General features: G+C 65.1%; 58 protein-coding genes and 1 pseudogene (2 of these 59 running past the window's edge). 7 read left to right on the top strand and 52 right to left on the bottom strand.

The window, feature by feature from the left end:
• The 4 genes from EJI00_RS00785 to EJI00_RS00770 all read right to left on the bottom strand — a co-directional run.
• Positions 1-1,788, bottom strand: partial view of a polysaccharide biosynthesis tyrosine autokinase gene (locus EJI00_RS00785; protein ID WP_126745561.1) — the 5' portion only. The gene continues 465 nt to the left of window position 1, outside the view; the window shows 1,788 of its 2,253 coding nt (coding positions 1-1,788); its start codon is at positions 1,786-1,788; its stop codon lies off the left edge, out of view.
• Positions 1,785-2,240 (bottom strand): low molecular weight protein-tyrosine-phosphatase, encoded by a 456-nt coding sequence (locus EJI00_RS00780; RefSeq protein WP_126745560.1) that lies wholly within the window; start codon positions 2,238-2,240, stop codon positions 1,785-1,787. The genes EJI00_RS00785 and EJI00_RS00780 overlap by 4 nt, the downstream gene beginning before the upstream one ends.
• Positions 2,237-3,400: a polysaccharide biosynthesis/export family protein gene (locus EJI00_RS00775; RefSeq protein ID WP_126745559.1), complete on the bottom strand. Its 1,164-nt coding sequence runs from the start codon at positions 3,398-3,400 to the stop codon at positions 2,237-2,239. Before EJI00_RS00775 ends, EJI00_RS00780 begins: the two co-directional genes overlap by 4 nt.
• Positions 3,401-3,786: 386 nt before the next feature.
• On the bottom strand, positions 3,787-4,458 hold the full coding sequence (locus EJI00_RS00770; RefSeq protein WP_260590411.1) for a phosphatase PAP2 family protein: 672 nt from the start codon (positions 4,456-4,458) through the stop codon (positions 3,787-3,789).
• A gap of 205 nt (positions 4,459-4,663) precedes the next feature.
• On the opposite strand from EJI00_RS00770, the gene mscL reads away from it, so the two are divergent.
• On the top strand, positions 4,664-5,098 hold the full coding sequence (gene mscL, locus EJI00_RS00765; protein ID WP_126745557.1) for a large conductance mechanosensitive channel protein MscL: 435 nt from the start codon (positions 4,664-4,666) through the stop codon (positions 5,096-5,098).
• Here mscL and pdxA read toward each other — a convergent pair.
• From pdxA to EJI00_RS00750, 3 genes are read right to left on the bottom strand one after another with little or no spacing between them, the layout of a single operon-like run.
• Positions 5,095-6,159 (bottom strand): 4-hydroxythreonine-4-phosphate dehydrogenase PdxA, encoded by a 1,065-nt coding sequence (pdxA, locus tag EJI00_RS00760; RefSeq protein WP_126745556.1) that lies wholly within the window; start codon positions 6,157-6,159, stop codon positions 5,095-5,097. The genes mscL and pdxA overlap by 4 nt on opposite strands.
• A complete protein-coding gene (locus EJI00_RS00755) occupies positions 6,156-6,929 on the bottom strand; it encodes a Nif3-like dinuclear metal center hexameric protein (RefSeq protein WP_126745555.1) in 774 nt (257 codons plus the stop codon). Before EJI00_RS00755 ends, pdxA begins: the two co-directional genes overlap by 4 nt.
• On the bottom strand, positions 6,926-8,281 hold the full coding sequence (locus tag EJI00_RS00750; protein ID WP_126745554.1) for an MFS transporter: 1,356 nt from the start codon (positions 8,279-8,281) through the stop codon (positions 6,926-6,928). Before EJI00_RS00750 ends, EJI00_RS00755 begins: the two co-directional genes overlap by 4 nt.
• Positions 8,282-8,566: 285 nt before the next feature.
• On the opposite strand from EJI00_RS00750, the gene EJI00_RS00745 reads away from it, so the two are divergent.
• On the top strand, positions 8,567-9,727 hold the full coding sequence (locus EJI00_RS00745) for a S1C family serine protease (RefSeq protein ID WP_126745553.1): 1,161 nt from the start codon (positions 8,567-8,569) through the stop codon (positions 9,725-9,727).
• Between the two features lie 40 nt (positions 9,728-9,767).
• Here the strand turns inward: EJI00_RS00745 and tatC are convergent, their stop codons facing one another.
• From tatC to EJI00_RS00700, 9 genes are all read right to left on the bottom strand, one after another.
• Positions 9,768-10,583, bottom strand: a complete 816-nt coding sequence (gene tatC, locus EJI00_RS00740; RefSeq protein WP_126745552.1) for a twin-arginine translocase subunit TatC — start codon at positions 10,581-10,583, stop codon at positions 9,768-9,770.
• Between the two features lie 76 nt (positions 10,584-10,659).
• The gene (tatB, locus tag EJI00_RS00735; protein WP_126745551.1) at positions 10,660-11,118 is read right to left on the bottom strand and encodes a Sec-independent protein translocase protein TatB; all 459 of its coding nucleotides are present in this window, start codon (positions 11,116-11,118) and stop codon (positions 10,660-10,662) included.
• A gap of 13 nt (positions 11,119-11,131) precedes the next feature.
• Positions 11,132-11,380, bottom strand: a complete 249-nt coding sequence (tatA, locus tag EJI00_RS00730; RefSeq protein WP_126745550.1) for a Sec-independent protein translocase subunit TatA — start codon at positions 11,378-11,380, stop codon at positions 11,132-11,134.
• Positions 11,381-11,442: 62 nt separating this feature from the next.
• Complete coding sequence (locus tag EJI00_RS00725; RefSeq protein WP_126745549.1) at positions 11,443-11,802, bottom strand: histidine triad nucleotide-binding protein; 360 nt, start codon at positions 11,800-11,802, stop codon at positions 11,443-11,445.
• Positions 11,792-12,181, bottom strand: a complete 390-nt coding sequence (locus EJI00_RS00720) for a DUF4870 family protein (protein ID WP_126745548.1) — start codon at positions 12,179-12,181, stop codon at positions 11,792-11,794. Before EJI00_RS00720 ends, EJI00_RS00725 begins: the two co-directional genes overlap by 11 nt.
• A 13-nt stretch (positions 12,182-12,194) precedes the next feature.
• Complete coding sequence (locus EJI00_RS00715) at positions 12,195-12,575, bottom strand: phosphoribosyl-ATP diphosphatase (protein WP_126745547.1); 381 nt, start codon at positions 12,573-12,575, stop codon at positions 12,195-12,197.
• Positions 12,572-12,970: a phosphoribosyl-AMP cyclohydrolase gene (hisI, locus tag EJI00_RS00710; protein ID WP_185868034.1), complete on the bottom strand. Its 399-nt coding sequence runs from the start codon at positions 12,968-12,970 to the stop codon at positions 12,572-12,574. Before hisI ends, EJI00_RS00715 begins: the two co-directional genes overlap by 4 nt.
• A 30-nt stretch (positions 12,971-13,000) precedes the next feature.
• The gene (hisF, locus tag EJI00_RS00705) at positions 13,001-13,780 is read right to left on the bottom strand and encodes an imidazole glycerol phosphate synthase subunit HisF (RefSeq protein WP_126745545.1); all 780 of its coding nucleotides are present in this window, start codon (positions 13,778-13,780) and stop codon (positions 13,001-13,003) included.
• Between the two features lie 19 nt (positions 13,781-13,799).
• Positions 13,800-14,636, bottom strand: coding sequence for a D-hexose-6-phosphate mutarotase (locus tag EJI00_RS00700; RefSeq protein ID WP_126745544.1), 837 nt, complete (start codon positions 14,634-14,636; stop codon positions 13,800-13,802).
• 47 nt (positions 14,637-14,683) lie between these two features.
• On the opposite strand from EJI00_RS00700, the pseudogene EJI00_RS00695 reads away from it, so the two are divergent.
• Together EJI00_RS00695 and EJI00_RS00690 are read left to right on the top strand one after the other, a co-directional pair.
• Positions 14,684-15,862 (top strand): annotated as a pseudogene (locus EJI00_RS00695) (dicarboxylate/amino acid:cation symporter); the annotation flags it as partial.
• An 8-nt stretch (positions 15,863-15,870) separates the two neighbouring features.
• Entirely contained in the window at positions 15,871-16,788 is a 918-nt protein-coding gene (locus EJI00_RS00690) for an amino acid ABC transporter substrate-binding protein (RefSeq protein ID WP_126745543.1), read from the top strand.
• Positions 16,789-16,801: 13 nt separating this feature from the next.
• On the opposite strand, the gene EJI00_RS00685 is transcribed toward EJI00_RS00690, so the two are convergent.
• From EJI00_RS00685 to EJI00_RS00525, 33 genes are all read right to left on the bottom strand, one after another.
• Positions 16,802-17,977: an AAA family ATPase gene (locus tag EJI00_RS00685; protein ID WP_126745542.1), complete on the bottom strand. Its 1,176-nt coding sequence runs from the start codon at positions 17,975-17,977 to the stop codon at positions 16,802-16,804.
• Positions 17,978-17,997: 20 nt separating this feature from the next.
• On the bottom strand, positions 17,998-18,741 hold the full coding sequence (hisA, locus tag EJI00_RS00680) for a 1-(5-phosphoribosyl)-5-[(5-phosphoribosylamino)methylideneamino]imidazole-4-carboxamide isomerase (RefSeq protein WP_126745541.1): 744 nt from the start codon (positions 18,739-18,741) through the stop codon (positions 17,998-18,000).
• A 63-nt stretch (positions 18,742-18,804) separates the two neighbouring features.
• Entirely contained in the window at positions 18,805-19,461 is a 657-nt protein-coding gene (gene hisH, locus EJI00_RS00675) for an imidazole glycerol phosphate synthase subunit HisH (protein WP_126745540.1), read from the bottom strand.
• Between the two features lie 19 nt (positions 19,462-19,480).
• Positions 19,481-20,104, bottom strand: coding sequence for an imidazoleglycerol-phosphate dehydratase HisB (hisB, locus tag EJI00_RS00670; protein WP_126745539.1), 624 nt, complete (start codon positions 20,102-20,104; stop codon positions 19,481-19,483).
• Complete coding sequence (gene hisC / locus EJI00_RS00665) at positions 20,101-21,189, bottom strand: histidinol-phosphate transaminase (RefSeq protein WP_126745538.1); 1,089 nt, start codon at positions 21,187-21,189, stop codon at positions 20,101-20,103. Before hisC ends, hisB begins: the two co-directional genes overlap by 4 nt.
• Positions 21,186-21,554, bottom strand: coding sequence for a hypothetical protein (locus tag EJI00_RS00660; protein WP_126745537.1), 369 nt, complete (start codon positions 21,552-21,554; stop codon positions 21,186-21,188). The genes hisC and EJI00_RS00660 overlap by 4 nt, the downstream gene beginning before the upstream one ends.
• A gap of 31 nt (positions 21,555-21,585) precedes the next feature.
• Positions 21,586-22,956 carry a histidinol dehydrogenase gene (gene hisD, locus EJI00_RS00655; RefSeq protein WP_126745536.1) on the bottom strand — a complete coding sequence of 457 codons (1,371 nt, stop codon included), beginning with the start codon at positions 22,954-22,956 and terminating at the stop codon, positions 21,586-21,588.
• A 37-nt stretch (positions 22,957-22,993) separates the two neighbouring features.
• Positions 22,994-23,404: a hypothetical protein gene (locus EJI00_RS00650; protein WP_126745535.1), complete on the bottom strand. Its 411-nt coding sequence runs from the start codon at positions 23,402-23,404 to the stop codon at positions 22,994-22,996.
• Between the two features lie 7 nt (positions 23,405-23,411).
• Entirely contained in the window at positions 23,412-24,053 is a 642-nt protein-coding gene (gene hisG, locus EJI00_RS00645; RefSeq protein ID WP_126745534.1) for an ATP phosphoribosyltransferase, read from the bottom strand.
• Positions 24,054-24,146: 93 nt separating this feature from the next.
• Entirely contained in the window at positions 24,147-25,436 is a 1,290-nt protein-coding gene (gene murA, locus EJI00_RS00640; protein WP_126745533.1) for a UDP-N-acetylglucosamine 1-carboxyvinyltransferase, read from the bottom strand.
• Between the two features lie 39 nt (positions 25,437-25,475).
• Positions 25,476-25,718 (bottom strand): BolA family protein, encoded by a 243-nt coding sequence (locus tag EJI00_RS00635; protein ID WP_012746311.1) that lies wholly within the window; start codon positions 25,716-25,718, stop codon positions 25,476-25,478.
• 20 nt (positions 25,719-25,738) lie between these two features.
• Entirely contained in the window at positions 25,739-26,494 is a 756-nt protein-coding gene (locus tag EJI00_RS00630) for an ABC transporter permease (protein WP_126745808.1), read from the bottom strand.
• A 5-nt stretch (positions 26,495-26,499) separates the two neighbouring features.
• On the bottom strand, positions 26,500-27,447 hold the full coding sequence (locus tag EJI00_RS00625) for an ABC transporter ATP-binding protein (RefSeq protein WP_126745532.1): 948 nt from the start codon (positions 27,445-27,447) through the stop codon (positions 26,500-26,502).
• 88 nt (positions 27,448-27,535) lie between these two features.
• Positions 27,536-27,808: a lipid asymmetry maintenance protein MlaB gene (locus tag EJI00_RS00620; protein ID WP_126745531.1), complete on the bottom strand. Its 273-nt coding sequence runs from the start codon at positions 27,806-27,808 to the stop codon at positions 27,536-27,538.
• Between the two features lie 4 nt (positions 27,809-27,812).
• Entirely contained in the window at positions 27,813-28,472 is a 660-nt protein-coding gene (locus EJI00_RS00615) for a phospholipid-binding protein MlaC (protein WP_126745530.1), read from the bottom strand.
• Between the two features lie 189 nt (positions 28,473-28,661).
• Positions 28,662-29,408 (bottom strand): VacJ family lipoprotein, encoded by a 747-nt coding sequence (locus EJI00_RS00610; RefSeq protein ID WP_126745529.1) that lies wholly within the window; start codon positions 29,406-29,408, stop codon positions 28,662-28,664.
• Positions 29,405-29,896, bottom strand: a complete 492-nt coding sequence (gene mlaD / locus EJI00_RS00605) for an outer membrane lipid asymmetry maintenance protein MlaD (RefSeq protein ID WP_126745807.1) — start codon at positions 29,894-29,896, stop codon at positions 29,405-29,407. Before mlaD ends, EJI00_RS00610 begins: the two co-directional genes overlap by 4 nt.
• A 40-nt stretch (positions 29,897-29,936) precedes the next feature.
• Entirely contained in the window at positions 29,937-30,719 is a 783-nt protein-coding gene (mlaE, locus tag EJI00_RS00600; protein WP_126745528.1) for a lipid asymmetry maintenance ABC transporter permease subunit MlaE, read from the bottom strand.
• Entirely contained in the window at positions 30,716-31,573 is an 858-nt protein-coding gene (locus EJI00_RS00595) for an ABC transporter ATP-binding protein (RefSeq protein ID WP_126745527.1), read from the bottom strand. Before EJI00_RS00595 ends, mlaE begins: the two co-directional genes overlap by 4 nt.
• A 65-nt stretch (positions 31,574-31,638) precedes the next feature.
• Positions 31,639-33,117 carry a glutamate synthase subunit beta gene (locus EJI00_RS00590; RefSeq protein WP_126745526.1) on the bottom strand — a complete coding sequence of 493 codons (1,479 nt, stop codon included), beginning with the start codon at positions 33,115-33,117 and terminating at the stop codon, positions 31,639-31,641.
• 173 nt (positions 33,118-33,290) lie between these two features.
• A complete protein-coding gene (locus EJI00_RS00585) occupies positions 33,291-38,045 on the bottom strand; it encodes a glutamate synthase-related protein (RefSeq protein ID WP_126745525.1) in 4,755 nt (1,584 codons plus the stop codon).
• Between the two features lie 183 nt (positions 38,046-38,228).
• Positions 38,229-38,924, bottom strand: coding sequence for a transposase (locus tag EJI00_RS00580; RefSeq protein ID WP_126745524.1), 696 nt, complete (start codon positions 38,922-38,924; stop codon positions 38,229-38,231).
• 29 nt (positions 38,925-38,953) lie between these two features.
• Entirely contained in the window at positions 38,954-39,835 is an 882-nt protein-coding gene (locus tag EJI00_RS00575) for a class I SAM-dependent methyltransferase (RefSeq protein WP_126745523.1), read from the bottom strand.
• Complete coding sequence (locus EJI00_RS00570; protein ID WP_126745522.1) at positions 39,832-40,407, bottom strand: DUF1415 domain-containing protein; 576 nt, start codon at positions 40,405-40,407, stop codon at positions 39,832-39,834. The genes EJI00_RS00575 and EJI00_RS00570 overlap by 4 nt, the downstream gene beginning before the upstream one ends.
• Positions 40,404-41,657, bottom strand: a complete 1,254-nt coding sequence (locus tag EJI00_RS00565) for a CynX/NimT family MFS transporter (RefSeq protein WP_126745806.1) — start codon at positions 41,655-41,657, stop codon at positions 40,404-40,406. Before EJI00_RS00565 ends, EJI00_RS00570 begins: the two co-directional genes overlap by 4 nt.
• Positions 41,658-41,662: 5 nt before the next feature.
• Entirely contained in the window at positions 41,663-42,793 is a 1,131-nt protein-coding gene (locus EJI00_RS00560; protein ID WP_126745521.1) for a deoxyguanosinetriphosphate triphosphohydrolase, read from the bottom strand.
• A 22-nt stretch (positions 42,794-42,815) separates the two neighbouring features.
• Positions 42,816-43,928, bottom strand: coding sequence for a 3-dehydroquinate synthase (gene aroB / locus EJI00_RS00555; protein ID WP_126745520.1), 1,113 nt, complete (start codon positions 43,926-43,928; stop codon positions 42,816-42,818).
• Between the two features lie 31 nt (positions 43,929-43,959).
• Positions 43,960-44,508, bottom strand: coding sequence for a shikimate kinase (locus EJI00_RS00550; RefSeq protein WP_126745519.1), 549 nt, complete (start codon positions 44,506-44,508; stop codon positions 43,960-43,962).
• 23 nt (positions 44,509-44,531) lie between these two features.
• Positions 44,532-46,673 (bottom strand): type IV pilus secretin PilQ, encoded by a 2,142-nt coding sequence (gene pilQ, locus EJI00_RS00545; RefSeq protein WP_126745518.1) that lies wholly within the window; start codon positions 46,671-46,673, stop codon positions 44,532-44,534.
• Positions 46,670-47,212, bottom strand: coding sequence for a pilus assembly protein PilP (locus EJI00_RS00540; protein WP_126745517.1), 543 nt, complete (start codon positions 47,210-47,212; stop codon positions 46,670-46,672). Before EJI00_RS00540 ends, pilQ begins: the two co-directional genes overlap by 4 nt.
• Positions 47,209-47,889, bottom strand: coding sequence for a type 4a pilus biogenesis protein PilO (locus EJI00_RS00535; RefSeq protein WP_126745516.1), 681 nt, complete (start codon positions 47,887-47,889; stop codon positions 47,209-47,211). The genes EJI00_RS00540 and EJI00_RS00535 overlap by 4 nt, the downstream gene beginning before the upstream one ends.
• An 8-nt stretch (positions 47,890-47,897) precedes the next feature.
• Complete coding sequence (locus tag EJI00_RS00530; RefSeq protein WP_126745515.1) at positions 47,898-48,518, bottom strand: PilN domain-containing protein; 621 nt, start codon at positions 48,516-48,518, stop codon at positions 47,898-47,900.
• On the bottom strand, positions 48,515-49,594 hold the full coding sequence (locus EJI00_RS00525) for a pilus assembly protein PilM (protein WP_126745805.1): 1,080 nt from the start codon (positions 49,592-49,594) through the stop codon (positions 48,515-48,517). Before EJI00_RS00525 ends, EJI00_RS00530 begins: the two co-directional genes overlap by 4 nt.
• A 322-nt stretch (positions 49,595-49,916) precedes the next feature.
• On the opposite strand from EJI00_RS00525, the gene EJI00_RS00520 reads away from it, so the two are divergent.
• Positions 49,917-52,247, top strand: coding sequence for a penicillin-binding protein 1A (locus EJI00_RS00520; RefSeq protein ID WP_126745514.1), 2,331 nt, complete (start codon positions 49,917-49,919; stop codon positions 52,245-52,247).
• 11 nt (positions 52,248-52,258) lie between these two features.
• Here EJI00_RS00520 and cyaY read toward each other — a convergent pair whose 3' ends face one another.
• Positions 52,259-52,591: an iron donor protein CyaY gene (gene cyaY / locus EJI00_RS00515; RefSeq protein ID WP_126745513.1), complete on the bottom strand. Its 333-nt coding sequence runs from the start codon at positions 52,589-52,591 to the stop codon at positions 52,259-52,261.
• Between the two features lie 36 nt (positions 52,592-52,627).
• Between cyaY and lptM the strand changes: the two genes are divergently transcribed.
• Positions 52,628-52,882 carry an LPS translocon maturation chaperone LptM gene (lptM, locus tag EJI00_RS00510; RefSeq protein ID WP_409513995.1) on the top strand — a complete coding sequence of 85 codons (255 nt, stop codon included), beginning with the start codon at positions 52,628-52,630 and terminating at the stop codon, positions 52,880-52,882.
• Positions 52,879-54,165, top strand: coding sequence for a diaminopimelate decarboxylase (lysA, locus tag EJI00_RS00505; RefSeq protein ID WP_126745512.1), 1,287 nt, complete (start codon positions 52,879-52,881; stop codon positions 54,163-54,165). The genes lptM and lysA overlap by 4 nt, the downstream gene beginning before the upstream one ends.
• Positions 54,166-54,201: 36 nt before the next feature.
• On the opposite strand, the gene EJI00_RS00500 is transcribed toward lysA, so the two are convergent.
• Positions 54,202-54,876 (bottom strand): sulfite oxidase heme-binding subunit YedZ, encoded by a 675-nt coding sequence (locus tag EJI00_RS00500; RefSeq protein WP_126745511.1) that lies wholly within the window; start codon positions 54,874-54,876, stop codon positions 54,202-54,204.
• Positions 54,877-54,904: 28 nt separating this feature from the next.
• Positions 54,905-55,479 carry the 3' portion of a protein-methionine-sulfoxide reductase catalytic subunit MsrP gene (gene msrP / locus EJI00_RS00495; RefSeq protein ID WP_126745510.1) on the bottom strand. Its footprint extends 436 nt past the window's final position, so only the last 575 of its 1,011 coding nucleotides appear in the window; the start codon falls outside the window, past its right edge; the stop codon is at positions 54,905-54,907.

Here is a 55,479-nt window from a genome sequence, read left to right as displayed (position 1 = left end):
TGAGAAAAATTGATTAACCCGGCCCTTGCGCAAATCGGCATCGACCAGAAGAACCTTTTTGCCGGACGCGGCGGTAATTGCCGCGAAATTGACGGAAACAAAAGTCTTCCCGACCCCCGGGGTCGCACCCGAGATGAGCAAGCGGTTGTTGGGCGCCTCCAGCATGGCGAACTGCAGGGCGGTCCGCAGGCTGCGCAGGCTCTCGACCGCGGGGTCTTCCGAATGCTGCAGCGCCAGGATGTGGAGGCCGGGCGCCTTGTTCTCGATGCTCCGGTCGATCATCCGCTGGGCGCCGCTCAGCGGAATGCTGCTGTAGACGCTGAGCCCCGTGTGCATTTCGATCTCGCTCGGATTGCGGATGCCGCCGAAGAACGAGTTTCTTGCGATGGCGGCGGCCACGCCGGCCATCAGCCCCAAGAGCAATGCCAGGGCGAGGATCAACGGCCTCTTGGGCCAGACGGGCTCTTCCGGAATGATGGCGTCGTCCAGCAGGCGCACGTTGCCGACCTTGCCCTCCTTGGCGAGCCGCATCTGCAGCGAGCTGTTGAGCAGCGACACATAGAGGTCGGTGTTGACCTTGATGTCGCGCTGCATCTGCACGGTGTTCTGCTGCAGCAGCGGCATCTTGCGGATGCGCGAATCGACCGAGGCGATTTCGCCCTTCCATGCCGAGATTTGCGTGTCCAGCGTCTGGATGCTCGGATGCTTGTCCGTGAAGCGCGCGGAGAGCTCGCGCCGCTTCTGCTGGGCTTCGAGCAACTTGGATTGCAGATCGACCGTCTGCGTCAGGGCATTCTTTGCCTCGTCGTCCAGGCTGACGGTGCCGTTCTCGTTTCTGTAGCGGTTGTAGAGGTCTTCGGATTGCTCGAGCTGCTTCTTGAACTGGGGCAGCGCGGTATCGAGAAAGCCCAATGTCTTTTCGGCCTCGGCAGCCTTGCGCTCGATGTTCTGGCGCACGTAGAGGCGGCCGATCTCGTTGAGCAGCTGCGTGAGCTTTTCAGGACTCGGATGCTTCCAGCTGACGTCGATCACGCCGGATTGCTTGCCCTTTTCGACGACCTTGAGGCCGTCCTGCAGCGACAGCAGCGTGAGCTGCTTCGAGAACCGCACCAGCCGGAACTGGGCCCCGGGCTTGGCGCTGACGGAGCTGACCAGGAGCCGCAAGCTGCCGCCTGGAAGATTGGCAACCAGCGGGGTTCCGATGGCGCCCTGGAGTGGGGTTTCGATGCCGGGGTGGCCCAGCTCGTAGCGGTTGTCGGCTTGTACAGTCAGAGAGAACTGTTGCTCTTCAAGATCGGCCGGTACGTCGAACTGGGCTACGACGATCTTCTCCGTGCCGGTCACGTAGCCCGACAGGCCCATGAAGCCGGGGTTCGAAAGATCGGTGGCGCGCCGCGAAAGCCAGCTGCCCACCACGGGCGCATAGCGCGGCTGCGCGCTGATGTAGAGCTTGGTGTTTTCCACCGCCTGCGCCAGAACGGCGCGCGACTTGATGATTTCGATTTCGCCCGCGGCGGGGGTCTTCACGCTCAGCAGCGAAGACGCTGCGTCGCCCAGGAAGCTGCCCGCCGAGTTGCCGGAGTCTTCCACCTGCACCGCCACGTTGGCTTCGTACATGGGCTTGCCGAAGAAGGCATAGGCAAAGCCAAGGAACAAGGCCGCCGCGGTCACGATGGCAATGAGCCAGCGGTTGTCAACGAGGATATCGAGGCACTCGACCAGGTTGATTCCTTCGCCCTCTTCTTCCAGCGCTGGCATCGGCAGGGCGGCTTGCTGGGGTGCGTTCATGTCGGTTGCTGCTCGGGTTTTGTAATTTTCAGAATGCGATCGATCCAGGTCCTGGCGCCCACGTCGATGAGGGCGAGGGCATGCTCGAAGGCCGCCTCGTCTTTCCGGTAGGGGTCGGGCACGTCCTGCTTCGCGGCTTCTGCAATGCGAAAGACCTTGCCGCGCACGAACGGGTAGGTCGCTTCCAGATAGCGGCGCTGCTCCATGTCCATCACCAGGATCAGGTCGGCCTGCCGGCAAAGCAGCTGACTCACCTGCTGCGCGACGTGGGCCGAGATGTCGATGCCGCGCTGCTGCATGAGCCTTTGCGCCATGGCATCGGCCGGCTTGCCCACGAGCGCCCCCGTACCGGCGGACACGACGCGAAGATGCGGCAGCCCGGCGGCCAACAGGCCCGCCGCCATGGGGCTTCGGCAGATGTTGCCGATGCAGACGGTCAGGATGGATTTCATCTGTGGCGGCTCCAGACCTCGTCGCCGGCATTGATGACTTGCGCCGCCGGCAGGATCAGGCTGGCCAGGCGGTTCCACGTCACGAGCGGCACGGAATCGATGTAGACCACATCGCGTGGCTGCAGCGGGAAGCGCTCGGCGAGTGCCAGCGCAGCCGGGTTCTTCGCGTTCAGATGGAAGATGGCCGGCAGGCCCCTCGCGTTGTTGCGAATGACGTAGACCTGCCCGGTGTTGGCAGAAGCCAGGTTGGGCCCGCCGGCCTCGCCGAGCGCTTCGTTCAGGCTGAGCCGCCCGTTGTGCATGAGCAGGGCCGAGGGACGCGAGATTTCGCCCATCACGAACACCTTGCTCTCGTCGCGGTGCCGAACCTGGATCACGTCGCCGCTCTGCAGCGGAATCTGGCTGGCATCGGCGCCCAGGTCCTGGAGGTTCGTCAGATTGATGAGCGTCGACTTGCCGCCGCGCTGCAGTGTGACGAACGAACGGTCGCCGTTCGCGGTGATGCCGCCGGCACGGCTGATGGCCTCGGCCAGCGTCATAGGCACGTCGGTGAAGATCTGCAGCCCCGGGGTCCGCACCTCGCCTTCAACGAAGGCGCGGCGGCTTCTGAAGGACTGGATGCGCACCGTCACCTGCGGATCGCGGATGTAGGCCGCAATGCGCTTGGCAATGAGATCGGAAGCTTCGATTTCGGTCAGCCCCTGGAGCTTGACGCGCCCGATGTAGGGAAAGGTGATCTGCCCGTCCGCGCCGACGATGAAGCCCGGCGCCACGCTGATGCCTGTCGGGTCGGCCTGCTGCGTGATCACCGCGCCCGCGTTGGGCAGCAACTCCGGATGGTCGTACACAATCACGCCCACGACGTCGCCCGGCCCGATGGTGTAGACCGGCGCCTCGCCGAATAGTGCCTTCACCTCGGAGGGTACGGCCGTGGGCTGCGCCTCGGCCATCGCGCGGATGAGCGCGGATGAAATCGAGGTAATTACCCCATCCGGTGCGCCGTCGGCCGGCAGGTACTGGAATTCCGGGGGCAGGCTCTGGTCGGCCTCGTAGGCGGACACAGAACTGAAGCCCGGTGCGCAACCCTGCAGCAATAACGCGCCGACTAGGGCTAAACCCCACCCTGACGGGTGCACGTAGCGTGTCAAATTGATCCCCATTGCACAAATTGGTTTTTTCGACATTCCGTGATTCATATGCAAGGCCCGAGCCCAATCCGCATTTGGCCCCGACCTTTTTGTCACGGTTCGTGAAAGCGAGCCTTCGCGATGTCGTCAGGGCGCGCCGGCCGAATTGTCGCTGCCCGCGCATCCCCTGTTTTCCGTTGAATAGACGAAAAAACTGTGTCTATCTGTGGATATCCCGGGGCTGCGCAGGGGAATGTTCATCCGCAATGCCGAAGGGCCGTGTTTCATTGGGGAAATGAAGACCTTCGGGGGACATGCAAAGCCGCTGCACGCGGTTTGCAAATGTGAACTATCAATTAACCCATTGACAGCATCAATTGTGGCATTCAAGCGACAATTGGCGCATATTGGCCGGCCGTCTAAAAGGTTTGCTCTTTTGTAAGCACCTGTGAATTCCCCGTGGGTGCGCGGGCGGGTTGGCGGCCGTGCAGAAGATCGCTGCGCCTGTACGGGCGCTCGATGCCCGCCATCCAGGCGGCCACGGATTCCAGCGCGTACTGAGTGGGTGCGGGCCGCCCCACGACGACGAAAAGTAGCAGCGGTATCGCGACACCCGCTGCGAGCCAGTGGGGCGCTCGCAACGACACCACAGGTAGCCTGTTGCGCTGCAGCCATAGAAAGCTGGCGCTCACAATTGTGCCGAGCGCAACGCCCGTCACGACTTCTGCGGTGGAGTGCACTTCAAGCGCGAGCCGCGATACTCCGACCGCGAGGCCCCACGCCCATCCCACGATAGCCGCAGCAATGCGCAAGAATGGTGCAAACCGCAGCGCCGCAAGCCAGAAGACGACCGTCCAGACGCTGGTTGCCAATGCGGTGTGTCCACTGAAGCCGGTGAAATCGAAGCGGGCGCTGCCAATCCCCCAGCCCAGAAAAGCCAGCTTGGACAGCATGACCACCAGACCGCATCCACCGAATAGGAGCGCCCAATGCACCGCTGCCGGGCGCGTGCCGCGGTCGACCGCCAGCCAAATTGCGATCCACAATGCGGCGGGCAATAGAAATCCACTGTCACCGAGCCCGGTGACCATTAACCAGAAACTATTCATCGATTTAAAATGGAATTGCGCCTTTCGGTGCGGGCCCGGCCATTGAATCGTTATTAATTGAAGCCGGCCGCCCGGCCGGAACTCTTTCGAACTACAGCCATGTGTCGGTCCGGTTCAGGCGCGCGGATTATTCCACAGGCATACTCCCGCCATCTTCAACACCTGTGCGCCCCAGCACATCGAAATCATGAGCATCCTCAGTGAATTCAAGGAATTTGCCGTCAAGGGCAATGTCGTCGATCTTGCGGTGGGCGTGATCATCGGCGCGGCGTTCGGGAAGATCGTCGACTCGCTCGTCGGCGACATCATCATGCCGTTGGTCGGGCTGGTGTTCGGCAAGCTCGATTTCTCCAATCTGTACCTGGTGCTGGGTTCGGTGCCGGCGGGCGTGGCCAACAACCTGGCCGACCTGAAGAAGGCCGGCGTACCGGTGCTGGCCTATGGCAACTTCATCACCATCGCGGTCAACTTCGTCATCCTTGCCTTCATCATCTTCATGATGGTCAAGCAGATCAACAAGCTGCGCAAGGTCCATGCCGAGACGCCCGCGGCCCCGGTGGCGCCGCCGGAAGACATTGCCCTGCTGCGCGAGATCCGCGACAGCCTGAAGAACCGTCCCTAGGCGCCCGTCAGCGTCCTGGCCATGCGCAGCGCCTCGATGAGGCTCGACGCGTCGGCCAGACCCTTGCCCGCGATATCGAACGCGGTGCCATGGTCCGGGCTGGTGCGCACCAGCGGCAGGCCCAGGGTTACGTTCACGCCCTTTTCCACGCCCAGGTACTTGACCGGAATCAGCCCCTGGTCGTGGTACATCGCCACCACCACGTCGAATTCGCCGCTCCCTGGCAAGCCCGCCTTGGCCCGCGCACGCATGAAGACGGTGTCGGGCGCATGCGGACCGCCGGCGTCGATGCCCTCGGCACGCGCGGCCGCAATGGCGGGAGCAATGATGTCGCGCTCTTCGCTGCCGAAAAGGCCGCCCTCACCCGCATGCGGATTGAGGCCGGCCACGCCGATGCGCGGCGCCCGCCCGAGCATGCGGTGCAAGGCACGGTGGGTGATGCGCAGCGTTTCCAGCACATTGCCGAAGCTCACCGCAGTGATGGCGTCGCGCAGCGACATGTGAATGCTGACGAGCACGGTGCGCAGGTCGTCGTTGGCCAGCATCATGCGCACCGGCATGCCGTCCACGGCAACGCCCGCATGGGCGGCGGCCTCGGCTTGCAGCAGTTCGGTATGCCCCGGATACGGAAAGCCCGCAGCGGCCAGCGCTTCCTTGTGCAGCGGTGCCGTCACAATGGCCGCGATGTCGCCCCGCAATGCCGCGCGCGCGGCCCAGACCACGCACTCGCCCGCCACGCGCCCTGCTTCGGCGCTGATCTGCCCGGGCACGATGTGCGCGGGAGGCGCCACCACCTGCAGCACGGGAATGCAGCCCGGCGGCATGGCGGCCGCCTCGGCCGGGTGCTCGATTTCCGCCACCGGCCATGCCGGCTGCCCCGGCAGCGCCAAGGCCTGTGACGCGCGGCGCATGGTGCCCACGTCGCCGGCCACGAAGGCGCCGCGCGCGGCGTCGGGCGCCGGGCGGAAGGCCTTGACGATGATTTCCGGGCCGATGCCCGCGGGGTCGCCGAGCGTGACCGCCAAGGGTGCGCCGGCAGCAGCAGGAGCCTTGCCGTTCATGCGGGGTTGTCGATGTCGATGAACTCGTGCTTCAGCCCGAGCTGGGCCGCCACATGGGCCGCCACGGCCTGCGCGCCATAGCGCTCGGTGGCATGGTGCCCGCAAGCCAAGAAGGCGACGCCCATCTCACGGGCGTAGTGGGCCTGGGGTTCGGAGATCTCGCCGGTGATGAAAGCATCGGCTCCGGCGGCAATGGCGGCCTCGAAGTAGCCTTGTGCGCCGCCGGTGCACCACGCGATGTTCTTGATGGCTTTGTGGGCGGTGTCCACCAGCGTGACGGGCCGCTTGAGAACCTTCTCTGCGTGCGCCGCGAGTTCCTTCGCGCTGGCAAAGCTCTCGCCGTTTTCGCGCGCGCCCAGAAAACCGAGTTCCTGCTCGCCAAAGCGCCCGGTGGAGCCGGCATGCGCAAGCAGGCCGAGCTGCAGGCCCAACTGGGCGTTGTTGCCGAGCTCGGGGTGCGCGTCGAGCGGTAGGTGGTACGCGAAGAGGTTGATGTCATCGCCGAGCAAGAGGCCGAGGCGCTGCTTCATCCAGCCGGTAACGCAGCTGTCCTGGCCACGCCAGAACAGGCCGTGGTGAACGAAGATGGCGTCGGCCTCGGCGTGAATGGCGGCTTCGATCAGCGCGCGGCTCGCCGTGACGCCGGAGACGATTTTCCGCACCACGGTGCGCCCCTCGACCTGCAGGCCGTTCGGTCCGTAGTCCTTGAAGCGCGAAGGCGCAAGAAGCAGGTCGAAGGCGTGCAGCAGTTCGTGGCGGGTGGTGCTCATCGCGACATTGTCGCGCTCCCGCCCCCATCGCGCATGGCATGGCCGCGTGCCGCCAGGGGCCACAGCGCCAGCAGGAAACCCAGCCCGGCGAGCACTGCAACGTAGTGCGCCGGGGCCATGGTGTCGTGCTGAAGCCAGACGGTCAGGATCACAGGCGTCAGCCCGCCGAACACCGCATACGACATGTTGTAGGCAAACGAAAGGCCGGTGAAGCGCACCGGGGCCGGGAATGCCCGCACGCCGGCAATCGGCACCGTGGCAATGGTGCCCACGAACAGGCCCACCAGGCCGTAGTGCCAGAAGAGCGTGGCCGGCGTACCCGGCAGCCCCGCGTAGAACAGGTACGCGGTCGCGAACAATCCGCCCCAGCCGATCAGCATGACGGCGCGCGTGCCGATGCGGTCGCACGCCCAGCCGACCAGCACGCAGCCGATGGTCAGGGTCAGCGTGGCCAGCGCATTGGCTTCGAGTGCCAGCGCGGCCGGAATGTGATGTACCTTCTGCAGGTAGGTGGGCGTGTACAGCACCACCACGACGATCGCGGCCGACAGCACCCAGGTCAGCAGCCCCACGTAGATGCTTGCGGCGCGGTGCTCGCGCAGCACCGTGCGCAGCGGCAGTTCGCGCGCAACGGTCTTGCGGTCCGCCAATTCCTTGAAGACCGGTGTCTCGTGCAGGAACCGGCGCAGGTACACGGAGACGAGCCCGAACACGCCGCCCAGAACGAAGGGAATGCGCCAGGCAAAGTCGCTTACTTCCGCCGGCAGGTAGTAGCGGTTGATGCCCACCGCAACCAGCGAGCCGAGCAGGATGCCGCCGGTGATGCCCGAGGTCAGCGTGCCGATGCCGAAGCCATAGCGCTGCGCCGGCACGTGCTCGCCGACGAACACCCACGCGCCGGGCATTTCGCCGCCGATGGCCGCGCCCTGCAGGACACGCATGGCCAGAAGCAGCAAGGGTGCGGCAATGCCGATGCTGGCGTAGGTGGGCAGCAGGCCGATGACCAGCGTGGGCGCCGCCATCAGGAAGATCGAGAGCGTGAACATGCGCTTGCGGCCGAGCAAGTCGCCGAAGTGCGCGATGACAATGCCGCCCACCGGCCGGGCCAGGTAACCGGCGGCAAAAATGCCGAAGGTCTGCAGTTGCCGCAGCCAATCGGGCATATCCGCCGGAAAGAAAAGCGCACCCAGGACGGTGGCAAAGAAAACGTAGATGACGAAGTCGTAGAACTCCAGCGTTCCGCCAAGAGCGGACAGGGCAAGGGTCTTGTAGTCGCGGGAATCGAGCGTGCGGGCCGGAACCGGCTGGGTGCCGTCCGGAGAAACGTCCGGAGAAAGGGCTTGAGAAGTCATGGCTGTCAGGGAAATCGTTGCCGCACGCAGGACCGCCAGGGGATTGAAAGCGGAAAGGCAGCGCGCCGGCGAAACACCTGGCCGCGTGCGCCGGGTGGGCGTTGCGGAAGGCCGGAGTCCGGAGCCGTGTGGGCTCGCTTCGCGATGCTAAGGGTTATCCCGTATTGGTGCCTCAGGCCTGCGCCAATCTCGACCGGCCGGCGCGGTTTTCCGGCGGCCGGGGGTTGAGGGACAATCGAGCTGTAGCGCCACACCGGACGGCGTGCTTACCCGCTAACAAATTTCATGAAACGCACCTGGCTGCTCTTTGCCCAAGCCGTGACCGTCCTCCTGGCGGCCTATTTTGTTGTTGCGACCCTCAAGCCCGAGTGGATCAACCGTCGCTCCACCTCGCTCGGCGGCGTGGTCTCGATCGTCGAGGCACCGGCCGGTGCGCCGGCGGTGGCGCCCGCCGGCAGCCTGAGCGCGGCGGCCAAGAAGGCTTCTCCGGCGGTGGTGAGCATCAACACCAGCAAGGCGGCGCAGCGCCATCCGCGCAGCAACGATCCGTGGTTCCGGTTTTTCTTCGGCGACCAGGGCGACCAGCCCCAGGTGGGCCTGGGCAGCGGCGTGATCGTGAGCTCCGAGGGCTACATCCTCACCAACAACCACGTGGTCGAGGGCGCGGACGAGATCGAGATTACGCTCAACGACAGCCGTCACACGCGCGCCAAGGTAATCGGCACCGATCCGGACACCGATCTTGCCGTGCTCAAGATCGAAATGGACAAGTTGCCCGCCATCGTGCTGGGCAACTCGGACGACCTGCAGGTGGGCGACCAGGTGCTGGCTATCGGCAATCCCTTCGGGGTGGGCCAGACGGTCACCAGCGGCATCGTCTCGGCGCTCGGGCGCAACCAGCTCGGCATCAACAACTTCGAGAACTTCATCCAGACCGACGCGGCCATCAACCCCGGCAATTCGGGCGGTGCGCTGATCGACGTCAACGGCAACCTGCAGGGCGTCAACACGGCCATCTATTCGCGCTCGGGCGGCAGCATGGGCATCGGCTTCGCCATACCTGTGTCCATGGCGAAGATCGTGCTCGAAGGCATCGTGAAGGAAGGCCAGGTGCGCCGCGGCTGGATCGGCGTCGAGCCGAACGAGCTCTCGCCCGAACTGGCCGAAACGTTCGGCGTGAAGGCGGATACCGGCGTCATCATCACCGGCGTGCTCCAGAACGGCCCAGCGGCCAAGGCCGGCATCCGCCCGGGCGACGTGATCACTTCGGTCGGCGAAAAGAAGACCGACAGCGTGCAGGCCCTGCTGACCGCCGTGGCCGGCCTCAAGCCGGGCAGCACCGCACGCTTTGCGCTGCAGCGCGGCACCGACAAGATGGAACTGGACGTGACGCCGGGCCTGCGGCCCAAGAGCCCCGTTCGGCAGGTGCCCAACCAGCCCGAGTAGCCGCCGAGGCGCTGACGCGCCGGAACCGAATAGCGATCGATCAGGAAGACGCCGAGGAATCGGCGCCTTCTTCCTCTTCGGACGGCTTCTTGGTGCCCATTGCAAAGTAGCGCGCGCCGATGATGCCGACCTCGTAGAGCAGGCACATCGGCACGGCCAGCGCAAGCTGCGACACCACGTCGGGCGGCGTGAGCACCGCGGCGATCACAAAGGCCACCACGATGAAGTAGCCGCGGAACGAGCGCAGCTTTTCGATGGTGACCATCTCGAACTTCACCAGCAGCATCACGACGATCGGCACCTGGAACGCGACGCCGAAAGCGATGTAGAGCGACAAGATGGCTTCGACGTATGACGAGATGTCAGGCGTGGCATTCACGCTCGGCGGCGTGAATTTCTGAATGAAGCCGAACATCTTGTCGAGCACGAAGAACTGCACAAACGCGATGCCGACATAGGCCAGCAGGCTGCCGAACAAGATCAGCGGTAGCGCGAATTTCTTTTCATGGCTATAGAGCCCCGGCGCCACGAACATCCAGGCCTGGTACATGAGCCAAGGCAGCGCCAGCAGCACGGCCGTCATCATCAGCACCTTGAGCGGCACGAAGAAGGGCGAGAACACGCCCACCGCGATGAGCTTGGCGCCCGGCGGCATGTGGGCCTGGATCGGCATGGCAATAAGGTCGATCAGCCCGGCCGGCCCTGGCCAGATGGCCAGCAGCACGCCCGCGACCACGAGGCCGTAGACACAATAGAGCAGGCGGTCGCGGAGTTCGACCAGGTGCTGCACGAACGGCTGTTCGGTGCCCGCCAATTCGTCTTCTGCGTCTTTGTTCTTGTTGTCGGAATCGGCCATTGGAAGGGGAAAAGAGCAGGAGAAAGCGTGGCTTCGGCCGGCGTGCGGCGCACGAGGAACGCGATTGTAAAAGCCGCTAGTTGATCTTGTGGGGACGGAAACGGGCAACGCGGGCGGCACCCGAGAGCGCCTTGGTGCGCACGCCGTTGCGGGCCTTGTACCACTGCGGCGTGGCGCCCTGCTTCAGGCGCCAGTTCTTGCGCGGGTGCCTGTACTCGGGCACCGAAGGCTCCGGTTCGGCCAGTGCCGAAAGGGTTTCGCCCGAGCCGGAGAACTGCTTTTCGAGATCGGTCGCGCCCGTCTGGATGCTGTGCTCGACGTCGCGCGCCGCATCCTCCACGGTGGTTTTCATCTTGCGCAGCTCTTCGAGTTCCATCGAGCGATTGACCTCGGCCTTGACGTCGTTCACGTAACGCTGCGCCTTGCCCAGCAGGGTGCCGACGGTGCGCGCCACCCTGGGCAGCTTTTCGGGCCCGATGACGATCAGCGCCACGACGCCGATCAGCGCCAGCTTCTCAATACCGAGGTCGAGCACTTAAAACCCGCGCTCAGGACTTCTGGCGTGCTTCGACGTCGATCGCCGACTTGTCGCTGTTGGCCGGCTGGCCGGTCACTTGGGCGGCAGGGGCCGATGAAGCGGGTGCGTCGGCCGTGGTGCCGCCGTCTTTCATGCCGTCCTTGAAGCCCTTGACGGCACCGCCAAGGTCGGAACCCATGTTCCGCAGCTTCTTGGTGCCGAAGATCATGACCACGACGAGCAGCACGATCAGCCAGTGCCAGATTGAAAATGAACCCATGGAAGACTCCTAAGAATGTGTCCGATTTTAGTCGGGCGAAATGTGACAGTTTGGCCTAATGTTCAGCCGCGAAGCCATGGGCGGGGACCGCCCATGACATGGACATGGAGATGGTGCACCTCCTGCCCGCCCTCGGTGCCCGTATTGATGACGACGCGCCAGCCGCCCTCCGGATAGGGCCTGCAGCCCTGCTCCACCGCGAGCTTGGGGACCAGCGTCATGATCTTGCCCATCAGCGCGGCGTCGTCGGGCGTGAGCTGCGCCATTGACGCGATGTGCTTCTTGGGCACCAGCATGAAGTGCACCGGCGCCCAGGGCGAGATGTCGTGGAAACCGAACAGTTCGTCGTCTTCGTAGACCTTGCGCGAGGGGATCTTGCCTTCGATGATTTTGCAGAAGACGCAGTTCGGATCAGATGACATCTTTGGGTTCCATGGGACGGTTGTCGTTCATGCGGATCATGCCTTTCACGATCCGGTAGAGGAACCACAGCGAAATCAGGCTCCAGGCAATCCAGCCCGGCACGAGGAACAGCAGCCAGAGCCACGAGGTCACGATGTACAGCAGGCCGGCCCACAGCACCGAGCGGATGCGCCAGCTGAAATGCGAGGCCTGCCAGGTGCCCGCTGCGTTGTCGCGCTTGACGAAGTCGATCACCAGCGCCACCAGCAAGAGCACCACCGAAGCCTGCGCCCCGGGCAATACAGCGCAAACGGCCACGATCAGGTGCAGGATGTAGCTGACCCAGCCCCAGGTCTTGAGGGAGTCGTCGGGTTCCACGTTCACGATGTCGTTGGCCATTGGAGATGTCCTTTCAATCGTTGGATGCCTCGCGGGCCTGCGCCTTGCGCAGGGCTTTTTCCTCGATGCCGCTGGTGCCCTCGCGGCGCTCGAGCTCCGCAATGACCTCGCCGGGCGAAAAACCGTAGTGCGCCAGCGCCACCATAGTGTGGAACCACAAATCGGCCACTTCGTTCACTATTTTCGTGCGGTCGCCGCCATGGTCGGCGTCCTTGGCCGCCATGACGACCTCGGTGGCTTCCTCGCCGATCTTCTTGAGGAAGGCGTCGGGGCCCTTGTGCAGCAGGCGCGCGACGTAGCTCTTCTCCGGGTCGCCGCCGTGCGCGGGCAGGCGGCTTTCGATGACGGCGGCAAGGCGCGCAAGGGCGTCGGAGGTGTTCACCGTGGCTGTCATTTGTAGATCGACTCCGGGTCTTTCAAGACCGGTTCGACCACGGTCCATTGGCCGTTCTCGTATGTGCTGAAGAAACAGCTGTGTCGGCCGGTGTGGCAGGCAATGCCGGGCTCGTGGCCGAGCTGGGTGACCTTGAGCAGCACCACGTCGTTGTCGCAGTCGAGGCGGATTTCATGCACCGTCTGCACATGGCCCGATTCCTCGCCCTTGAACCACAGCTTGTTGCGCGAGCGGCTGAAATACACGGCGCGGCCCAGCTCGGCGGTCTTTTCGAGCGCCTCGCGGTTCATCCAGGCGAACATCAGCACGTCGTTGCTGCCCTGTTCCTGCGCGATCACGGGCACCAGGCCGTTCGCGTCCCATTTCACTTCGTCAAGCCAATTCATGAAGGGTATTGTCCCACCCCGGAGCGGCGCTGAAGCGGATCACGTGCGCACGGGAATGCCCCGCGCGGCCATGCGGGCTTTCGCCTCGCCCACGGTGTGCTCGCCGTAGTGAAAGATGCTGGCGGCCAGCACCGCGTCGGCGCCGCCGGTCTGGATGCCGTCGGCCAAGTCGTCGAGGTTGCCCACGCCGCCCGACGCAATGACCGGTACGTTCACGGCGTCGCTCACCGCACGGGTGAGCTCAAGATCGAAGCCGCTCTTGGTGCCGTCGCGATCCATGCTCGTGAGCAGGATTTCGCCGGCGCCGCGGCGCACCATCTCGGTCGCCCATTCGACGGCGTCCAGGCCGGTGTTCTTGCGGCCGCCATGGCTGTAGACGTCCCACCCCGCGCCGCGGGTGGCGGCTTCTTCGGGGCTGCGGCGCTTGGCGTCGATGGCCACCACGATGCACTGCGAACCGTATTTCTGAGAGGCGTCGTTGATCACCTGCGGATCGGCAATGGCCGCCGAGTTGAAGCTGGTCTTGTCGGCACCGGCGTTGAGCAGCCGGCGCACGTCGGCCACGGTGCGCACGCCCCCGCCCACCGTCAGCGGAATGAAGACCTGCGAGGCCACCGCCTCGATGATCGGCAGGATCAGGTCGCGGCCGTCGCTGGTGGCGGTGATGTCGAGAAAGGTGAGCTCGTCGGCGCCCTGCGCGTTGTAGCGCGCTGCAATCTCGACCGGATCGCCGGCGTCGCGCAGTTCGAGAAAGTTGACGCCCTTGACCACGCGGCCGCCGGTAACGTCGAGACAGGGAATGATGCGTTTTGCGAGCATGGTGGGTCGGAAGAAAAAATCAGAGAACGCGAAGCTGCTGCCAGCCCTGCCATTGGGCACCGGGCAAGAGCAGCACCTGCTCGTCGATGCGCGCGGCTTCCACGCACAGCATGTGCCGGTAGCCGTCTTCGGGCATGTCGGCGAGTTTCGCACCAAGCACCGCACCCGGGTTCCAGACCACGGTTTCGCTGCAGCTTGCGCTCTGCGTGATTTCGAGCGTGCCGCCCGGCTGCACCAGGCGCAGCGGCTTCGCGGGAGCGGCATAGACGCTGTCGAACTCCGCATCGAAATGCAGCGCGGGCGCGGTTTCCACATGGCGGTCGTCGCGCAGCGAATCCCAGCGGTTGGCGCCTTCCAGCCCCTCCAACCGCACATCGCCGATGTCGTCGACGCGCAGGTAGGTGTGCAGCGCCGCCGCAAAGCTGAATGGCGCATGGTCGACATTGAGCAGCGTGAGCGCGGCGCGCAACCGGCCGGGCGCCATGCCGATCTGCAGGCGCGCCTCGAAAGCGTGCGGCCAGAGCTTGCGCGTGGCCTCGCTGTCGCGCAGCCGCAAGGTCAGTTCGCCCGATGCGGCGTCGATCCCACGGTTTTCCCAAGGCAGATTTCGCATGAAACCATGCTTGGGCAACATGCCGCGCTGGTTGAACTGGGGGCAGCAAATGGGCACGCCGCCGCGGATTGCGGCCGTTCCGTCGAACACGGCGCGCGGGCTCAGGTAGAGCCGCTCGACGCCATCCGCCGTGGTCCAGGAAAGCAGCTGCGCCCCGTGTAGAGACACGGTGAAAGCGCTGCCGTCGGCACCGGTGGCGCGAAGCGCCGGCTGGCCGCGAAACTCGATCGGATTGATGTCCATGCGGGAATTGTAGGCAGCGGAAATTCCCGCAGCCGAAAGCGGCAATGATCGTGTCGGACGTATTTCTGCGCCTCATCAAGATGCTGATCGGGCCGCTCGTGTTCTCCACGCTGGTGGTGGGCATTGCGCACATGGGCGACGCCAAGTCGGTGGGCCGCGTGTTCGGCAAGTCGCTCGGCTGGTTCTTTACCGCCTCGCTCATCTCGCTGCTCATCGGCCTGGTGATGGCCAACCTTCTGAAGCCGGGCGAGAACCTGGGGCTGCCGCTGCCGGACATCGGCGCCTCGGCCAACCTGGCGACCGCGAAGTTCACTCTCAAGGACTTCGTGAGCCACCTGGTGCCCAAGTCTTTTGCAGAGGCCATGGCCAACAACGAGATCCTGCAGATCGTGGTGTTCTCGATGTTCTTCGGCGTGGCGCTCGCCTCTCTCGGCGACAAGGCCAAGACGCTGGTGGCCGCCATCGACGAGCTCTCGCACGCGATGCTCAAGATCACCGGCTATGTGATGAAGCTGGCGCCCCTTGCGGTACTGGCCGCCATGGCCGCCACCGTTGCGACGAACGGCCTGGGTATCCTGCTGAAGTTCGCCGTTTTCATGGGCGACTTCTACCTGGGCCTGTTCGTGCTGTGGGGTGTGCTGATTCTTGCGGGCGTGTCGTTCCTGGGCCGCCGGGTGTTCAAGCTGATGGCGCTCATCAAGGAAGCCTTTCTGCTGTCGTTCGCCACCGCCAGTTCGGAAGCGGCCTACCCGAAGATCCTGCAGGCGCTCGACCGGTTCGGCGTGAAGCGCAAGATCTCGAGCTTCGTGATGCCGATGGGCTATTCGTTCAACCTCGACGGCTCGATGATGTACTGCACCTTTGCCGTGCTCTTCATCGCGCAGGCCTACAACATCCACATGCCGCTCAGCACGCAGATCACGATGCTGCTCATCCTGATGCTCACCTCCAAGGGCATGGCCGGCGTGCCGCGCGCCTCGCTGGTGGTGATTGCCGCCACGCCCAACCACTTCGACATTCCGGAAGCCGGCCTGCTGCTGATCCTGGGCGTCGACACCTTCCTGGACATGGGACGCTCAGCCACCAATGCGGTGGGCAATTCCATCGCCACCGCGGTGGTTGCCAAGTGGGAGGGCCAGCTGCTCTCCGAGAGCGACGCAGCGGTCAACGCCAAGGCGCTGGACGAGGAGGCTGCGGCCACTCTCGCCCATCCGGCCCACGCGTGAGGCTCGCCATGAAGCCCAGGCCCACGCTGCCGGTTTTCATCGCCCGCCTGCTGGCGGCTGCCACCCTTGCCATAGGCGCCCCCGCACAGGCGCAGGAAGCGCCCCCTACGCTCACCGGCACGCTTGCCAAGGTGCGCGAGAGCGGCGCCGTCGCCATCGGCTACCGCGAATCGTCGGTGCCGTTTTCCTTTCTCAATGCACGCCAGGAGCCCGTTGGCTACTCGATCGAGCTCTGCCGCGAACTGGTCACGGCCATCGAGGAGGCAGTGAACAAGAGCCTCGCAATCAAATGGGTGCCAGTGACCTCCGATTCGCGCATGGATGCGGTCGAACGCGGCACGGTCGATCTCGAATGCGGCTCGACCACCAGCAACCTCGAGCGGCAGAAGCGCGTGAGCTTTTCGCCCACGATCTTCGTCTCGGGCACCAAGGTGCTGGTGAAGAAAGGTTCGCCGATCAAGTCGTTCCGCGACCTGGCCGGCAAGCGCGTGGCCGTTACCGCGGGCACCACCAACGAGAAGACGCTGCGCGAGCTTTCGCAGAAGTTCAGGCTCGGCATCGACCTGCTGGTGGCGCGCGACCACGCCGATTCGTTCGGGCTGGTGAAAAGCGGCCAGGCCGATGCCTTTGCCACCGACGACGTGCTGCTCTACGGCCTGATCGCGCGGGAAGCCGCCAAGGCTCAGTACGAGGTGGTCGGCGACTATCTCTCCTACGACCCCTACGGCATCATGTACCGCAAGGGCGATGCGCAATTGGCCAAGGTGATCAACGACCCCTTCCAGGTGCTGGCTCAGGACGGCGAGATCGAGCGCCAGTACAAGCGCTGGTTCCTGCGCAAGCTGCCCACCGGGGAAAGCATCGACCTGCCGATGAGCGCGCAGCTGCAGGCGATCATCCAGACGATGGCGGTCAAGGCCGAATAAGCCGCACCGGCGGTCAGCGCGCCGGCCAGGCCCAGTGCGGTATCTCGCTCATGTCGAGGTTGGCGATGCGGGTTTCGCCGAAGCGCTTCTCGAGCACCACCGATTGCAGGTCGTCGCTGTCTTCGAGCGCGGCAATCAGCCGCGGAGCGTGCGACACGACGATGATCTGCGACTCGCGCGCGGCCTGCGCGATCAACCGGCCGAGCGCGGGCAACAGGTCGGGGTGCAGGCTGGTCTCGGGCTCGTTGAGCACCAGCAGCGCCGGCGGACGGGGCGTGAGCAGCGCGGCGATCCAGAGCAGGTAGCGCAAGGTGCCGTCCGAAAGCTCCGCCGCCGTCAGCGGCCGCAGCAGGCCGTGCTGGTGCATCAGCGTTTCGAAGCGATCTTCGTTCACGCGCACCTGGATGCGGGCACCGGGAAACGCATCGTCCACGGCACGGTCGAGCGCACTGCTGTCGCCAATCTCGCGAATGGTCTGCAGCGCGGCGGCCAGGTCGGCGCCATCGTTGGCGAGCACCGGTGTGTAGGTGCCGAGCTGCGGCTGGCGCGCGGGCGCATCGGCGTCGGAGCGGAAGTGGTCGTAGAAGCGCCAGGAGCGCATCTGCTCGCGCAGCGTGAGCATCTCGGGTGCGGCATGCGGATCGGCGTACTCGGTCATCATGCTGGCGAACTGGGCGATGGGCCGGCCCACCGGCTCCCAGCTTCCGCTGCGGTCGCCGCGCAGCCGCAGCGAAGCGCCCTTGCGGTCAACCAGCTGCGTGGCGGGCCGCAGCACTGGGCCGCTCCAGATGGCCTCGCGCTTGATTTCGGGATCTCCCCCGAACGCTGTTTCGCGCGGCACCGGCAGGCCAATGTCGATCGCGTAGCCGAAGTCGCTCGTTTCGACGCCCGAGAACCCGAGCCGCAGGTTCACCGGCTCGCTGCGCACGGTGCCCTGCACCGGGGCGTCTCCGCGCAGCATGGCGGCCGAAAAACGCTCGGGCCCGGCCCACAGCGTGGAAGACAGCCCGCCTTCGCGCACCAGCGAGCGGATCACGCCGCCGTTGGCAATGTCGGCCAGGAGCCGCATCGCGCGGTACACGCTGGATTTGCCGCTGCCGTTGGGCCCGGTCACGACGGTGAGCCGGCCGAGCGGCACCGTCAGCTGGCGCAGCGACCGGTAGTTGGCAATGGCAAGCGCGGAGAGCACGCCGCGCTACGCAAGTGGCATCAGACGCCGGCGAGTTCGTCCGCGCGGGCTTGCGCGGCGGCGAAGTCGAGGTCGCCCGAATAGATGGCGCGGCCGCAGATCACGCCTTCGACGCCTTCGGACTCGACCGCGCAAAGCTGGTCGATGTCGGCCATGTTCGAGAGGCCGCCCGAGGCGATCACCGGAATGGTCAGCGCCTGCGCGAGCTTCACGGTCGCGTCGATGTTGATGCCCGAGAGCATGCCGTCGCGGCCGATGTCCGTGTAGATGATCGATTCGACGCCGTAGTCTTCGAACTTCTTGCCCAGGTCGGCCACCTCGTGGCCCGTGAGCTTGCTCCAGCCGTCGGTGGCCACCTTGCCGTCCTTGGCGTCGAGCCCCACGATGATGTGGCCGCCGAAGGCCACGCAGGCGTCCTTCAGGAAGCCGGGGTTCTTGACCGCGGCGGTGCCGATGATCACGTAGCGCAGCCCGTCGTCGATGTAGCGCTCGATGGTGTCCAGGTCGCGGATGCCGCCGCCCAGCTGCACCGGAATGTCGTCGCCCACCTCGCGCAGGATCGCCTTGATGGCCGCGTGGTTCTGCGGCTTTCCGGCGAAGGCGCCATTCAGATCGACCAGGTGCAGCCGCCGCGCGCCGGCCTCGACCCACTTGCGGGCCATGGCGGCGGGGTCTTCGCTGAAGATGGTGGACTGGTCCATGTCGCCCTGTTTGAGGCGAACGCAATGGCCGTCTTTGAGATCAATGGCGGGAATGAGGAGCATGGAAGTGACGCGAGTGTGCGGAATCCGGGCTGAGGAAGGTTCGGCCCGGTCGGAAATATAAGGTCAGGGATTCCAGTGGAGGAAATTTCGGTAGAGCTGCAACCCGTGGTCCGCACTCTTCTCCGGGTGGAACTGGGTGGCAAAAATGTTATCGCGTGCGATGGCCGCGGTAAAGCATGCCCCGTAATCCGCCTCGCCCACGCTGTGCCGGGCGTCCGCCGGCCGTGCGTAGAAGCTGTGCACGAAGTAGAAGTAGCTCTGGTCGGGAATACCCGCCCACACGGCATGCGGTTGGGCCTGGCGCACCTGGTTCCAGCCCATCTGGGGCACCTTGAAGCGGCTGCCGTCGGGCTGCAGACGGCCGGCCAGATCGAACTTGACGACCTCGCCGGGAATCAGGCCGAGGCCGTCGGTCGGCCCTTCATCGCTGCGCGACAGCAGCATTTGCATGCCCACGCACACGCCGAAAAGCGGCTTGTTTGCCGCAGCCTCGAGCACCGACTCCTGCAGGCCGGAATCGCGCAGCTCGCGCATGCAGTCGGGCATGGCGCCCTGGCCAGGCAGCACCACGCGGGTGGCCTTGCGCACCACCTCGGGGTCGGAAGTGACGAAAACCTCTACACCCACCTGGTCGGCCGCATGCCGCACGGCTTGGGACACCGAATGCAGGTTGCCCATGCCGTAGTCGACGACCGCGACGGTATTTGCTACAGATTTCATAGCTGTTCGCTGGAAGATTTCAGAGCGAACCCTTGGTCGAGGGAATGACGCCCACGGAGCGCGGATCGAGCTCCAGCGCGCCGCGGATCGCGCGTGCAAAGGCCTTGAACACCGTTTCGCACTGGTGGTGCGCGTTCACGCCCTTCAGGTTGTCGATGTGCAGCGTGACGAACGCATGATTGGCGAAGCCCTGGAAGAACTCGTAGGTGAGCTGGCTGTCGAAGGTGCCGATCATGCCGCTGGTGAACGGCACGTGCATCACCAGCCCGGGGCGGCCCGAAAAGTCGATGACCACGCGGCTCAGCGCTTCGTCCAGCGGCACATAGGCGTGCCCGTAGCGGCGAATGCCCTTCTTGTCGCCCACGGCCTTGGCCACCGCCTGGCCGAGGGTAATGCCCACGTCTTCCACGGTGTGGTGGCCGTCGATGTGCAGATCGCCCTGGCAGTCGATGTCGAGGTCGATCAGGCCGTGGCGGGCAATCTGGTCGAGCATGTGGTCGAAAAAGCCGATGCCGGTGGAGAGCTTGGCCTTGCCCGTGCCGTCGAGGTTGACGCTGACGGTGATCTTGGTTTCGGCGGTGTTGCGCGTGACCGATGCGGTACGCGCGACGGTGCCCGTGTCGGCTGTTTGGGGGGTGGTCATAGTGAGGCTTCGAGTGCCGCGAGCATCCGCGCATTCTCGTCGGACGTTCCGACGGTGAGGCGCAGGCAATTTGCGAGCAGTTCGTGCATTTTAGAAACGTTCTTCACCAGAATCCCGTGTGCCTTCATGCCCTCGAAGGTCTTGGCGGCATCGGGCACCCGCACGAGGATCATGTTGGCGTCGCTCGGCCACACCTTCACGCCCACGAGCCGGCCCAGCCCCATCATGAGGCGATGGCGCTCCTCGCGGATTTGCCGGGCCTGGGCCTCGAACACTTCGGCATGCTCGAGCGCGAACAGCGCGCATTCGCAGTTGAGCACGCTGATGTTGTAGGGCGGGCGCACCTTGTCGATCTGCGCGATCAACTCGGCCGGCCCCATGAGATAGCCGAGGCGGATGCCCGCCAGGCCGAACTTGCTGAGCGTGCGCATCAGCAGCACATGGCCGTGCCGTGCGATGCGATCGATATAGCTCCTGGCGGCAAAGGGCTGGTAGGCCTCGTCGATCACCACCAGGCCGCCCTGCGCGCCCTGGGCCTCGACGATCTTTTCGATGACCGCATCGTCCCAGAGGTTGGCGGTGGGGTTGTTCGGATAGGCCAGGTACACGATGGCCGGCTTCTCGCGTGCGATGGCCGCAAGCATTGCTGCCTCGTCGAGCTCGAAATCGGCCGTGAGCGGAACGCCGGCGAAGCGCAGGCCCTGCAACTGGGCGCTCATGGCGTACATCACGAAGCCGGGCAACGGCGCCAGCAGCGTGGCGCCCGGCACATCGCAGGCAATGGCCAGGAGCGAAATCAGCTCGTCGGAGCCGTTGCCCAGCATCAGCGCAAAGCCTTCGGGCATGTGCGCATGCGCGGCCAGCGCGCGCTGCAAGTCGCCGCCCCGCTCGCCCGGGTAGCGGTTGAGCGCCAAGGCGGCGAGCCGAGCGCCCAGTTCGGCCTGCAATGCGGGCGGCAGGCCGAACGGGTTCTCCATGGCGTCGAGCTTGACGAAGCCGCGCGCGTCCTGCACCGCATAGGCGTGCATGGACTGCACGTCGGAGCGGATGCGGTCGATCGGGCGGGCGGTAGGGGAAGTGGTCATCGGGTGCAGCGGTAGCTGTTCTTGAGGGCGCCGGACATCACCAGTTGCACGGGCATGTCGGCTTCATAGCTGTCGGCGTTGCGAGTCAGCTCGGTTTGATAGAGGGAGCGCGCCATCGATGGCTCGAGGCGGCGGCCTTCAACGCAGAAGATGGGCTTTTGCCCGTTGCGCTGCGATGCCTCCACGCTTTCGCGCAGGCCTTCGAGCACGCCGACGAGGTAGTAGCTCGCGTAGGCCTTGCCGTCTTTCTCGTTGGCCTCCAGGGTGCGCAGTTCACGGATGCTCATGGCGTGCACCGTGCCCGCGGCGGCAAGCGCGAGCACCAGCGCGGCTGGACGCGAACAATGGAAACTGCGGCGATCCATCTGGCTTTGCTCCTGGCGGAAGATGGAGGCTTCAGGCCTTGCGCAGGCGCATCCGTGCCGCTTCGGCGTGCGCCTGCAGGCCCTCGCCTTCGGCCAACGTCACCGCAATGGGGCCGAGCACCTGGGCACCGGCTTCGCTCACTTCGATGAGGCTCGAACGCTTCTGGAAATCGTAGACGCCGAGCGGGCTCGAAAAGCGCGCCGTGCCGCTGGTCGGCAGCACGTGGTTCGGGCCGGCGCAGTAGTCGCCGAGGCTTTCGCTGGTGAACGCGCCGAGAAAGATCGCACCCGCATGGCGCAGCAGCGGCTCCCAGCGGTTCGGCTCGCTGCTGCTGACTTCCAGGTGCTCGGGCGCGATGCGGTTGCTGATCTCGCAGGCCTCTTCCATGCTCTTCGTGTGGATCAGCGCGCCGCGGCCGTTGAGCGAGGCGGCAATGATTTCCGCGCGCGGCATCGTGGGCAGGAGGCGATCGATCTCGGCCTGCACGCGATCGATGTAAGTGGCGTCGGGGCACAGCAGGATGCTTTGCGCCAGCTCGTCGTGCTCGGCCTGGCTGAACAGGTCCATCGCCACCCAGTCGGGCGGCGTGGTGCCGTCGGCCAGCACGAGGATCTCGCTCGGGCCCGCGATCATGTCGATGCCCACGGTGCCGAACACGCGGCGCTTGGCGGCGGCCACGTAGGCGTTGCCGGGGCCGGTGATCTTGTCGACCGCGGGGATGGTGGCGGTGCCGTAGGCGAGCGCGGCCACGGCCTGCGCGCCGCCGATGGTGAAGGCGCGCGTGACGCCCGCCACGTAGGCGGCGGCCAGCACCAGCACGTTGCGCTCGCCCTTCGTCGACGATTGCCCACCCGTGCCGCCCGTCGCAACGCTGCCCTTCACGGGCGTCGGCACGACCATGATGATTTCGCCGACGCCGGCCACATGCGCCGGGATCGCGTTCATCAGCAAGCTGGACGGGTAGGCCGCCTTGCCGCCAGGCACGTAGATGCCCACGCGGTCGAGCGGCGTGACCTTCTGGCCGAGCAGCGTGCCGTCGGCGTCGCGGTAGCTCCAGCTTTCGCCGCTGGCCTTCTTCTGCGCCTCGTGATAGCTGCGCACACGTTGGGCCGCGGCTTGCAGCGCATCGCGCTGGTCTTGGGGCAGCGAGTCGAAAGCCTCCTTGAAATCGGCTTGCGTCAGTTCGAGTTCCGGCACGGTCGCGGCACCCAGCCCGTCGAAGCGGCGCGTGTACTCCAGCACCGCCTCGTCGCCGCGCTTCTGCACATCGGCCAGGATGTCGGCCACCACCTTCTCGATGGCCGCATCCGCATCCGCGGACCAATGCAGCCGCGCCTTGAATTCAGCGTCGAAGCTGGCTGAAGTCGTGGAGAGACGGGCGGGGGCTGCTTTCAGTTTCATCACGTGTTTCGAGAAAAATGTCCAACAGAGCGACGGTTCATTCGAGGTCGCTCAAAAGACGCGAGGGCTTGTTGGCCAAGGTACCTCTTATCTTGACGGTCGCTTCAAGAGCGCGGGCCGTCGCCCAGACGGCGAACAGCGCGATCAACGCGCCCGCCCCGCTGACCCGGCCGCCAGCCGCCATGCCATAGCCGGCAAAGATCAAGGTCCCGAGCGCAAATACCAAAGCGATGCCTGCGGCAACCCGACTGCGGAAGCGAGCGATGCCAAATGCGCATACGGCATTCAACGCAGCATCCACCAACCCGATCTTGTCGCCCATCAGCGCAGAGATGGCTTGCAACGCCGCAATGACCCAGAGGGCCTTGGAGGCATCTCTGATCATCTCGACTGCCGCATAGTGGCTATCGAGTTTCGAAAAAAAACTTCTTTTGTTTTCTTCGGACATGCGCTTTTCAAGACCCAGGAATAGCAGAAGCAAAGGCATCGATGATGCGGCGGATCGGCTCGCGCTTGAGCTTGAGCGCGGCCTGGTTGACGACGAGGCGCGCGCTGATGTCCATGATGCGCTCGACCTCGACCAGGTGATTGGCCCGAAGCGTGTTGCCGGTCGAGACCAGGTCGACGATGGCATCGGCCAGGCCCGTGAGCGGCGCGAGTTCCATGCTGCCGTAGAGCTTGATCAGGTCGACGTGCACGCCCTTGCTGGCGAAGAAGTCTCGCGCCAGGCCCACGTATTTGGTGGCCACGCGCAGGCGCGAGCCCTGCTTCACAGCCGAGGCGTAGTCGTAGTCGGCGCGCACCGCCACACTGAGGCGGCAGGCCGCAATGCGCAGGTCGAGCGGCTGGTAGAGGCCCTGGTTGCCGTGCTCGAGCAGCACGTCGGAGCCGGTCACGCCGAGGTCGGCGCCACCGTATTGCACATAGGTGGGCACGTCGGAGGCACGCACCAGCACCACGCGCACATCGGGCCGCGTGGTCGCGAGAATCAGCTTGCGGGATTTTTCCGGGTCTTCGGTCACCTCGATGCCGGCGGCGGCCAGCAGGGGCATCGTCTCTTCGAAGATGCGGCCTTTGGACAGAGCAAGCGTGATCACGATTGCGACTCCTGTGATGCAAGCGTGATCACGATTGCGACTCCTGTGATGCAAGTGTGATCACGATTGCGACTCCTGTGATGCACAGCGTGATCATGCGGCGGCTCCCGCCACGCGCTCGATGTCGGCCCCGATGCCGCGCAGCTTGGCTTCCATGCGGTCGTAGCCGCGGTCGAGGTGGTAGATGCGGTCGATCAGCGTCTCGCCGTCGGCCACGAGCCCGGCGATCACGAGGCTGGCCGAGGCGCGCAGGTCGGTGGCCATCACGGTGGCGCCCGAAAGCTGGGGCACGCCTTCGACCATCGCCACCTTGCCTTCGACGTGGATGGTCGCGCCCAGGCGCACCATCTCGTTCACGTGCATGAAACGGTTCTCGAAGATGGTCTCGGTGACCATCGAGGCGCCGCGCGCAATCACGTTCAGGGCCATGAACTGGGCCTGCATGTCGGTGGGGAAGCCGGGGTATTCGGTGGTGCTGAAACTCTGCGCCTTGAGGTGCTCGCTGGCCGGGGCCTTGGAGCTGATCCGCACCCCGCCCTCTTCCGGCGCGACCGTGCAGCCGGCGTCCCGCAGCTTGTCGATCACAGCGTCCATGTGGTCGGCGCGGGCGTGGCGCAGGAACACGTCGCCGCCCGTGGCCGCGACGGCGCACAGGAAAGTGCCGGCTTCGATGCGGTCGGCCACCACGGCGTGTTCGCAGCCGTGCAGCTTTTCAACGCCCTGGATGCGGATGTGACTCGTGCCATGGCCCTGGATCTTGGCGCCCATGCGGATCAGCATTTCGGCCAGGTCGACGATCTCGGGCTCCTGCGCCGCGTTTTCGAGCAGCGTCTCGCCCTCGGCCAACGCGGCGGCCATGAGGAAGTTCTCGGTGCCGGTGACGGTGACCATGTCGGTCAGGATGCGCGCGCCTTTCAGGCGGGTGCGCCCGGCCGGCAGGCTGGCGATCATGTAGCCGTGCTCGACGACGATTTCGGCGCCCATGGCCTGCAGGCCCTTGATGTGCTGGTCGACCGGCCGCGACCCGATGGCGCAGCCGCCCGGCAGCGAGACCTTGGCACGACCGAAGCGCGCCAGCAGCGGGCCCAGGGCCAGCACCGAGGCGCGCATGGTCTTCACCAGTTCGTAGGGGGCTTCGGGGTTGGCTAGGTCGCCTGCATTGAGCTGCACCGTGCCGTTGTCGTCGCGCTCGGCCACGACGCCCATGTTGCGCACCAGCTTGAGCATGGTCGACACGTCCTGCAGGCGCGGCACGTTGTGCAGCGTCACGGGCTGGTCGGTCAGCAGCGCGGCGCAAAGCTCCGGCAAGGCTGCGTTCTTGGCGCCGGAAATGAGTACCTCGCCGCGAAGCTGGCGCCCGCCGCGAATCAGAAGTTTGTCCATCGAATTTCCAGCGAAATCAGGCCCCGCGGGGCCGGAGAGTTATTTTTCCAACGCCGCCCATTCGGCCGGCGTGTAGGTCTTCATGGAGAGCGCATGCACCTCGTCGGTATGCATTTTCGCACCGAGGGTGGCGTAGACCCGCTGGTGACGCTGAATGGCGCGCTTGCCCTCGAATTCGGCCGAGACGATGGTGGCGTACCAGTGGCGGCCGTCGCCTTCGAGCGTGATGTGCTCGCAAGGGAGATGGGACTGGATCAGGGCCTGGAGTTGTTCGGCGGTCATGGAATTCTGGAAAAAGGCGGTCAGCCTCGGATTTTGTAGCCGATTCGCAGCAAGTGGACGGCAATGGCGCTCACCACCAGCCAGGCGCCGCCGACGATGCCCAGGCTGAGCCAGGGCGAGGCGTCGCTGACCCCGAAGAAGCCGTAGCGGAAGCCGTCGATCATGTAGAAGAACGGGTTGAGGTGGCTCACCGATTGCCAGAACGGCGGCAGCGAGCCGATGGAATAGAACACGCCCGAGAGAAATGTCATGGGCATGATCAGGAAGTTCTGGAACACGGCCATCTGGTCGAACTTCTCGGCCCAGAGCCCGGCAATGAGCCCCAGGGTGCCCAGCATTGCGGAGCCGAGCAGCGCGAACACCAGAATCCAGAGCGGCGCGACGAAGCTCGGCATGGCGAAGAACATGGTTACCGCGAACACGCCGAGCCCCACGGCCAGGCCGCGAATTACCGACGAGCCCACATAGGCGAAGAACCAGCCCCAGTGCGACAGCGGCGTGAGCAGCACGAACACCAGGTTGCCCATGATCTTGCTCTGGATGATGGACGACGAGCTGTTGGCAAAGGCGTTCTGCAGCACGCTCATCATCACGAGGCCCGGCACCAGGAAGGCCGTGTAGCCGACCGAGCCGTAGACCTTCACGTGGTCTTCGAGCACATGGCCGAACACCATGAGATAGAGCAGCGCAGTGAGCACCGGCGCGCCGACCGTCTGGAAGCCGACCTTCCAGAAGCGCAGCGTTTCTTTATAAAGCAGCGCGCGCCAACCTGTCACTGCCATCATCGCGAGACCTCCAGCGGTGTTTGCTCACCCGCCATCAGGTCGATGAACACGTCTTCGAGATCGGCCTTGCGCATTTCAACGTCTTCCACCACGACACCGGCCTCGCGTATCGCGGCCAGCAGTTGTTCGACTTCATGGGCGTTCTGCGCCGGCAGCTGCACGATGCGCCCGGTGATGCGCGCGTGCTGCGCAATGGCCCAGGGCAGCATGGCATCGGTCTTGAAGCGCAGCACGTTGCTGGCGGCCGACTTCAGGAGTTCGCTGGTGCGGTCGAGCGCAATCACGCGGCCCAGCTTGAGCATGGCGATGCGGCTGCACAGGGCCTCGGCTTCCTCGAGGTAGTGCGTGGTGAGGAGCACGGTGCTGCCCTCCTTGTTGAGCCTGGCGACAAACTGCCAGAGCGTCTGGCGCAGTTCGACGTCGACCCCGGCCGTCGGCTCGTCGAGCACGATCACGGGCGGCTTGTGCACCAGCGCCTGCGCCACGAGCACCCGGCGCTTCATGCCGCCCGAGAGCTGGCGCATGTTGGCCGTGGCCTTGTCGGCCAGGCCGAGGCTTTGCAGCAGCTCGTCGATCCACGGCTCGTTGTTCTTGATGCCGAAGTAGCCCGACTGGATGCGCAGCGACTCCCGCACATTGAAGAAGGGGTCGAACACCAGCTCCTGCGGCACGATGCCAAGCTGGCGCCGGGCCTCTGCATAGTCGCGCTGCACGTCGAAGCCATGCACGCTGATCGCCCCGGCGGTAGGACGAGATAGGCCGGCCAGCATGCTGATGAGGGTGGTCTTGCCCGCACCGTTGGGGCCGAGCAGGCCGAAGAACTCGCCCGGCTCGATCTGGAAGCTGACCTCGTCGACTGCGCGCAGCCCTTGCTTGCCTTGGGCCCGTTGCTGTCTGGAGGGGGGATAGGTCTTGGAGACCGATTGGAATGAGATCGCGGGCATGGGAGCCGGCGATTTTACGGGCCAGTCCCGCAAGCTGCTTCGCCGCGGCCAGATGCCCTGACGCGGCTACAGTCCGGCTGCCCCGTGCTCAGGGCGCCGCGGGCAAAAGACCTGCAATGCCGTACAAGGCGGCCAACTCGCGCAGCCGCGGCGAAAGGCCCTTCACGGCAAAGCCGCGGCCGAGCGCGCTCGATTCACGCCGGCATTCCAGCAGCACGGCCAGCGCCGACGAATCGAACTGCGTCAGTGCGCTGGCGTCGACCACTGTGGAGGTGTCGGTCTGCCCCGCCAGCCCCTGCTGCAGCATGCGCATGCAGGCCGGGGCCTCGTCGTGGGTGAGTTTGGTCGGCAGCACCAGCATGGCGTCAGCTCTTGCCGCTGTTGCCCTTGTTGCGCGCGGCCAGCGCTGCAATCAGGCCATCGATGCCGCGGGCGTTGATTTCCTGCGAGAACTGGGTGCGGTAGGTGTCGACCAGCCAGACGCCCAGCACATTGAGGTTGTAGACCTTCCAGCCGCCGCCCTGGCCGGGCGTTTTCTCGAGCCGGTAATCGAGCTGCACGGGGTCGCCGCGGCCCTTGACCTCGGTGCGAACCAGCACTTCGGTGTCGTCGGGCGAACCGCGGAACGGGCGGACCGTGACGGTCTGGTCGCTCACCTGGTCGAGCGCGCCAGCGTAAGTGCGCACCAGCAAAGTCTTGAATTCTTCCTGCAGGCGCTTTTGCTGCTCGGGCGTGGCCTGGCGCCATGCCGGGCCCACGGCGGAGGCCGTCATGCGCTGGAAATTGACGTTGGGCATGATCTTGCTGTCGACCAGCACCATGATCTTGCTGATATCGCCGGCCTTGATGGAAGTGTCGGCCTTGATGGTTTCGAGCACGTCCGTCGACAGGCGCTTCACCAGCGCGTCGGGCGCTTCATCGGCGGCATGTGCCGGACGCACGAAAGCCGCGGCGGCGCCAAAAAGCAGTGCGCTCGCCAGTACCAAGCGGCCCAGGCCGCGTCGTTGCAAGATCTTGTTGTTCATGGCAATTCCCTCAAGTTTTGAAAATCCGCGAGGCGCACGTTGAAACGATGCGCCTCCTGGAAAGAACGTGTTCGACGGGCCCAGAGCCGACCGGGTTCCCTGAAGCGCAGGTGAAGCCTTGAAACCGGATGCAAGCAGAAAGCGCCCCATCCGGCTGCGAACGGCTCCTTTTTTGCTCCTTTTTTGTTCTTACTTCCCACCTTCGTCATCGGGCGGATTGCCGTCATAGACGTCGTTGCGGCGGTGCTGCAGGAAGGCGTCGCGCGTGAAGGTGTACTTGTCGAGCGCGGCGTCGTCGAGCAGGCGGCCGGCGCGCAGGTACTTCGCGCGCGTGTCGACAGCCTCCAGGAACGACAACGAATTGCGCCAGGCCACGTCGTTCATGTTCGAGACCACGCCACCCGCGCGGTCCACCGGCAATGCGGCGGTGTCGCGCAGGGTCGAAGGGCCGAACACCGGCAGCACGATATACGGACCGGCGCCCACGCCCCAGCGGCCGAGTGTCTGGCCGAAGTCTTCTTCGTGGCGGTCGATCCCCGCCTCGGTGGCAATGTCGAGCAGGCCGCCGAGCCCGAAGAAGGTGTTGACGTTGACCCGCATGAAAGTCTCGGCGCTGTTCTGCAGCTTGAGCTGGGCCACGCTGTTGGCAAAACTCCAGACGTCGCCCAGGTTGCCGAAGAAATTGCCCACGCCGGTGCGCACCATGGAGGGCAGCACGCGCTGATAAGCGGTCGCCACGGGCACCAGCACCGCCTCGTCGATGGTGTCGTTGAACCGAGTGACGCCGCGGTTGAGCGGCTCGAACGGGTCCGCCGGATTGGCGTGGGGGCCGCTTGCACATCCTGCAATCAATGCAAAGGCGGTCGTAATACCCATCCAGCGGGCAGAGTTCGCTACATTTTTGATAGCGACTGACGAAAAAAGACTTGTTTTCATTTCTTGTTGGCTGTTCCCGGCGTCGACGTATTTCCTTCGGCCGCCTTGCTGTAGAGGAACTGGCTGATCAGGTTTTCCAGCACCACGGCCGATTGGGTCGCGGTAATGGTGTCGCCGGCTTGCAGGTTCTTCTCCTCGGCACCCGCTTCGATTCCGATGTACTGCTCGCCGAGCAGGCCACTGGTCAGGATCTTGAGCGAGCTGTCCTTGGGAAAACTGTAACGGTTTTGCAATGCCAGCGTCACGCTGGCCTGAAAGGACTTGTCGTCAAATGAGATGGATTCCACACGGCCGACCACCACTCCCGCGCTCTTGACCGCGGTTTGCGGCTTGAGGCCGCCGATGTTGTCGAAGCGCGCGGTGACGTTGTACGTCTTCTGGAAATTCAGGCTCAGCAGGTTGGCCGACTGCAGCGCGAGAAACAGAAGCGCCGCGCCGCCGATCAGGACGAACAGGCCGACCCAGATGTCGTTAGTGGAACGTTGCATGGTTTGCACTCTCTCTAGAACGATGGGAGCCGAAGCTCCTTCAAATACTGAACATCATGGCGGTCAACAGGAAGTCGAGGCCGAGCACCGAAAGCGATGCCATGACCACCGTGCGCGTGGTTGCGCGCGACACGCCTTCAGGCGTGGGCTGGGCTTCGTAGCCCTGCAGCAGCGCGATGAAGGTCACGGTGAAACCGAAGACGATGCTCTTGATCACGCCGTTGCCCACGTCGCGCCAGACATCGACGCCGCCCTGCATCTGGCCCCAGAACGCGCCCGGATCGACACCCAGCATCAGCACGCCGACCACGTAGCCGCCCATGATGCCGACCGCGCTGAACACGGCCGCCAGCAGCGGCATCGTGATGACGCCGGCCCAGAAGCGCGGGGCAAGAATGCGCCGGACCGGGTCGACCGCCATCATTTCCATGGCGCTGAGCTGTTCGCCGGCCTTCATGAGGCCGATTTCCGCGGTGAGCGAAGTTCCGGCACGCCCGGTAAAAAGCAAGGCAGCCACCACTGGGCCGAGCTCGCGCACCAGGCTCAGGGCAACCAGCAGGCCGAGCGCCTCGGAAGAACCGTAGCGCTGCAGCGCGTAATACATCTGCAGGCCCAGCACGAAGCCCACGAAAAGGCCGGACACCGCAATGATGGCGAGCGAGTAGTTGCCCAGAAAGTGAATCTGGTCGCGCACCAGGCTGAAGCGCCGCAGGCTCTGCGCGCCTTGAAACGCCAGGCGCACGAACAGCTTGGCGCCATAGCCCATATCGGCGAGCTTGCTGCGCACGGCAAAGCCGACATCGGCGGGCTTCCACCAGGTCATGCGCGCCCCCCTTCGTTGCCGAAATCTGCTTCGATTCCAACGCCAGGGTAATGAAAATGCACGGGCCCGTCGGGCAGCGCATTGACGAACTGGTGAACCAGCGGATCGGCGCTTTGCCGCACTTCGTCGGGCGTGCCCTGCGCCGCGATGGCGCCGTTGGCCAGGATGATCACGTGATCGGCGATGCGGAATGTTTCTTCGAGATCGTGCGAGACGACGATGCTGGTCAGTCCCAGCGTGTCGTTGAGCTGGCGGATCAGCCGCGCCGCAGTGCCGAGCGAAATCGGATCCAGTCCGGCAAAAGGCTCGTCGTACATCACCAGGTCGGGGTCTAGCGCAATGGCACGCGCAAGCGCCACGCGCCGCGCCATGCCGCCGGACACTTCGCTGGGCATGAGGTCGCGCGCGCCGCGCAAACCCACTGCGTCGAGCTTCATGAGGACGATGTCGCGCACCAGCGCTTCCGACAGCTGCGTGTGTTCGCGCAAAGGAAAGGCAACGTTGTCGAACACGCTCATGTCGGTGAACAAGGCACCGAACTGAAAGAGCATGCCCATGCGGCGCCGTGCTTTATAGAGAGCGGCGGCGTCGAATTTGCCGACGTCCTGGCCGTCGAACAGCACTTCGCCGCGCTGCGCCCGCTGCTGTCCGCCGACAAGCCGCAGCACGGTCGTCTTGCCGCCGCCCGAGGCCCCCATGAGCGCGGTGACCTTGCCGCGCGGGATGGCAAAGGACACACCGTCGAGAATCGCACGCGCGCCATAGCCGAACGTAACGTCGCGGAACTCTACAAAGGGGTGTGGCTGTGCGGCTGGGTCCATCTCAATAAAAAAGCCGGGCACCTTGACAGGCATCCCGGCATGCGGTTTCCGCAAATGATAGCGGGGCCGTGAAGGGCCCCGCGAAATTGAAACAAAATTCAGCGAGGTAAGTCGCTAAATCCCATCAAAAACTCGTCTACCGAGCGCGCAGCCTGCCGGCCCTCGCGAATTGCCCACACCACGAGCGACTGGCCACGGCGGATATCGCCTGCCGCAAACACCTTCGGCACGTTGGTGGCGTAGCCGCCAATGAAATCGACGGTGGCCTTGGCATTGCCGCGTGCATCCTTCTCGACGCCGAAGGCATCGAGCACGGTGGCCACGGGGCTCACGAAGCCCATGGCCAGCAGCACGAGGTCGGCCTTGAGGATCTGCTCGCTGCCAGCCACTTCCTGCATCTTGCCGTCCTTCCACTCGACGCGGACGGTCTTCAGGCCGGTGACCTTGCCCTTTTCGCCGATGAACTCCTTGGTGGAGATGGCGAACTCGCGCTCGCAGCCTTCTTCGTGGCTGGAACTGGTGCGCAGCTTGATCGGCCAGTAGGGCCAGGTCAGCGGACGGTTTTCTTCCTCGGGCGGCTGAGGCATCAGCTCGAACTGCGTGACGCTGGCGGCGCCATGGCGGTTGCTGGTGCCCACGCAGTCGGAGCCGGTGTCGCCGCCGCCGATGACGATGACGTGCTTGCCGTCGGCACGCAGCTGGCCCTTGACCTTGTCGCCCGCATTCACGCGGTTCTGCTGGGGCAGGAACTCCATCGCGAAGTGAATGCCGTCCAAGTCGCGGCCCGGCACCGGCAGGTCGCGCGACTGCTCGGCGCCGCCGGTGAGCAGCACGGCGTCGAATTCCTTGTCCAGCTGCTCGGGCGTGACGGTTTCCTTGGCGAGGTTGGTCACCTTGGAGCCTTTGCCCAGCGGGTCTTTTGCGGCACCGACGATCACGCCGGTGCGGAATGTCACGCCCTCGGCCTTCATCTGCTCGACGCGGCGATCGATGTGCGTCTTCTCCATCTTGAAGTCGGGAATGCCGTAGCGCAGCAGGCCGCCGATGCGATCGTTCTTTTCGAACAGCGTCACGTCATGGCCGGCGCGAGCGAGCTGCTGCGCCGCGGCCATGCCGGCCGGGCCCGAACCCACCACGGCCACCTTCTTGCCCGTCTTGTGCTTGGCAACGCGCGGCGCCACCCAGCCTTCGTCCCAGGCGCGGTCGATGATGGCGTGCTCCAGCGACTTGATGCCGACCGGGTCGTCGTTCACGTTGAGCACGCAGGCGGCCTCGCAGGGGGCGGGGCAGATGCGGCCGGTGAACTCCGGAAAGTTGTTGGTCGAGTCGAGCACCGCGAAGGCGTTCTGCCAATCGTTGCGGTAAACGAGGTCATTGAAGTCCGGAATGATGTTGTTGACCGGGCAGCCGCTGTTGCAGAACGGCGTGCCGCAGTCCATGCAGCGTGCGCCCTGTACCTTGGCCTGCTCGTTCGTCAGGCCGACGACGAATTCCCTGTAATGCTTGACGCGCTCTTCGACGGGCTTGTAGCCCTCTTCGATGCGCTCATGCTCCATGAAGCCGGTGATCTTTCCCATCGCGATTCCTTTTACACCCCCGTTGCTTGCTCACTGCGTGTAGCCGCCACCCCCCTCAAGGGGGCAACACCAGCGGCCCGGCAAAGCCGGTTCCGCGGTGTTCCCCGAAGGGGCTGTGGCAGTTTCACGTGCTGCATGCCGTGTGGGAGCTAGTTCTGTTTTTTGGTTGATCTTCAAACTGCGGCCGGGGTGGCCTGCGGCGCGGCGGCCACCGCGTGCGGCTCCAGGCCGATGTGCGCGTTGTTGCCGCTGCTCGTGAGCTCGACCTTGCGGTCGTGCAGCTCGGCGAGCGCACGCTTGTATTCGTTCGGGAACACCTTGACGAACTTGGTGCGGGCCACGGCCCAGTTGTCGAGCAGTTCGCGCGCACGCTTGCTGCCGGTCCAGCGGTGGTGCTCTTCGAGCAGCTTCCTGAGCTGGGCCTCGTCGGTCTCGCCGCCGTGCCAGATCTTGCGGTGCACGCTCGCGGTCTGCTCGGCCGAGGTCAGCACCTTGTCGAGCGACACCATCGAGAGATTGCAGCGCGTGGCGAACTGGCCGTCTTCGTCGTAGACGAAAGCCACGCCGCCGCTCATGCCGGCCGCGAAGTTGCGGCCCGTCTTGCCGAGCACCGCAACCGTGCCGCCGGTCATGTATTCGCAGCCGTGGTCGCCCGTGCCTTCGACGACCGCCGTGGCACCCGAGAGACGCACCGCGAAACGCTCGCCGGCCACGCCGCACAGATAGGCTTCACCGGTGGTCGCGCCGTAGAGCGCGGTGTTGCCGACGATGGTGTTGCGCGTGGCTTCGCCGCGGAAATCAAGGCTCGGGCGAACCACCACGCGGCCGCCGGAAAGGCCCTTGCCGGTGTAGTCGTTGGCATCGCCGATCAGGTAGAGCGTGATGCCGCGCGCCAGGAAGGCGCCGAACGACTGGCCGCCCGTGCCTTCGAGCTGGATGCGGATCGAATCGTCGGGCAGACCCTGCGGATGCACCTTGGTCAGCGCGCCCGACAGCATGGCGCCCACCGAGCGGTTGACGTTGCGCGCCACCTCGATGAACTGCACCTTCTCGCCGCGCTCGATGGCGGGACGCGACTTTTCGATCAGCTTGACGTCGAGCGCACGCTCGAGGCCATGGTCCTGGTTCTCCACGTGGTAGCGCGGCACCTCGGCCGGCACCGTCGGCAGCGCGAACAGGCGGCTGAAGTCCAGGCCGGAAGCCTTCCAGTGCTCGATGCCCTTGCGCATGTCGAGCAGGTCGGCGCGGCCGATCAGGTCGTCGAACTTGCGGATGCCGAGCTGGGCCATGATCTGGCGCACTTCTTCGGCCACGAAGAAGAAGTAGTTGACGACGTGCTCGGGCTTGCCCGAGAACTTCTTGCGCAGGATCGGGTCTTGCGTGGCCACGCCCACCGGGCAGGTGTTCAGGTGGCACTTGCGCATCATGATGCAGCCTTCGACCACCAGCGGCGCGGTGGCAAAGCCGAACTCGTCGGCACCCAGCAGGGCGCCGATGGCGACGTCGCGGCCGGTCTTCATCTGGCCGTCGGCCTGCACGCGGATGCGGCTGCGCAGGCGGTTGAGCACCAGCGTCTGCTGCGTTTCGGCCAAGCCGATTTCCCACGGGCTGCCCGCATGCTTGATCGACGACCAGGGCGAAGCGCCCGTGCCGCCGTCATGGCCCGCGATCACCACGTGGTCGCTCTTGCACTTGGCCACGCCGGCCGCGATGGTGCCCACGCCGATTTCGCTCACCAGCTTGACGCTGATGCTCGCATGCGGCGCGGCGTTCTTCAGGTCGTGGATCAGCTGCGCCAGGTCTTCGATCGAGTAGATGTCGTGGTGCGGCGGCGGCGAGATCAGGCCCACGCCCGGAACCGCGTAGCGCTGCTTGCCGATGTACTCGGTGACCTTGCCGCCGGGCAGCTGACCGCCCTCGCCCGGCTTGGCACCTTGCGCCATCTTGATCTGGATCTGGTCGGCCGAATGCAGGTACTCGGCCGTGACGCCGAAGCGGCCCGAAGCCACCTGCTTGATGCGCGAACGCAGCGAGTCGCCGTCCTTCAGCGGCAGGTCGACCTCGACGTTGGCCGCGCCGATCACACTCTTGAGCGTGTCGCCCTGCTTGATTGGAATGCCCTTGAGCTCGTTGCGGTAGCGCGCCGGATCTTCGCCGCCCTCGCCCGTGTTGCTCTTGCCGCCGATGCGGTTCATGGCAATGGCGAGCGTGGAGTGCGCTTCGGTGCTGATCGAACCGAGCGACATCGCGCCGGTGGCAAAGCGCTTGACGATTTCAGCCGCGGGCTCGACCTCGTCGACCGGAATGGCCTTGGCCGGGTCCAGCTTGAACTCGAACAGGCCGCGCAGCGTGAGATGGCGGCGGTTCTGGTCGTTGATGAGCTGCGCGTACTCCTTGTACGTGTTCCAGTTGTTCGAGCGCGTGCTGTGCTGCAGCTTGGCGATGGCGTCGGGCGTCCACATGTGCTCTTCGCCGCGCGTGCGCCAGGCGTATTCACCGCCGGCGTCGAGCATGTTCGAAAGAATCGGATCGTCGCCGAAAGCCGCCTTGTGCATGCGGATGGCTTCCTCGGCAATCTCGAACACGCCGATGCCCTCGACGCGGCTGGCTGTGCCGGTGAAGTACTTGTTGACGGTGGCGGTATTCAGGCCGATGGCTTCGAACAGCTGCGCGCCGCAGTAGCTCATGTAGGTGCTGACACCCATCTTCGACATGATCTTCGAGAGACCCTTGCCGATGGCCTTGACGTAGTTGTAGACCGCCTTCTCGGCGCTCATGTCGCCCGGCAGGTCGGCGTGCATGGCCGCCAGGGTTTCCATGGCCAGGTAGGGGTGCACGGCTTCCGCGCCGTAGCCCGCCAGCACGCCGAAATGATGCACCTCGCGCGCCGAACCGGTCTCCACCACCAGGCCGGCGGTGGTGCGCAGGCCCTCGCGCACCAGGTACTGGTGCACGGCCGACAGCGCCAGCACGGCGGGGATCGCAACCTGCGTGGGGCTCACGCCGCGGTCGCTCACGATCAGGATGTTGTGGCCGCCCTTGATGGCGTCGACTGCCTCGGCGCACAGCGACGCCAGCTTGGCTTCGACGCCTTCGTCGCCCCAGGCGAGCGGATAGGTGATGTCGAGCACGTAGCTCTTGAACTTGCCCTGCGTGTACTTGCCGATGTCGCGCAGCTTGGCCATGTCGGCGAAGTCGAGAATCGGCTGGCTCACCTCGAGCCGCATCGGCGGGTTGACCTGGTTGATGTCCAGCAGGTTGGGCTTGGGGCCGATGAACGACACCAGCGACATCACGATGGCTTCGCGGATCGGGTCGATCGGCGGGTTGGTCACTTGCGCGAACAACTGCTTGAAGTAGTTGTAGAGCGGCTTGTTCTTGCTGGAAAGCACGGCCAGCGGGCTGTCGTTGCCCATGGAGCCGATGCCTTCTTCACCGGCCTGCGCCATCGGGCTCATCAGGAACTTGATGTCTTCCTGGGTGTAGCCGAAGGCCTGCTGGCGGTCGAGCAGCGCGACCTGGTTGACGGGTGCCGCGACGGGTTCCGCCTTCACGCTGTCGAGCTTGATGCGCAGGTTTTCGATCCACTGCTTGTACGGCTTGCTGTTGGCGAGGGTGGCCTTGACCTCCTCGTCATCGATCATGCGGCCCTGCTCCAGGTCGATCAGGAACATCTTGCCGGGCTGCAGGCGCCACTTGCGCACGATCTTCTGCTCGGGCACGGGCAGCACGCCGGACTCCGAAGCCATGATGACCAGGTCGTCATCCGTCACGCAGTAGCGCGAGGGGCGCAGGCCGTTGCGGTCGAGCGTGGCGCCGATCTGGCGGCCGTCGGTGAACACGATGGAGGCCGGGCCGTCCCACGGCTCCAGCATGGCGGCGTGGTATTCATAGAACGCGCGGCGGCGCGGGTCCATGGTGGCGTGCTGTTCCCAGGGCTCGGGAATCATCATCATCACGGCCTGGCTGATGGGGTAGCCGGCCATCGTCAACAGCTCGAGGCAGTTGTCGAAGGTGGCGGTGTCGGACTGGCCGGCAAAGCTGATCGGGTACAACTTCTGCAGGTCGGCGCCGAGCACCGGCGACGACATCACGCCTTCGCGCGCCTTCATCCAGTTGTAGTTGCCCTTGACCGTGTTGATTTCGCCGTTGTGGGCAACGTAGCGGTACGGGTGGGCCAGCGGCCACTCGGGGAAAGTGTTGGTCGAGAAGCGCTGGTGCACGAGGCCCAGGGCCGAGATGCAGCGTTTGTCCTGCAGGTCGAGGTAATAGGTACCCACCTGGTCGGCCAGCAGCAGGCCCTTGTAGACCACGGTGCGGCTCGACATGCTCGGAACGTAGTATTCCTTGCTGTGCTTGAGCTTCAGGCGCTGGATGTTGGCGCTGGCGGTCTTTCGGATGACGTAGAGCTTGCGCTCGAGCGCGTCCTGCACGATCACGTCGTTGCCGCGGCCGATGAACACCTGGCGCAGCAGCGGCTCCTTGGCGCGCACGGTGGGCGACATCGGCATGTCGCGGTTCACCGGCACGTCGCGCCAGCCGAGCAGCACCTGGCCTTCGGCCTTGATGGCGCGTTCCATCTCTTGTTCGCAGGCTTCGCGCGAGGCGTGTTCCTTCGGCAGGAAGATCATGCCGACGCCGTATTCGCCGGGCGGCGGCAGGGTAACGCCCTGCTTGGCCATTTCTTCGCGGTACAGGTGGTCGGGCAGCTGGATCAGGATGCCCGCGCCGTCGCCCATGAGCTTGTCAGCGCCCACTGCGCCGCGATGGTCGAGGTTTTCGAGGATCTTCAGGCCCTGAAGCACGATCGCATGGCTTTTCTCGCCCTTGATGTGCGCCACGAAGCCGACGCCGCAGGCATCGTGCTCGTCGGCACCGGAATACAGACCGTGTTGTTGGAGATGTTCGATCTCGGCAGCCGTCGTCATGGCGCACTCCTTCAGTTTTTCGCAGGGAAGAGAAGGATATTGCGATGCACAAAGAATGCCAAACACTTTAATAGGGGTCAGATTCTGATTATATTCCGAGTGTTCCAGTCAGAATTAAATTGGGGACATATTAAAAGAAGAAGCAACACAGCCCAAGATTGCGCCGTCCGCCGAGCTTCAGGCTCAGGAGTTGGCGGTAGATGGCGGTCGACCGGCCTTAGCCTTGGCGACTCGCCGCTCGGTCGACTTTTGAAGCGAAGCAAGAAAATCCGCGTCGCCGGCCGCCCACCCGCGCAAAGTGGCTTCGGTCAGAGTGCCCTGATCGGCGGAACGCACGCCCGCGCGCACCAATTCGACATATGCAGCCTCACGGGCGAAAGGCGTGTTGCCAAGCTCCCAGTAGAGCGGATGCGGCGTCAGCAGCCTGTCGTGCCGCAGGCCGGCATAGTGGCCGTGGCTGGACCATGGAAAGTCGCGCGCGTCCACGACCATGCCGGCCCGCACCGGGTTGAGGTCGATGTACGCCATGCAGGTCATCAGATAGCGATCGGTCTGAATCAGCGTCGACCTGTAGCGCCCCTCCCACAAGGTGCCGCTGCGGCCGTGGCGGTCATTGAAATAGCGCACATAGCTGCGCCCCACCGACTGCATGAACTGCGGCAGTCCGGTGGCGGTACTGGGCGTTGCCAGCAGATGGAAGTGGTTGTCCATCAGCACATAGGCGTGCAGCGCGATGCCGAAGCGCACGGCGTTGTCGGCCAGCAGGGCGAGCAAGCGCTCGTGGTCCGCACGGTCGACAAAGATCGCCTGGCGGTTGTTTCCGCGCTGGATCACGTGGTGCGGCATGTCGGCCAGCGTGAGGCGGGGGAGACGGGCCATGGCTTGAAGGCGGCGCGTGCTCGCGGATTTCAGCTCAGGCGAAAGCGCGTCTCGCCCAAGGCATCGAGGCCGAACTGCGCCAGCAACTCTCCCAGTCGGGCGGCAGCGGCGGCCTTGCGCTGCCCTGTGTGGCGCGCCAGGATCAGCTCGTTCTTCATGCTGTGCTCCCAGCCCACCAGTTCGGTCACGGTGACGCTGTAGCCGTTGGCCTCGAGATAGAGGCAGCGCAGCACATTGGTGAGCTGGCTGCCGATTTCGCGGGTGTGCAGCGGATGGCGCCACAGTTCGGCCAATGGCGTGCGCGACAGCGCGAGCGCCTTGGTTTCGCGCAGGCAGGCGGCCACCTCGGCCTGGCAGCACGGCACCAGCACCATGCAGCGCGCCTTCTTCGCGAGGCCGAAGGCAATCGCATCGTCGGTGGCGGTGTCGCAGGCGTGCAGCGCGGTGACCACGTCGATTCGCTCGGGCAATTCGCTCGCGTTCGCCGATTCGGCGACGGTGAGATTGAGGAAGGACATGCGGTCGAAGCCGAGCTGCCTGGCGAGCGCGCGCGATTTTTCCACCAGCTCGCTGCGCGTCTCGATGCCGTAGACGTGCCCGCCTTCGCGCGAGCGGAAGAACAGGTCGTAGATGATGAAGCCGAGGTACGACTTGCCCGCGCCGTGGTCGGCCAGCGTGGCCTCGGCGCCGCCGCCCGGCAGTTCGCGCAGCAGTTGCTCGATGAACTGGAACAGGTGGTACACCTGCTTGAGCTTGCGTCGCGAATCCTGGTTGAGCCGGCCTTCACGCGTAAGGATGTGCAGCTCTTTCAGGAGCTCGACGGACTGGCCCGGGCGCAGAACCTCGGACAACTCGGCTTCGGCCTTGGCAGTCTTTGCGGTCTTCACGGTCTTGGTCGCTTGTGCATTCATCTTCGGGCGCTCCCGGGGCCCACGTCGAGCGCGGCCCAACCTTCGGGGCCCAGGGCTTCGAGCGTTTCGATGTTGCGCTCGAAGATTGCCTCCGCCTCCGGGAAGGCTTCAACCGCGCGACTCACGCTGTCTTCGCGCAACAGGTGCAGCGTGGGATACGGCGCGCGATTGGTTGCGTTGGAGATGTCGTCGGGCTCGGTGCCGCCGAACTGGAACTGCGGATGAAAGCTCGCCAGCTGGAACACACCGTCGAACCCCGCGCGGGCGAGCTTGCGTTCGGCGCGTGCCGTGAAATCGTTGAAGTCCAGAAAATCCGCCAAGGTGTTGGGTGCTATCAGCAAGGTGGTGTCGCGCACGGAGACTTCGAGCGCTGCGAGTTCATTGGCCTCGGAAAGAAGCATTTCGATCAGCGCGGCGTCGTCGGCCGGCATGTACACGGCGAGGTGAATCTGCGCCTTGACATGAACCGCCTTGGCAAAGGGACACAGGTTGAGTCCGATCACCGCACGTTCGAGCCAGCGCCGGGTATCGGCTTCGGCCTGCATGGCCTCGATTGTCGCCGCGCCCGTCATGCCACTGCCGCCGCAAGGCGTATTCGTCCAAGGTGTCGCGCCATGGCCATGCCGGCCAGCGAACATGCCAGCGTGGCCGTCCATGTCCAGTGCCAGCCGCCGACACGGTGAGCCACCCAAGCCACCGCGGGCGGCGCCAGGAACTGCCCCAGCGAGGAGGCCTGCTGCATGAGTCCGACCGTGGTCGAAACGGTGCTGGGCCCAGGCGCCATGCGGACCCCGAGAAGGAACAGCGTTGCCGGCACCATGCCGCCGCCCAACGAAAAGAGGCAGACAGCGGCATAGCGAAGCGCTGGGGGCAGGCCGAGCGCGTCGGCGCCCTGCCCCATTTGCGCAAAAGCTGCCACGCCTCCCAGCGCCATTGCGCCGAAGCCCAGCTGCAGCAGGCGCTCGGGCGCAACGCCGCGTTGCAGCCAGCGCCCGCCCGCCACGTTGCCGACGATGTTCATCGCGGCCGCGATGGCGGTGAGCACCGCATTCCAGCCTGGCGGTACACCCGCGCCGGCATAAATGGCGGGAAGGAAGCCGATCACCGCCATCCACTGGGCGGAATACACGGCAAACGTCAGCGCGATCATCCAGGGTGCGCGTGCGCCGACCGTCGCGCGCAGCCGCGACGACCACCCCGCCGTTGCACCGCCCACGGCGGCGGAGCGAACCTCGTCCGCGGGTACGGCCAACCACAACCAGACCACCACGGCGGCCGAAACGGCGGAAAGCGCCAACCACCAGTCGGACCACCCGCCCCAGGCGATCAACGCCGGACCCAGCAGCAGCGCAAGCGCGACGCCAAGCGGCATGTACGCACCCCACAGTCCGAGCGCGGCCTTGTCCGCTCCGGCCGGCGTCAGCGTGCGGATCAACCCTGGCCCCGGCATGACCGCCAGCAGAAAGCCAATGCCTTCGGCGGCGCGCAGAACCAGCAGCCACCGCACTGCGTGCGCATCGCCGAAGAGGCCGGCGCCGACGGCGCCGCCAAGCAGGCTGGCGACAACCAGCACAAGCAACCCCGTGAGCATGCTGCGCCGAAGGCCGATGGTGTCCGCCGCAAGCCCGATCGCCAACCCGAGGGTCATGCTGGCCACCTGCACCAGCGACAGCAGAAACCCGGCTTCGACAAGGCTGATGCCGAGTGAAGCCTGCAAGGCCGGCACGGCGGGCGGCAGCTTGCCCAGGTGCAGCGCAGCGCTGACGCCGCCGAGCAGAACGGCGAAGGCAGCGGCTGGAACGCGTGCCGACACGGTAGCCACCGAACTCACCCGATGCCCCGCCGGCCGGTGAGCCTTTCGTGCTCCCGCATGGCGAACCGATCGGTCATGCCGGCGATGTAGTCGGCCACGGCGCGATGCCGGTCGCTGCGGTCGGCGTAGGAAGCGGGCATTTCGGCGTTTCGCTCGAGGTATGCATCGAACAGTTCCCGCACCACCTGCTGTGCCTGGTCGGTGGTTTGGGTCACCTGCGGATGCCGATAGAGGTTGCGGAACAGGAAGCTCTTGAGCTCGCTGGACTGCGACTGCATGGTTTCGCTGAACGCGACGAGCGGCGGCGAGTTGCGGACGCCGTCGGCATCGACCGGAGCTGCACTTTCGACCGCCGCACGGGTGGCATCGATCACGTCATAGACCTGGGCGCTCAGCATGCGCCGGATCGTCTCGTAGAGCACGCGCCGCCCTTCCAGCCTGGGGTACTCGGCGAGCGCCTCGCGGCGGTAGCGCTCGAAAAGCTCCACCTCGCCGAGCTGCTCGACGCTGATGAGCCCCGAGCGCACGCCGTCGTCGATGTCGTGCGCGTTGTAGGCGATGGCGTCCGCCAGGTTGCACAGCTGCGCCTCGAGCGCCGGCTGGGTGCGGTCGAGGAAGCGCCGGGCCACGCCATTGGGTTCGGCGGCCTCCAGGCGTTCGGCATTGGCACGCGAACAGTGCTTGAGAATGCCCTCGCGGGTCTCGAAGCTGAGATTCAAGCCGTCGTACTGCGGATAGCGGTGCTCCAGCGCATCGACCACGCGCAGGCTCTGCAAGTTGTGCTCGAAGCCGCCGTGGCTTTCCATGCAGGCATTGAGCGCGTCCTGCCCCGCGTGGCCGAACGGCGTGTGGCCGAGGTCGTGCGCCAGGGCAATGGCCTCCACCAGGTCTTCGTTGAGGCGCAAGGCGCGCGCGATGGAGCGGCCGAGCTGCGCCACCTCCAACGAATGCGTGAGCCGGGTGCGGAACAGATCGCCTTCATGATTCAGGAACACCTGCGTCTTGTAGACCAGGCGCCGGAACGCGGTGGAATGCACGATGCGGTCGCGGTCGCGCTGGAAGGCATCGCGCGTAGGTGCGGGCGGCTCGGCATGTCGGCGCCCGCGCGACCGCGCGGGGTGGCAGGCATAGGCCGCAAGACTCATCGGCGCACCCTTGGCGCTGCGCTCACCCGGCGCTGCAGCACTGCGCGAGCACTTCGCGCACGAGCGCATCGGGCGCGCTGCTGACCGCGGCGGAGCCCGGCTTGTCGATAACCACAAAGCGGATTTCACCGGCTTCTGATTTCTTGTCGACCCGCATGAGCTCAAGGTAACGGTCGGCTCCGAGCGCCGGGCCGACGGTTGGCAGGCCGGCGCGTTCGATGAGCCGCGTGAGCCGTTCGACAAACGCCGTATCGACGCCGCCAAGCCGCTGCGACAGGTGCGCCGCCATGACCATGCCGCAGCCGACCGCTTCGCCGTGCAGCCATTCGCCGTACCCCAGGCCCGACTCGATCGCGTGGCCGAAGGTGTGGCCGAAGTTGAGAATGGCGCGGAGGCCCGTTTCGCGCTCGTCCTGCCCGACGACCAGCGCCTTGATTTCGCAGCTGCGCCTGACGGCGTAGGCCAGCGCGGCGGGATCGCGGGCCACCAACGCATCGATGTTCGCTTCGATCCAGTCGAAGAACGCCATGTCGTGGATGGGCCCGTACTTGATGACCTCGGCCAGGCCCGCGCTCATCTCCCGCGGCGGCAGCGTCTGCAACGTGCCCAGGTCGCACACCACGAGCTGCGGCTGATAGAACGCGCCGATCATGTTCTTGCCCAGCGGGTGGTTGATCGCGGTCTTGCCCCCCACCGACGAATCGACCTGCGCCAGCAGCGTGGTCGGCACTTGGACGAACGGCACGCCGCGCATGTAGCTGGCGGCCGCAAAGCCTGTCATGTCGCCCATCACGCCGCCGCCCAGGGCGAACAGCACAGTCTTCCGGTCGCTGCCGTGGCCGAGCAGCGCATCGAAGATCAGATTCAGGGTCTGAAGGTTCTTGTGCGCCTCGCCGTCGGGCAACTCGAGAAGGTGCACGGTGCGGAAACGGCCGGCCAAGGCTGCGTGCAGCGCCTTGGCATAGAGTGGTGCCACCGTGGTGTTGCTGACGATCAGCGCGCTGGCAGCGTCGGGCGCCGCGGCAAAGCTCGAAGGTTCACCGAGCAGGCCGGCGCCGATCAGGATGGGGTAGCTGCGCTCGCCGAGCTGGATATCGACGCGTTCTGGCGGTGCGGAAGGTGCGGGCAATGGCATGCAGCGAGTTTAGGCGCTGCGGACCGGTTGCTCAGGCGGCGGGTTCTTCCGGGTGGGCACCCGGCGCCACGATGCCGGCGAGCTCCAGCTGCATGACGATGATGTTCACCAGCATGGCGATCGACGGGCGGCCCGTGTCGACCACGTCGTGGGCCGTTTCCCTGTAGAACGGGTCGCGCGCATCGTGCAGCTCGCGCAGCCGCCCGAGCGGATCGGCCACCTGCAAGAGAGGCCGCTTGACGTCGTGCCGCAAGCGGCGAAACAGGTCTTCGGGGGAAGAGCGCAGGTAGATCACGTGGAAGTGGTCCCGCAACTGCTTGCGATTGACCTCCCGCAAAACCGCCCCGCCTCCCGTGGCAAGCACGCCGTGGGGCTGTGCGCAAAGGTCGGCAATGACTGTCTGCTCGAGGTCCCGGAAAGCGATTTCGCCTTCGCGCTCGAAGTAATCGCGAATCGAGCAGCCGATGCGGTGCTCGATCACGTGGTCGGTATCGACGAACGGAAGGCCGAGGCGAGCGCCCAGGCGCCGCCCCACTGCGGATTTACCGGCGCCGGGCAAACCGACGAGTGCGACCGCCACGCGGTGGCTGCTACGCCCGCGCGTCAGCGCGCGGCGTTGCGGTCGGTAATCATCTTCGGAGTGATAAAGACGAGCATTTCGGTCTTGTTGGCAACGCGTTCGCGCTTGCGGAACAGTGCCCCAAGGTAGGGCACTTCACCCAGCACCGGCACGCGCGATTCGTCATTGGTTTCGGTGAGTTCGAAGATACCACCGATGACGACCGTGCCGCCGTTCTCGACCAGCACTTCGGTCTGCACGTGTTTGGTATTGATGGCCGGGCCTGCCGAGGTGTTGACGCCGCGGGCATCCTTGCTCACGTCCAGGGTCAAGATGATGTTGCCTTCGGGCGTGATCTGGGGCGTGACCTCGAGCTTGAGCACCGCCTTGCGGAACGAGATCGAGGTTGCGCCGCTGGACGTGGCCTGCTGGTAGGGGATTTCTTCGCCCTGCTCGATCAGCGCCTTGGTCTGGTCGGCCGTGATGACGCGGGGGCTGGAAACCAGCTTGCCCTTGCCGTCGGCTTCCAGTGCCGAGATCTCGAGGTTCAACATGCGCGACAAGCTCGAGTTGAACAGCGAGATCGCGAAGGTACCGGGCGCATTGCCGGTGCCGCCGGCATCGCCTGCGGGCAGGTTGAGGAAGTTGGAGTTGGTCCAGGTAGCTGCTGCTGCGCCGACGCCGCCGGTGGTGGTGGTGGGCATGACGCCGAGGGTGCCGTATGCCGGATTGCCGTTGGCCGACGCGACGCGTTCGCGGGAGATACCGCCGCCCAGACGCACGCCAAGCGACTTGCCAAAGGTGTCGGAAGCCTCAACGATACGAGCTTCGATCAGCACTTGGCGAACCGGAATGTCGAGCTTCTGGATGAGTTCGCTTACCTGTGCAAGGCGTGACGGCACGTCGGAAACGAACAGCTGGTTGGTGCGCGACTCCGCGATCACGCTGCCGCGCGGGCTCAGGATGCGGGTCGTGGTGCCGGAGCCGCCACCGCCGCCGGACGAAGCGCCGGTGCCGGTCAGGCCCTGGGCGATGGCAATCGCCTTGGTGTAGTTGAGCTGGAACGACTGGGTGCGCAGCGGCTCCAGGTTCTCGATCGCAGCCTTGGCTTCGAACTCGAGCTTTTCCTTGGCGTTGATTTCGTCCTTGGGCGCTATCCACAGCACGCTGCCGTTCTTGCGCATGCCCAGGTTCTTCGCCTGCATGATGATGTCCAGGGCCTGGTCCCACGGCACATCCTTCAGGCGCAGCGTCAGCGCGCCGGTGACCGAGTCGGAGGTCACGATGTTGAAGTTCGTGAAGTCGGCAATCACCTGCAGCAGCGAGCGGATCTCGATGTTCTGGAAGTTCAGCGACAGCTTCTCGCCGTTGTAGCCCACGCCTTGCGTCAGCTTGGTCGGGTCGACCTTGCGGGCACGAACCTCGACGACGAACTGGTTCTCGCTCTGGTAGGCGCTGTGCTCCCAGTCGCCCTTGGCCTCGATCGTCATGCGAACACGGTCGCCCGACTGTTGCGAGGTGATCAGTTGGACCGGCGTGTTGAAGTCGGCCACGTCCAGGCGGCGGCGCAGGCCTTCGGGCAGCGTCGACTTGGTGAACTCGACGACGAGGTTCTTGCCCTGCTGCTTGACATCGACTCCCACCTGGTTGTTCGGCAAGTCGACGATCACGCGGCCGGTGTTGTCGGAACCGAGGCGGAAGTCGACGTCGCGCAGCGGCAGCGTGTCGCGGTTGCGGTTCTCGGCAAACACGGTGGGCGTGGACGATGCCAGCGCCGTGCCGGCCACCGGCTCCAGAATCACCAGCAGCGACTTGCCCTGGATCTCGGTCTTGTAGGCGGTTGCCTGCTTGAGGTTCAGCACCACGCGGCTGCGCTCGCCGGCCTGCACCACATTGACGGAACGCAGGTTGCCCTGGTTCACCTCGATGGCGGAGCGCCCGATGGCGTTGGTAACCCCCGGGAAATCAAGCGCAATGCGCGCCGGGGTCTGAACGGCAAAGCCGGTCGGCACGGCCGCGAGCGGCTGCGCCAGGTCGATGCGGATGACCTCGGCGCCGGATTGCGTCGAACTGGTTACTGCTTCGATGGCGTTTTGCGCATGCGCCATGGCAAATGCGCCGAATGCCAGCAGACCTAGCCCGGCAGCTCGCAGCCGCTGTGCCATTGTTGATTTTTTCTGATTCATTTCGCACTCTCTTGCAGCTGCAATGTCGCCACGCGTTCGATCCATTCACCGGCAGCGTCTTGCACGATTTCACGCAAGGCGACTTCGGTTTCGTTGATACGGGTAATGCGCCCGTAGTTGAGCCCCAGGTACTCGCCGACGCGCACCTTGTAGAGGAGCTTGTCGACACGGACCAGCGCCACCGGCTGGCCGTTGCGGTTCATGCTGCCCACCATGGCCATCGAGTCGAGCGGGAAGGCTTCGAGCGCTTCCTTGCGGCGCGCCAGTTCAGGCGCGATCAGCTCCGATGTGCTGGGCTGGTTCGATTCGCGGCGCAGTGCCTGCGTGAGCTTCAGCAGGTTGAACGGCTCGAAAGCAGCCCCTTCGGTATAGGCCTGGGGCGTGAATTTCTTGGGCTCGGTGATCGGCGGCACATTGGGCTTTACCTGGGCACGCTGCTCGACCATCCAGCGGCGCAGGTCTTCCTGCTCCGAATCGGCGCAGGCGCTCAGGCCCACAGCGGCCGCTACCAGCCACATGAGTTTGGCGATCGTCCTCATTTCTTGGCCTTCGGCGCCGCGGCGCGTTTCTGGGCCGCCCGCTCTTCGTCATCGAGATAGCGGTAGGTGCGTGCCGTGGCATCCATCGTGAGCGTGCCGTCCTTGTCTTTTTGCGGAGTGATCGTCAGGTTGTTCAGCGTCACGATGCGCGAGAGGCCGGCGACGTCGGCGGCAAACGAGCCGATGTCGTGGTAGCGGCCGGTCACGCGCACGGCGATCGGCAGTTCCGCGTAGTAGTCCTTGACCGAAACCTGCCCCGGTCGGAACAGCTCGAACTGCAGGCTGCGGCCGAGGCCGGCCTGGTTGATGTCGGACAACAGTGCGTCCATTTCCGCCTTGCTCGGCAGCTGCTTCTCGAGCAGCGTCACATATTGCTGCACCTGCTCGCGCTGCTTCTTCAGCAGCTCGAGGTTGGCGGCCAGCGCGACCTTCTTCTGGTAGTCGGCGCGCAGCGTAACTTCCTTGGCGCGCTCGCCTTCGAGCTCGTCGTTCGAGTTGGTGAGCCACAGGAACCACAGGCCGACCAGCACCATTGCCGTCACCGCCAGGCACAAGGCATAGCGGGGCACCGGCGGCCAGCTGGCCGGATCGTTCGGATTCAGGTTGCGGAACTGGTCACCGAAGCCACGGAACGCGGCGGCGACGTCTATCTTTTGAGAGGGGCGATTGCTTGCCATGATCCGTCCTACCCCTTGACTTGCGCCGCTGCGGCCAGGGCCTTGTCGGCCGCGGCCTTCTGCGCGTCGGTCGGCCGCTTGAGGCCGATGCGCATCGTGAAGTTCGCCACGCGGCGCTGGTCGCGCTGGCTCAGGCTCACCGTTGCGGAAGTAATTTCAACCAGCTCGGGCTTGACCAGCCAGGGGCTGTTGTTGCCAAGGTTGCGCAGCAGTTCGGAGACGCGCTCGTTCGACTGCGCCATGCCTTGCAGCGTGACGGTCTGGTTCTCCTGCTTCATGCTGGTGATATAGGCGCCGTCAGGCAACTGCCGGACCAGTTCATTGAGCAGGTGCACCGGCAGGTTGCGGTCGCCCTGAAGGTCTTCGACCGCCTGCTGGCGAGCACGCAGGGCTGCAATTTCCTGCTGCAGCGTCGAAATTTCCTTGATCTCGGCGTCGAGCTTGGTGATTTCCGTCTTCAGGAAGTTGTTCTTGGCCTGCTGGGCCGAGATTTGCGCCTCGAACCAGAGAAAGCCAAGGCCCGCGATCACGCCGCCCAGGATGGCCGCGGCACCCAGGGTGCCGTAGAAAGCTTCGCGCCGGCGCTTTCGCGCAGCTTCGCGATGCGGAAGCAAATTGATGAGGATCACTGCACGAACCTCCGCATGGCAAGACCGCAGGAGGTCAGATAGGAAGGCGCCTCGCGCCGAACCTTCTTCTCACGGATGTTGGGCCCCATCTCCATGCCGTCGAACGGATTCACGAGCGAACAGGCAAAGGAGGTCTGACGGGTGACGGCGCTGGTCAGACTTGGCAACGAGGCCGAACCGCCCGCGAGCAGCACATAGTCGACGCGGTTGTGCGGCGTGCTGGTAAAGAAGAACTGCAGTGCACGGGCAATTTCCTGCGCAATGCTTTCCACGAAGGGCTTCAGCACGCTGGAGCCGTAGTCGTCGGGCAGGTCTCCGCTGCGTTTCTTGGCTTCAGCCTCTTCGGCGGAAAAACCGTACTGGCGGACGATCAGTTGCGTCAGCTGGGCGCCGCCGAAAGCCTGGTCGCGGTCGTACAGCACTTCCTGGTTGCGCAGCACCTGCATGCTGGTGGTGAAGGCGCCCACTTCGAAAAGGGCCACGACGGCGTCGAGGCCCTTGCCCGGCAGTTGTTCGATCAGGCGGGCGGTTGCGAGGCGCGATGCATAAGACTCGACGTCCAGGATCATCGCCTTCAGGCCGGCCGCTTCGGCCAGCCCTTCGCGGTCCTGGACCTTTTCCTTGCGGGATGCGGCAATCAGCACCTCGACATCGCCGGCAGAGGCGGCGCTCTGGCCGGTCACACAGAAGTCAAGACTGACTTCGTCCAGCGAAAACGGGATGTATTGGTTGGCTTCGGACTCCACCTGGAGTTCGAGCTCCTGCTCGCTCATGCCGCCCGGAAGAATGATCTTCTTGGTAATGACAGCCGATGGGGGCAGCGCCAGCGCCACGTTGCGCGTGCGGGTGCCGCTCTTGCGCACGACGCGGCGAACGGCTTCGGCTACTTCATCGAACTTTTCGACGTTGCCGTCAGTGATCCAGCCCCGCTCAAGGGGTTCGATCGCGCACCGCTCCAGAACCAGCTTGCCGCTGGCCTCCCGGCCGAGCTCGACCAGCTTGACGCTGGACGAACTGACGTCCAAGCCGAGCATGGGGGCGTTCTGACGACGAAACAATGATCCGAAAGCAGCCAAGTTAGGTCCCTTTACCCCTGCATTTGTAACCAATGGAAAAAATTGCGTTCGGTTGCATGCTAGCAGGAGGCGTACTTGCAACCAAGCGGCGGCGGGGTTCAACCCTGGGGACCGTTGTCAAAACCTGACGTTGAAGCCACATTCAGTAACTTTTGGTTTAGCGCGCAACGATGCGCCAAAGTTCGTCCTCGGGCAGGAGGGCGGCTTTTTATAATGTCGGGTGATTCTCCGGGCCTACATGCAAGAAACCTCACGCCCTAAAGGGCCAGCCAAGACTCCCTCCTCCACACGCCCAGCCTGGCTCAAATGGCTGCTGCGCTTCATGGCCTGGGGATTCGGCATTGCCGCGGCCGGTGTGCTGGCCGTTCTGTGCGTGGTCGCGGTCGCCCTGGCGGTCGCCTACCCCAATCTGCCGGATATTTCCGAGCTGTCCGACTACCGGCCGAAGCTGCCGCTGCGGGTTTTCTCCGCCGAAGGCATCCTGATTGGCGAGTTCGGCGAGGAGCGCCGCAACCTCACGCCGATTGCGGCCATCCCCAAGCTGGTGAAGGAAGCGGTGTTGGCCGCTGAAGACACGCGCTTCTACGACCACGGCGGCGTCGACTACAAGGGCATGGTGCGCGCGGGGCTGGCCAACATGAACCGCGTGAAGAGCCAGGGCGCCTCGACCATCACGATGCAGGTGGCGCGCAATGTCTACCTGAGTTCGGAGAAAACGCTCACCCGCAAGATCTACGAAGTGCTGCTCACTTTCAAGCTGGAGCACCTGCTTACCAAGGACCAGATCTTCGAGATCTACCTGAACCAGATCTACCTGGGCAACCGCGCATACGGCTTTGCCGCGGCCTCCGAAGCGTACTTCGGCAAACCCCTGCAGGATCTTTCCATCGCCGAGGCGGCCATGCTGGCCGGCCTGCCGAAGGCACCGGGCGCCAACAACCCGGTCAACAATCCGCAGCGCGCGCGCGGGCGCCAGTTCTACGTGATCGACCGCATGCAGGACGCAGGCTTCATCACGGCCGAGCAGGCCGCCGAGGCCAAGAAGGAAGAGCTGCACTTGCGCGACGCGGCGGACCCGAACCGCCTGCACGCCGAGTACGTGGCCGAAACCGTGCGCCAGCTGATGTATGCGCAATACGGCGACAGCACCTACACCCGCGGCCTGAAGGTGTACACATCGCTGGTCGCTGCCGACCAGGCCGCCGCATACAAGGCGCTGCGCAAGGGCATCATGGACTACGAGCGGCGCCAGATCTATCGCGGCCCCGAGAAATTCGTCGACCTGCCCAGCGATCCGAAGGAACTCGACGAAGCCGTGGACGACGCGCTGACCGACCACCCCGACAACGGCGACGTGATGTCCGCCGTGGTGCTCAAGGCCAGCGCGAAAGAGATCTCGGCCGTCCGCGGCAACGGCGATCCGGTGCAGATCACCGGAGAAGGCCTCAAGCCCGCCCAATCCGGCCTTTCCGACAAGGCACCGCCCAACATCAAGATTCGTCGCGGCGCCGTGATCCGCGTGGTGAAGACGCCCAAGAACACCTGGGAAATCACCCAACTGCCAGAAGTGGAAGGCGCCTTCGTCGCCATGGATCCGCGCGACGGCGCCATCAAGGCGCTGGTGGGTGGCTTCGACTTCGGAAAGAACAAGTTCAACCACGTCACGCAGGCCTGGCGCCAGCCGGGTTCGAGCTTCAAGCCCTTCATCTACTCGGCCGCGCTCGAGAAGGGCTTCACCCCGGCCACGGTGATCAACGACGGCCCGCTCTTCTTCGATGCCGGCACCACCGGCGGTCAGCCTTGGGAGCCCAAGAACTACGGTGGCGGCTATGACGGGCCGATGTCCATGCGCACCGCGCTGATGAAGTCGAAGAACCTGGTGTCGATCCGCATCCTGCAATCCATCGGCACGCGCTACGCGCAGGAATGGATCACCAACTTCGGCTTCGACAAGGACAAGCACCCCGCCTACCTGCCGATGGCGCTCGGGGCCGGTTCTGTCACGCCGATGCAGCTGGCCGTGGGGTACTCGGTATTCGCCAACGGCGGCTACCGCGTCAATCCCTATCTGGTGACCCGCATCACTGACCACAAGGACAGGGTGCTGGTCGACAAGCAGCCGCCGCTGTTGAACGAGACAATTCGCGCCATTCCCCAGCGCAATGCCTTCATCATGGACACGCTGCTGCAATCCATCACGCGCGCCGGCACCGCGGCCAAGGCGCAAGCCATGCTGAAGCGGCCCGATCTCTACGGCAAGACCGGCACCACCAACGACTCGCTCGATGCATGGTTCGCGGGCTTCCAGCCCACGATGACGGCCATCTCCTGGATCGGCTACGACACGCCGCGCAACCTGGGCGACCGCGAAACCGGCGGCGGCCTGAGCCTGCCGATCTGGATCAACTACATGGAAACGGCGATCAAGGGCGTGCCCGTGACCGATCTTTCAGCCGCACCGCCCGCCGGCGTCGTGAACGTCGGCGGCGAGTGGTACTACGACGACTACGCGCCGGGCCGAGGCGTCTCCAGCCTCGGCGTGGAGGCCCCTTCGGCGCCTGCGCCTCCCGCAGAGTCACTGAGCGGCGTGCCGGTGAGCCCGCCTCCGCCGCCCGAGGAGCGCAATCGCATTCTCGACCTCTTCAGGAATTGAGGCGAACAAGGTCAGGCGGCCGCAAACTCCAGCGGCTGCCCGGCTTGCAGGCTCGCCTCGCGCGACAGGTTGCCGAAGAATTCCTCGCCGGTCTTGGTGTCGACCCAGGCCTTGCCGTCAAAGCGGTAGTGATAGCCGCCGGAGCGCGCAGCCAGCCAGATTTCCTGCAGCGGTTTCTGCAGGTTCACGATCAACTGGCTGCCATTCTTGAATGAAATCGTGATCATCCCGCCCACCCGCTGGTTGTCGATGTCGGCGTCGGTTGCATCGTTGATGCGGTCGCAACCTTGCTCGATGGCGGCGAGCGCGGCTTCGGCGCGGTCCATGTATTCGGAGTCGGTCATTACAATTTCGTTATGTTGAATGTTCGTCAAATTCTAGTGAGCGCCTCCAGCCGCGCTGCGCTCATGGTCTGCCTGGCTGCGGTGGCGGGCGCCCTGGGCGCTTGCGGGCAGCGTGGGCCGCTCTATCTGCCAACCGATCCGGCGGCCGCGCAGCGTGCCACGCTGCCGCAGTTGCTCACACCCGGCGGCTCGCGCGCTGCAGACGCTGAAGCAGCGCCCAAGCCCGCCGCGGCCAGCAGCGCGCCGGCTGCCGCAACCGGCAATGCCACCAGCCCTGGAGTGCCGAAGTGACGAACGCCCCTCTTCCTCTCCTTCCCGGCCATCCGCACATCGCGCATCGCGACGGCGCGCTCCACGTCGAGGGTTTGAGCCTCGACGCCCTCGCCCGCGAACACGGCACCCCCTTGTTCGTCTATTCGAAGCAATGGATGCTGGACGCGCTGGCAGCCTACCAGCGCGGCTTCGAGGGCCGCGAAGCCCTGATCTGCTACGCGATGAAGGCGAACTCATCACTCGGCGTGCTGCGCGTATTCGCCGAGGCGGGCTGCGGGTTCGACATTGTTTCGGGCGGCGAGCTGGGCCGTGTGCTGGCCGTGGGCGCCGATCCGGCAAAGATCATCTTCTCGGGCGTGGGCAAGACCCGCGCCGAAATGCGGCAGGCGCTCGCGGCCGGCATTGCCTGCTTCAACGTGGAGAGCGAAGCCGAGCTCGACGTGCTCAACGAAGTGGCACTGGCCGAGGGGCGCCGCGCGCCCATCAGCATCCGCATCAATCCCAACGTCGATCCCAAGACGCACCCCTATATTTCCACCGGGCTCAAGGGCAACAAGTTCGGCATCGCCCACGACCGCGCGGTCGAGGCCTATCGCCACGCCGCCAGGCTGCCGGGACTCGAGGTGGTGGGCATCGACTGCCACATCGGCTCGCAGATCACCGAAGCCTCGCCCTATCTGGATGCCTGCGACCGGATACTCGACCTGGTCGAAGCCATCGAAGCGGCCGGCGTGCCGATTCATCACCTGGACTTCGGCGGCGGCTTGGGCATCGACTACAACGGCGAAGTGCCGCCCAGGGCCGATGCGCTCTGGCAGCAACTGCTCGCGCGGCTCGACGCCCGCGGCTTCGGACGGCGCAAGCTGGTCATCGAGCCGGGCCGTTCGCTGGTCGGCAATGCAGGCGTGTGCGTGACCGAAGTGCTCTACACCAAACCGGGCGAAGACAAGAACTTCTGCATCGTCGATGCGGCAATGAACGACCTGCCGCGGCCGGCGATGTACCAGGCGTTCCAGCAGATCGTGCCGCTGCGCATCCGTGCCGGCAGCGCGCCGGTCTACGACGTGGTCGGCCCGGTTTGCGAAAGCGGCGACTGGATCGGCCGCGACCGTGCGCTCAACGTGGTGTCCGGCGACCTGCTGGGGGTGCTGTCGGCAGGCGCCTATTGCATGAGCATGGCCAGCAACTACAACACGCGAGGCCGCGCCGCCGAAGTGCTGGTGAGCGGCCAGAGCGCCACGCTGATCCGCCGCCGCGAGACGATGGAAGACCAGCTGCGCAGCGAGCGGATCGAGGGCTGATCCGTCGCAGCCGCCGGGGGCGCGCCGACCAACGCGTCAGCCGGCGCTGCTGCGGCCCAGCGACTTCTCGTTGCTGCTACTGCCGCCGCGAGCGCCCGCCAAGGGCTTCGGCTTGCGCTTGCTCGCGTAGTTCCACACGCGCCACCCCAGCAGCACCGCGACGATTGCCGCGTAGACGAACACCTCTGCGAAGTTGTTCTTGCCCGCGCGCATCCAGAAGAAGTGCAGCAGGCCGAGGCCGGCGATCAGGTAGACCAGCTTGTGCAGCATTTGCCAGCGCTTGGCGCCCAGTGCCTTGATCGCGCGGTTGAACGAAGTGGCAGCCAGCGGCGTCAGCAGCACGAAGGCGGAGAACCCCACCAGGATGAATGGCCGCTTGGCAATGTCCTTGGCGATTTCGGCCCACTCGAAGCCCATGTCGAACCAGCTGTAGCACAGCAGGTGCAGCACCACATAGAAATACGCGAACAGCCCCAGCATGCGGCGAAAGCGCGCGAGCGCGTTGGCCTTGGTGATCACGCGCAGCGGCGTCACGGCCAGAACGATGCAGATGAAGCGCAAGGTCCAGTCGCCCGTGGCGCGGATCAAAAACTCGGCCGGGTTCGCACCCAGCCCGTCGGTGAATGCGCCGTAGGTCAGCCACGCGAACGGCAGCAGGCACAGCAAAAAGATCACCGGCTTGGCCGCCGGATGCATGAGCAGCTTGTTCATGGCGCGAAGGCTGAGTGGCCGTGCCGGCTCAATAGTTCTTCTTCAGGTCCATGCCCGCATAGAGCTGGCCGACCTGGGCTTCGTAGCCGTTGAACATCAGCGTCTTGTTGCGCTTGGCAAAAAGCCCGCCGCCGTCGCCGATGCGGCGCTCGGTGGCCTGGCTCCAGCGCGGATGGTCGACGTTCGGGTTCACGTTCGAATAGAAACCGTATTCCTGGGCCGCGGCCTTGTTCCACGCCGTGCTCGGCTCCTTTTCGACAAAGCGGATCTTCACGATCGACTTGGCCGACTTGAATCCGTACTTCCACGGCACCACCAGGCGCACCGGCGCGCCGTTCTGGTTGGGCAGCACTTCGCCATACATGCCAAAAGCCAGCAGCGTGAGCGGATGCATGGCCTCGTCCATTCGCAGGCCTTCGGTGTAGGGCCAATCGAGCACGCGCGAGCCGACGAAAGGCATGGTTTTGGGGTCGGCCAGGGTGACGAACTCGACGTACTTGGCGTTGCCCTGCGGCTCGACCCGCTTGATGAGCTCGGCCAGCGAATAGCCCACCCACGGAATGACCATCGACCAGCCCTCGACGCAGCGCAGCCGGTAGATGC

Origin of the sequence: Variovorax sp. DXTD-1, assembly GCF_003984625.1 — a bacterium.
Classification (GTDB): domain Bacteria; phylum Pseudomonadota; class Gammaproteobacteria; order Burkholderiales; family Burkholderiaceae_C; genus Variovorax.
Note: the sequence above shows the minus strand (reverse complement) of the source record. Positions and strands in the feature narration are given on the sequence as shown.

Excerpts from the sequence above, each read along its gene's own strand:
- EJI00_RS00780 (WP_126745560.1), bottom strand. The coding sequence starts at position 2,240 with ATGAAATCCATCCTGACCGTCTGCATCGGCAACATCTGCCGAAGCCCC.
- EJI00_RS00775 (WP_126745559.1), bottom strand. The coding sequence starts at position 3,400 with ATGGGGATCAATTTGACACGCTACGTGCACCCGTCAGGGTGGGGTTTA.
- EJI00_RS00770 (WP_260590411.1), bottom strand. The coding sequence starts at position 4,458 with ATGGTCACCGGGCTCGGTGACAGTGGATTTCTATTGCCCGCCGCATTG.
- mscL (WP_126745557.1), top strand. The coding sequence starts at position 4,664 with ATGAGCATCCTCAGTGAATTCAAGGAATTTGCCGTCAAGGGCAATGTC.
- pdxA (WP_126745556.1), bottom strand. The coding sequence starts at position 6,159 with ATGAACGGCAAGGCTCCTGCTGCTGCCGGCGCACCCTTGGCGGTCACG.
- EJI00_RS00755 (WP_126745555.1), bottom strand. The coding sequence starts at position 6,929 with ATGAGCACCACCCGCCACGAACTGCTGCACGCCTTCGACCTGCTTCTT.
- EJI00_RS00750 (WP_126745554.1), bottom strand. The coding sequence starts at position 8,281 with ATGACTTCTCAAGCCCTTTCTCCGGACGTTTCTCCGGACGGCACCCAG.
- EJI00_RS00745 (WP_126745553.1), top strand. The coding sequence starts at position 8,567 with ATGAAACGCACCTGGCTGCTCTTTGCCCAAGCCGTGACCGTCCTCCTG.
- tatC (WP_126745552.1), bottom strand. The coding sequence starts at position 10,583 with ATGGCCGATTCCGACAACAAGAACAAAGACGCAGAAGACGAATTGGCG.
- tatA (WP_126745550.1), bottom strand. The coding sequence starts at position 11,380 with ATGGGTTCATTTTCAATCTGGCACTGGCTGATCGTGCTGCTCGTCGTG.
- EJI00_RS00725 (WP_126745549.1), bottom strand. The coding sequence starts at position 11,802 with ATGTCATCTGATCCGAACTGCGTCTTCTGCAAAATCATCGAAGGCAAG.
- EJI00_RS00720 (WP_126745548.1), bottom strand. The coding sequence starts at position 12,181 with ATGGCCAACGACATCGTGAACGTGGAACCCGACGACTCCCTCAAGACC.
- EJI00_RS00715 (WP_126745547.1), bottom strand. The coding sequence starts at position 12,575 with ATGACAGCCACGGTGAACACCTCCGACGCCCTTGCGCGCCTTGCCGCC.
- hisF (WP_126745545.1), bottom strand. The coding sequence starts at position 13,780 with ATGCTCGCAAAACGCATCATTCCCTGTCTCGACGTTACCGGCGGCCGC.
- EJI00_RS00700 (WP_126745544.1), bottom strand. The coding sequence starts at position 14,636 with ATGGACATCAATCCGATCGAGTTTCGCGGCCAGCCGGCGCTTCGCGCC.
- EJI00_RS00690 (WP_126745543.1), top strand. The coding sequence starts at position 15,871 with ATGAAGCCCAGGCCCACGCTGCCGGTTTTCATCGCCCGCCTGCTGGCG.
- hisA (WP_126745541.1), bottom strand. The coding sequence starts at position 18,741 with ATGCTCCTCATTCCCGCCATTGATCTCAAAGACGGCCATTGCGTTCGC.
- hisH (WP_126745540.1), bottom strand. The coding sequence starts at position 19,461 with ATGAAATCTGTAGCAAATACCGTCGCGGTCGTCGACTACGGCATGGGC.
- hisB (WP_126745539.1), bottom strand. The coding sequence starts at position 20,104 with ATGACCACCCCCCAAACAGCCGACACGGGCACCGTCGCGCGTACCGCA.
- hisC (WP_126745538.1), bottom strand. The coding sequence starts at position 21,189 with ATGACCACTTCCCCTACCGCCCGCCCGATCGACCGCATCCGCTCCGAC.
- EJI00_RS00660 (WP_126745537.1), bottom strand. The coding sequence starts at position 21,554 with ATGGATCGCCGCAGTTTCCATTGTTCGCGTCCAGCCGCGCTGGTGCTC.
- hisD (WP_126745536.1), bottom strand. The coding sequence starts at position 22,956 with ATGAAACTGAAAGCAGCCCCCGCCCGTCTCTCCACGACTTCAGCCAGC.
- EJI00_RS00650 (WP_126745535.1), bottom strand. The coding sequence starts at position 23,404 with ATGTCCGAAGAAAACAAAAGAAGTTTTTTTTCGAAACTCGATAGCCAC.
- murA (WP_126745533.1), bottom strand. The coding sequence starts at position 25,436 with ATGGACAAACTTCTGATTCGCGGCGGGCGCCAGCTTCGCGGCGAGGTA.
- EJI00_RS00635 (WP_012746311.1), bottom strand. The coding sequence starts at position 25,718 with ATGACCGCCGAACAACTCCAGGCCCTGATCCAGTCCCATCTCCCTTGC.
- EJI00_RS00625 (WP_126745532.1), bottom strand. The coding sequence starts at position 27,447 with ATGCCCGCGATCTCATTCCAATCGGTCTCCAAGACCTATCCCCCCTCC.
- EJI00_RS00620 (WP_126745531.1), bottom strand. The coding sequence starts at position 27,808 with ATGCTGGTGCTGCCGACCAAACTCACCCACGACGAGGCCCCGGCCTGC.
- EJI00_RS00615 (WP_126745530.1), bottom strand. The coding sequence starts at position 28,472 with ATGAACAACAAGATCTTGCAACGACGCGGCCTGGGCCGCTTGGTACTG.
- EJI00_RS00610 (WP_126745529.1), bottom strand. The coding sequence starts at position 29,408 with ATGAAAACAAGTCTTTTTTCGTCAGTCGCTATCAAAAATGTAGCGAAC.
- mlaD (WP_126745807.1), bottom strand. The coding sequence starts at position 29,896 with ATGCAACGTTCCACTAACGACATCTGGGTCGGCCTGTTCGTCCTGATC.
- mlaE (WP_126745528.1), bottom strand. The coding sequence starts at position 30,719 with ATGACCTGGTGGAAGCCCGCCGATGTCGGCTTTGCCGTGCGCAGCAAG.
- EJI00_RS00595 (WP_126745527.1), bottom strand. The coding sequence starts at position 31,573 with ATGCCTGTCAAGGTGCCCGGCTTTTTTATTGAGATGGACCCAGCCGCA.
- EJI00_RS00590 (WP_126745526.1), bottom strand. The coding sequence starts at position 33,117 with ATGGGAAAGATCACCGGCTTCATGGAGCATGAGCGCATCGAAGAGGGC.
- EJI00_RS00585 (WP_126745525.1), bottom strand. The coding sequence starts at position 38,045 with ATGACGACGGCTGCCGAGATCGAACATCTCCAACAACACGGTCTGTAT.
- EJI00_RS00580 (WP_126745524.1), bottom strand. The coding sequence starts at position 38,924 with ATGGCCCGTCTCCCCCGCCTCACGCTGGCCGACATGCCGCACCACGTG.
- EJI00_RS00575 (WP_126745523.1), bottom strand. The coding sequence starts at position 39,835 with ATGAATGCACAAGCGACCAAGACCGTGAAGACCGCAAAGACTGCCAAG.
- EJI00_RS00570 (WP_126745522.1), bottom strand. The coding sequence starts at position 40,407 with ATGACGGGCGCGGCGACAATCGAGGCCATGCAGGCCGAAGCCGATACC.
- EJI00_RS00560 (WP_126745521.1), bottom strand. The coding sequence starts at position 42,793 with ATGAGTCTTGCGGCCTATGCCTGCCACCCCGCGCGGTCGCGCGGGCGC.
- aroB (WP_126745520.1), bottom strand. The coding sequence starts at position 43,928 with ATGCCATTGCCCGCACCTTCCGCACCGCCAGAACGCGTCGATATCCAG.
- pilQ (WP_126745518.1), bottom strand. The coding sequence starts at position 46,673 with ATGAATCAGAAAAAATCAACAATGGCACAGCGGCTGCGAGCTGCCGGG.
- EJI00_RS00540 (WP_126745517.1), bottom strand. The coding sequence starts at position 47,212 with ATGAGGACGATCGCCAAACTCATGTGGCTGGTAGCGGCCGCTGTGGGC.
- EJI00_RS00535 (WP_126745516.1), bottom strand. The coding sequence starts at position 47,889 with ATGGCAAGCAATCGCCCCTCTCAAAAGATAGACGTCGCCGCCGCGTTC.
- EJI00_RS00520 (WP_126745514.1), top strand. The coding sequence starts at position 49,917 with ATGGCCTGGGGATTCGGCATTGCCGCGGCCGGTGTGCTGGCCGTTCTG.
- cyaY (WP_126745513.1), bottom strand. The coding sequence starts at position 52,591 with ATGACCGACTCCGAATACATGGACCGCGCCGAAGCCGCGCTCGCCGCC.
- EJI00_RS00500 (WP_126745511.1), bottom strand. The coding sequence starts at position 54,876 with ATGAACAAGCTGCTCATGCATCCGGCGGCCAAGCCGGTGATCTTTTTG.